The sequence below is a fragment of the Waterburya sp. genome (genome assembly GCF_058530065.1).
Map to the genome: position 1 here is coordinate 1 of NZ_JBZNBU010000356.1, position 57,671 is coordinate 57,671.

General features: G+C 37.9%; 40 protein-coding genes and 1 riboswitch (1 of these 41 running past the window's edge). Of the genes, 15 read left to right on the forward strand and 25 right to left on the reverse strand.

Going from position 1 to position 57,671, the window contains the following annotated elements; all coding sequences use genetic code 11:
* The coding region (locus AC33VI_RS21255; protein WP_491784266.1) for a molybdopterin-dependent oxidoreductase at positions 1 to 1,619 on the reverse strand (1,619 nt) is incomplete at its 3' end.
* Positions 1,620 to 1,833: 214 nt separating this feature from the next.
* Complete coding sequence (locus tag AC33VI_RS21260) at positions 1,834 to 3,384, reverse strand: MFS transporter (RefSeq protein WP_491784267.1); 1,551 nt, start codon at positions 3,382 to 3,384, stop codon at positions 1,834 to 1,836.
* 488 nt (positions 3,385 to 3,872) lie between these two features.
* On the opposite strand from AC33VI_RS21260, the gene AC33VI_RS21265 reads away from it, so the two are divergent.
* Both AC33VI_RS21265 and AC33VI_RS21270 read left to right on the forward strand, forming a co-directional pair.
* On the forward strand, positions 3,873 to 4,016 hold the full coding sequence (locus AC33VI_RS21265) for a hypothetical protein (protein WP_491784268.1): 144 nt from the start codon (positions 3,873 to 3,875) through the stop codon (positions 4,014 to 4,016).
* Positions 4,017 to 4,144: 128 nt separating this feature from the next.
* Positions 4,145 to 5,416 (forward strand): MFS transporter, encoded by a 1,272-nt coding sequence (locus AC33VI_RS21270; RefSeq protein ID WP_491784269.1) that lies wholly within the window; start codon positions 4,145 to 4,147, stop codon positions 5,414 to 5,416.
* A gap of 29 nt (positions 5,417 to 5,445) precedes the next feature.
* Here the strand turns inward: AC33VI_RS21270 and AC33VI_RS21275 are convergent, their stop codons facing one another.
* The 11 genes from AC33VI_RS21275 to AC33VI_RS21325 form a co-directional block, all read right to left on the reverse strand.
* Complete coding sequence (locus AC33VI_RS21275; protein WP_491784270.1) at positions 5,446 to 6,528, reverse strand: hypothetical protein; 1,083 nt, start codon at positions 6,526 to 6,528, stop codon at positions 5,446 to 5,448.
* A 97-nt stretch (positions 6,529 to 6,625) separates the two neighbouring features.
* Positions 6,626 to 8,209: an MBOAT family O-acyltransferase gene (locus tag AC33VI_RS21280; protein ID WP_491784271.1), complete on the reverse strand. Its 1,584-nt coding sequence runs from the start codon at positions 8,207 to 8,209 to the stop codon at positions 6,626 to 6,628.
* A 252-nt stretch (positions 8,210 to 8,461) separates the two neighbouring features.
* The gene (locus tag AC33VI_RS21285; RefSeq protein WP_491784272.1) at positions 8,462 to 9,754 is read right to left on the reverse strand and encodes an oligosaccharide flippase family protein; all 1,293 of its coding nucleotides are present in this window, start codon (positions 9,752 to 9,754) and stop codon (positions 8,462 to 8,464) included.
* A gap of 36 nt (positions 9,755 to 9,790) precedes the next feature.
* Complete coding sequence (locus tag AC33VI_RS21290) at positions 9,791 to 11,062, reverse strand: O-antigen ligase family protein (protein ID WP_491784273.1); 1,272 nt, start codon at positions 11,060 to 11,062, stop codon at positions 9,791 to 9,793.
* A 95-nt stretch (positions 11,063 to 11,157) separates the two neighbouring features.
* Positions 11,158 to 12,165, reverse strand: a complete 1,008-nt coding sequence (locus AC33VI_RS21295) for a glycosyltransferase family 2 protein (protein ID WP_491784274.1) — start codon at positions 12,163 to 12,165, stop codon at positions 11,158 to 11,160.
* Between the two features lie 31 nt (positions 12,166 to 12,196).
* On the reverse strand, positions 12,197 to 13,888 hold the full coding sequence (locus AC33VI_RS21300) for an alkaline phosphatase family protein (RefSeq protein ID WP_491784275.1): 1,692 nt from the start codon (positions 13,886 to 13,888) through the stop codon (positions 12,197 to 12,199).
* 73 nt (positions 13,889 to 13,961) lie between these two features.
* Complete coding sequence (locus tag AC33VI_RS21305) at positions 13,962 to 16,154, reverse strand: GumC family protein (protein ID WP_491784276.1); 2,193 nt, start codon at positions 16,152 to 16,154, stop codon at positions 13,962 to 13,964.
* Positions 16,155 to 16,810: 656 nt separating this feature from the next.
* A complete protein-coding gene (locus tag AC33VI_RS21310; RefSeq protein ID WP_491784277.1) occupies positions 16,811 to 17,881 on the reverse strand; it encodes an acyl-CoA dehydrogenase family protein in 1,071 nt (356 codons plus the stop codon).
* Complete coding sequence (gene kaiC, locus AC33VI_RS21315; RefSeq protein WP_491784278.1) at positions 17,871 to 19,460, reverse strand: circadian clock protein KaiC; 1,590 nt, start codon at positions 19,458 to 19,460, stop codon at positions 17,871 to 17,873. Before kaiC ends, AC33VI_RS21310 begins: the two co-directional genes overlap by 11 nt.
* A gap of 104 nt (positions 19,461 to 19,564) precedes the next feature.
* Positions 19,565 to 19,873 (reverse strand): circadian clock protein KaiB, encoded by a 309-nt coding sequence (gene kaiB / locus AC33VI_RS21320; protein WP_491784279.1) that lies wholly within the window; start codon positions 19,871 to 19,873, stop codon positions 19,565 to 19,567.
* Positions 19,874 to 19,995: 122 nt separating this feature from the next.
* Positions 19,996 to 20,949 (reverse strand): circadian clock protein KaiA, encoded by a 954-nt coding sequence (locus tag AC33VI_RS21325; protein WP_491784280.1) that lies wholly within the window; start codon positions 20,947 to 20,949, stop codon positions 19,996 to 19,998.
* A gap of 482 nt (positions 20,950 to 21,431) precedes the next feature.
* Between AC33VI_RS21325 and AC33VI_RS21330 the strand changes: the two genes are divergently transcribed.
* Positions 21,432 to 23,666 carry a sensor histidine kinase gene (locus AC33VI_RS21330; protein WP_491784281.1) on the forward strand — a complete coding sequence of 745 codons (2,235 nt, stop codon included), beginning with the start codon at positions 21,432 to 21,434 and terminating at the stop codon, positions 23,664 to 23,666.
* Positions 23,667 to 23,691: 25 nt separating this feature from the next.
* Here AC33VI_RS21330 and AC33VI_RS21335 read toward each other — a convergent pair whose 3' ends face one another.
* On the reverse strand, positions 23,692 to 24,546 hold the full coding sequence (locus tag AC33VI_RS21335) for a metallophosphoesterase (RefSeq protein WP_491784282.1): 855 nt from the start codon (positions 24,544 to 24,546) through the stop codon (positions 23,692 to 23,694).
* A 125-nt stretch (positions 24,547 to 24,671) separates the two neighbouring features.
* On the opposite strand from AC33VI_RS21335, the gene AC33VI_RS21340 reads away from it, so the two are divergent.
* Positions 24,672 to 25,463 carry an SDR family oxidoreductase gene (locus tag AC33VI_RS21340; protein WP_491784283.1) on the forward strand — a complete coding sequence of 264 codons (792 nt, stop codon included), beginning with the start codon at positions 24,672 to 24,674 and terminating at the stop codon, positions 25,461 to 25,463.
* 24 nt (positions 25,464 to 25,487) lie between these two features.
* On the opposite strand, the gene AC33VI_RS21345 is transcribed toward AC33VI_RS21340, so the two are convergent.
* Complete coding sequence (locus AC33VI_RS21345; protein ID WP_491784284.1) at positions 25,488 to 26,411, reverse strand: methyltransferase domain-containing protein; 924 nt, start codon at positions 26,409 to 26,411, stop codon at positions 25,488 to 25,490.
* 197 nt (positions 26,412 to 26,608) lie between these two features.
* Here AC33VI_RS21345 and AC33VI_RS21350 point away from each other — a divergent pair, with 197 nt between their 5' ends.
* On the forward strand, positions 26,609 to 27,838 hold the full coding sequence (locus AC33VI_RS21350; protein ID WP_491784285.1) for a molybdopterin molybdotransferase MoeA: 1,230 nt from the start codon (positions 26,609 to 26,611) through the stop codon (positions 27,836 to 27,838).
* Between the two features lie 178 nt (positions 27,839 to 28,016).
* Positions 28,017 to 29,972 (forward strand): glycoside hydrolase family 9 protein, encoded by a 1,956-nt coding sequence (locus AC33VI_RS21355; RefSeq protein ID WP_491784286.1) that lies wholly within the window; start codon positions 28,017 to 28,019, stop codon positions 29,970 to 29,972.
* A gap of 50 nt (positions 29,973 to 30,022) precedes the next feature.
* Here the strand turns inward: AC33VI_RS21355 and AC33VI_RS21360 are convergent, their stop codons facing one another.
* The 5 genes from AC33VI_RS21360 to csaB form a co-directional block, all read right to left on the reverse strand.
* Positions 30,023 to 31,045 (reverse strand): hypothetical protein, encoded by a 1,023-nt coding sequence (locus AC33VI_RS21360; protein WP_491784287.1) that lies wholly within the window; start codon positions 31,043 to 31,045, stop codon positions 30,023 to 30,025.
* A gap of 22 nt (positions 31,046 to 31,067) precedes the next feature.
* Entirely contained in the window at positions 31,068 to 31,973 is a 906-nt protein-coding gene (locus AC33VI_RS21365; protein WP_491784288.1) for a phosphodiester glycosidase family protein, read from the reverse strand.
* Positions 31,974 to 32,002: 29 nt separating this feature from the next.
* The gene (locus tag AC33VI_RS21370; protein WP_491784289.1) at positions 32,003 to 32,230 is read right to left on the reverse strand and encodes a winged helix-turn-helix domain-containing protein; all 228 of its coding nucleotides are present in this window, start codon (positions 32,228 to 32,230) and stop codon (positions 32,003 to 32,005) included.
* Between the two features lie 182 nt (positions 32,231 to 32,412).
* On the reverse strand, positions 32,413 to 33,540 hold the full coding sequence (locus tag AC33VI_RS21375; RefSeq protein WP_491784290.1) for a hypothetical protein: 1,128 nt from the start codon (positions 33,538 to 33,540) through the stop codon (positions 32,413 to 32,415).
* Between the two features lie 223 nt (positions 33,541 to 33,763).
* Positions 33,764 to 34,825, reverse strand: a complete 1,062-nt coding sequence (csaB, locus tag AC33VI_RS21380; RefSeq protein ID WP_491784291.1) for a polysaccharide pyruvyl transferase CsaB — start codon at positions 34,823 to 34,825, stop codon at positions 33,764 to 33,766.
* A gap of 55 nt (positions 34,826 to 34,880) precedes the next feature.
* On the opposite strand from csaB, the gene AC33VI_RS21385 reads away from it, so the two are divergent.
* From AC33VI_RS21385 to AC33VI_RS21395, 3 genes are all read left to right on the forward strand, one after another.
* Positions 34,881 to 35,147: a hypothetical protein gene (locus AC33VI_RS21385; protein WP_491784292.1), complete on the forward strand. Its 267-nt coding sequence runs from the start codon at positions 34,881 to 34,883 to the stop codon at positions 35,145 to 35,147.
* Between the two features lie 281 nt (positions 35,148 to 35,428).
* Positions 35,429 to 37,564 (forward strand): methyltransferase domain-containing protein, encoded by a 2,136-nt coding sequence (locus tag AC33VI_RS21390; protein WP_491784293.1) that lies wholly within the window; start codon positions 35,429 to 35,431, stop codon positions 37,562 to 37,564.
* Positions 37,565 to 37,706: 142 nt separating this feature from the next.
* Positions 37,707 to 38,024: a DUF1825 family protein gene (locus tag AC33VI_RS21395; protein WP_491784294.1), complete on the forward strand. Its 318-nt coding sequence runs from the start codon at positions 37,707 to 37,709 to the stop codon at positions 38,022 to 38,024.
* 122 nt (positions 38,025 to 38,146) lie between these two features.
* On the opposite strand, the gene AC33VI_RS21400 is transcribed toward AC33VI_RS21395, so the two are convergent.
* The 3 genes from AC33VI_RS21400 to AC33VI_RS21410 all read right to left on the reverse strand — a co-directional run bounded on the left by AC33VI_RS21400 (position 38,147) and on the right by AC33VI_RS21410 (position 43,364).
* Positions 38,147 to 40,045: a hypothetical protein gene (locus AC33VI_RS21400; RefSeq protein ID WP_491784295.1), complete on the reverse strand. Its 1,899-nt coding sequence runs from the start codon at positions 40,043 to 40,045 to the stop codon at positions 38,147 to 38,149.
* A 96-nt stretch (positions 40,046 to 40,141) separates the two neighbouring features.
* Positions 40,142 to 41,524, reverse strand: coding sequence for a phosphomethylpyrimidine synthase (thiC, locus tag AC33VI_RS21405; RefSeq protein ID WP_491784296.1), 1,383 nt, complete (start codon positions 41,522 to 41,524; stop codon positions 40,142 to 40,144).
* 7 nt (positions 41,525 to 41,531) lie between these two features.
* Positions 41,532 to 41,631, reverse strand: a riboswitch (TPP riboswitch).
* A gap of 113 nt (positions 41,632 to 41,744) precedes the next feature.
* Positions 41,745 to 43,364, reverse strand: coding sequence for a hypothetical protein (locus AC33VI_RS21410; protein WP_491784297.1), 1,620 nt, complete (start codon positions 43,362 to 43,364; stop codon positions 41,745 to 41,747).
* A gap of 17 nt (positions 43,365 to 43,381) precedes the next feature.
* Between AC33VI_RS21410 and AC33VI_RS21415 the strand changes: the two genes are divergently transcribed.
* From AC33VI_RS21415 to AC33VI_RS21430, 4 genes are all read left to right on the forward strand, one after another.
* Entirely contained in the window at positions 43,382 to 45,652 is a 2,271-nt protein-coding gene (locus AC33VI_RS21415) for a DVUA0089 family protein (RefSeq protein ID WP_491784298.1), read from the forward strand.
* Positions 45,653 to 45,655: 3 nt separating this feature from the next.
* Positions 45,656 to 46,756: a class I SAM-dependent methyltransferase gene (locus AC33VI_RS21420; RefSeq protein WP_491784299.1), complete on the forward strand. Its 1,101-nt coding sequence runs from the start codon at positions 45,656 to 45,658 to the stop codon at positions 46,754 to 46,756.
* A 189-nt stretch (positions 46,757 to 46,945) separates the two neighbouring features.
* Positions 46,946 to 48,880: a two-component system response regulator gene (locus AC33VI_RS21425; RefSeq protein ID WP_491784300.1), complete on the forward strand. Its 1,935-nt coding sequence runs from the start codon at positions 46,946 to 46,948 to the stop codon at positions 48,878 to 48,880.
* A gap of 352 nt (positions 48,881 to 49,232) precedes the next feature.
* Complete coding sequence (locus AC33VI_RS21430) at positions 49,233 to 51,119, forward strand: tetratricopeptide repeat protein (RefSeq protein WP_491784301.1); 1,887 nt, start codon at positions 49,233 to 49,235, stop codon at positions 51,117 to 51,119.
* Between the two features lie 39 nt (positions 51,120 to 51,158).
* Here the strand turns inward: AC33VI_RS21430 and AC33VI_RS21435 are convergent, their stop codons facing one another.
* Positions 51,159 to 51,740, reverse strand: a complete 582-nt coding sequence (locus AC33VI_RS21435) for a COP23 domain-containing protein (RefSeq protein ID WP_491784302.1) — start codon at positions 51,738 to 51,740, stop codon at positions 51,159 to 51,161.
* A gap of 217 nt (positions 51,741 to 51,957) precedes the next feature.
* Here AC33VI_RS21435 and AC33VI_RS21440 point away from each other — a divergent pair, with 217 nt between their 5' ends.
* Positions 51,958 to 55,749: a two-partner secretion domain-containing protein gene (locus AC33VI_RS21440; protein WP_491784303.1), complete on the forward strand. Its 3,792-nt coding sequence runs from the start codon at positions 51,958 to 51,960 to the stop codon at positions 55,747 to 55,749.
* On the forward strand, positions 55,739 to 57,520 hold the full coding sequence (locus tag AC33VI_RS21445) for a ShlB/FhaC/HecB family hemolysin secretion/activation protein (protein ID WP_491784304.1): 1,782 nt from the start codon (positions 55,739 to 55,741) through the stop codon (positions 57,518 to 57,520). Before AC33VI_RS21440 ends, AC33VI_RS21445 begins: the two co-directional genes overlap by 11 nt.
* An 88-nt stretch (positions 57,521 to 57,608) precedes the next feature.
* On the opposite strand, the gene AC33VI_RS21450 is transcribed toward AC33VI_RS21445, so the two are convergent.
* Positions 57,609 to 57,671: the 3' portion of a photosystem I reaction center subunit VIII gene (locus AC33VI_RS21450; protein ID WP_019504027.1), read on the reverse strand. The gene runs 60 nt beyond the window's last position; only the last 63 of its 123 coding nucleotides appear in the window; its start codon lies beyond the right edge, outside the window — the gene reads right to left on this strand; it ends in the stop codon at positions 57,609 to 57,611.

Here is a 57,671-nt window from a genome sequence, read left to right on the forward strand (position 1 = left end):
CGCAATCTTCCATGACTCAAACCACTCATGTCGCAAGGACGACCTGCAGTAGTGCGAACAAACTCTTGATAGACTTCGGCGGAGTTAGCAAAATCAAATTCTTTAACAAAACCAAGACGGCGACCCACCTCGGCAAAAATTTCCCAATCTGGTCTGGCTTCCCCTGGTGCATCCCTAAACTGAGGACAAAGAGTAACCACCCGTTCGGAATTAGTCATGATTCCTGTTTTCTCTCCCCATTGGGCTGCGGGTAGAACTACATGAGCAAAGCTGGCAGTTTCTATGGGATAGTAAGCGTCTTGGACGATGGTAAAAGGAGAATTTAATAGGGCTTTTTTAGTCCTGACTAAATCGGGCATACTGACCGCAGGGTTGGTAGCTGCCACCCAAAATACTCCCACTTCTCCCCTTTCTAAACCTGTAATCATATTCCAAGCATCTCTTCCAGGGTTGGGGTTAATACTTCCTGCTGGTATTTGCCAAATTGACTCCAATTCTGCCCGATGTTGGGGATTTTTGACTACTCGATAGCCAGGAATAATGTGAGCCAGCCCCCCTGCTTCTCTACCCCCCATGGCATTGGGTTGCCCTGTTAGAGAGAAAGGTCCCGCCCCAGGTCTGCCAATATTGCCCGTCATTAAATGCAAATTGATAATGGTGCGGACTTTTGCCGTACCTTCGGAAGATTGATTGACTCCCATCGACCAAAGAGAAAGAACATTTTCCGATTCCGCCCAATAACGGGCTGCTTCTTCTAAATGATCGATCCTAATCCCACAGCGACGGGCGACTAATTCTGGGGGATATTGTTGAATGACTTGGGTAAAATTACTAAATCCTTGAGTACATTCATCAATAAATAAGGTGTCTAGCGCACCCCAGCGCAACAAAAGATGGGCAATACCATTGAGCAGATCCATATCCGTCCCTGGCTGAATTGCTAGATGTAGGTCGGCATCTTTCGCCGTTTTAGTTTCCCTGGGATCGACCACAATCATTTTTACCTTACGATTTTTCTTGTGGTGCATCCGCAAGCGATTGTAGACAATGGGATGGCATTCGGCGGTATTAGTACCGATTAAAAAAGCACAATCCGTTACTTCGAGGTCGTCATAGCAAGTAGGAGGACCATCAGAACCAAAACTTTGGATATATCCTGCTACTGCTGAAGACATACAGAGGCGAGAGTTAGCATCAAAATTATTCGTTCCCAGACAACCTTTGAGCAATTTTTGGGCTATGTAGTAATCTTCGGTTTGGAATTGTCCCGATCCATACATACAGATCCCGTCAGCCCCTTGAGTTTCCCTAACTTCTTGGATGCGAGACGCAATACGGTCTAAAGCTTCCTCCCAACTAACCCGACGAAACTCTTCATCGAGAGAATAACGCATCATGGGGTATTTAAGACGGTCTTTATCTAAAGATTCGGCGATCGTACCGCCTTTGATACATACTTTACCTTTACTAGAAGGATGAGAGCGATCGCCACGAACTAACCAAGAAGGTTTTCCTTGACTATCGCGATTAGTACTTCTGCCAGATTGAGCGGGTGGTAATACTTCTAAGCCACAGCCTACTCCGCAATATGGACACAAAGTTTTAATTGATTCGCTCACTTTTTTTCTCCTCTTCTAGGTTTTCAAGTATTTATGGTTAGAAATTGTGCGATCTGTAACGGTTTTTTAGTCTATTATTACTCTTCTAAATCACTTAATTACTGTTAACAATAATACCTATTTTAGATTTTATTTATATTTGCTCTATAAGAAAAAGTGCCGAGAAGACCCTTAAGCTTTCTCAGCACTAATTAATTGTAGACGACAAATAAAGCTATATACTTTCCGTATTCAAAACGGGAGCCGAATCGGGGGCAACTTCTTCATCATGGTGAGCTTCGGCAAACGAACCTTTAGGCTCTTTAAGCACGACAAAGCATAAAGCAGCGACAATCAATGCTGCCACACCCATAATTTGGAAGAAGCGAGCATTAGTGGCAGCAATAATCGCAGGAGAAGGATCTGCTCCACCGCCTAACCAGCCAGGAAGCAAACTAAAGATGTTGAGATAAAGTACTGCACCAACGTTACCGTAAGCACCTACATTACCAGCAACTTGACCAGTGACGCGCTTTTTAACTAAAGGCACAATCGAGAAAGTAGAACCTTCGCCAGATTGAACGAAGAAAGAACAAAGCATAACTAAGATGACTGCTAAAGGTAAAGCCCAACTACTGGTAACTTGGCTGAAAATCAGATAGGTGATACCCATACAACCAGTCAAAACACCCATAGTCAGTTTGCGACTGCCCAGTTTGTCAGATAGCAGACCTCCACCAGGACGAGCAGCAAGGTTCATAAAGGCGTAACTTGAGGCAATCATACCTGCTGCTGCTGGATTTAAGCTAAATGTTCCTTCAAAGAAAGCAGGAAGCATGGACACTACTGCTAATTCCGAACCAAAGTTAACAATGTAAGTCAGTTCTAAGATAGCTACTTGAGAGAAGCTGTAACGATCTTCGGCAGGGTAACGTTTCTTGCCAGTCATTAGATCTTTGTTTACTACCCAACAATTATAAGCTTGGAACAAATATAAGCCTAACAACACCAGCCAAATAATATACATCGTTCCAGTTTCGTAGAGCCCTAACTTCTTCAAACGCCAAGCTACTAGACCGAGAATTGCACTTAAAGGCACGTTCATCAACATTAAGAACCAAAAGTCTCTTTTAGTAGTAACCTCTAAGCCTCTAGCACTCTTGGGACGACGATATTGCTTTCCTGGGGGAGTGTCTTTAGCATTGAAAAGGTAGAAAACACCATATAAAGCAGCAAAAATACCAGTTCCTGCGATCGCAGCACGCCAGTTTAAACCAGAACCAGCTGCGCCAAAAGATAACCAACCAGCAATCAAAGCCATTGTAAAGGCGGAGAATGCGGAACCAAAGTTACCCCAACCGCCATAGATACCTTCCGCCAGACCGATCTCTTTGGGAGGAAACCATTCTGCAACCATGCGAATCCCAATTACGAAACCCGCACCCACAATACCCATTAACAGACGAGAAATTACCAACTGGGTGAAGTTTTGTGCCGAAGCAAACATCAAACAGGGAATTGCCGCATACATTAACAGCAAAGAATAGGTCAATCGAGGACCAAACTTATCTAACAACATCCCGATAATGATACGGGCTGGAACTGTCAAAGCTACGTTACAAATCGCTATAGTTCGGATTTGCTCTGTGGTTAAGCCCAGATCGGCTTTTACAGTAGTCGCCAAAGGTGGAAAATTAAACCACACAACAAACGATAAAAAGAATGCAAACCAAGTTATATGCAGGATTTTATACCTACCCCTGAATTGCCACATTTCTCCGAGCATTTAATTACCTTCCTTCACTATTGAAATTACTATACTTAAAACTTAAATTTAGAGACTAAATACTAAAGCATTCAACAACTATAAATATATATTTTGTGCTTTTCCAATTGCTCATTAGTTATCGATGTTCGTTGTCCTTTAATTATTTTGTCTCCTGCGATATTCGCGTCTTTTAAACAATCTATGTGTAGTTGTTAAGTCGCGTTTATCTTGAGGTAATAATTACACTTCAAAAAAGCATTTATCGTATATTTGGCTACTAAAATTCTGAAACTATGCTTGTTTAATGTATTTTTTACATAAACTCCATACTTTTATTGCATTATTTTCGTCTCAAAGATTCGATTGTCTCAATCCTTGGTAAAAACGTAATATTTGATACCGTTCTATAACTAGGCGATCTTGATTTTGTTAGAACTGACAATTTTTGGGGATGACAATTAGACAAATCCATAACTAAAATCAATTATGTTGTGCTACAAAAATTCATGAATCCTACGGAACTAAAAACCTATCTCAATCGCCTTGTAAGTCAAACTTGGGTAAAGATGGGTGCATTGGCAATCTTAGTTAAAAAAGATGCCAAATTACAAAAATTCCTCAAAGACTTCCAAGAGTTAATTGACTTTTAAATTCTTTTCCTTTTACCCTTGGTCAACTTAAATAATGCGAATGATATTACACGTGCGTTAAGCTTAATAAACGTTAATATAACTTATAGCTAATTGACATTAAAAAATTTTATCTTGGTAGCAAGCTTGTGGAAGTCTGGAAAATCCTCAAAACAGAAACCCAACAAAAACTAATCAATTTATTCTCTACGGGGTTACTTTTTTGGATTGCAATTACTCTGCTTTTACCCACCTTACCTACTTACATCCAATCAATGGGGGGAACAGTCGAGCAGGTAGGTATGGTCATGAGTTGTTTCGCCATCGGATTAATTGTTTCTCGTACTTGGTTGGGCAAAATAGCCGATATTCGCAGTCGTAAGCTAGTCATTCTTATTGGTAGTTTTGTGGCAGCATCCGCTCCAGTAGGTTATTTACTGGTAAATTCCATTTTTGGTTTAGCCTGTATCAGAGCTTTTCATGGCATTAGTATTGCTGCTTTCACTATTGGTTATAGTGCTTTGGTTATAGATTTGTCTCCCCCAGAGTATCGGGGAACTTTAATCGGTTATATGAATTTGGCAGTGCCAATTGGAATGTCTATTGGACCAGCTTTGGGTGGATTTTTAGAAGATAGCGGTAAAAAACTCATGCCCGATGGTACTGGCTATGAAGTGCTATTTTTAATTTCTATTATTTGTGGTAGTTTGGCGTTTTTGCTTGCTAGTCAGATAAAAGACTCATCTTTACCGAAGGATAGTTCTTTCTCAAATGAAAATATCGTCATAATTCAAAGAGATTTTTGGCAATTAACTAAAGATCCTGGATTAATAGTTCCGACAATTATTTTGTTGCTCATTGGCTTAGTTTTTGGTACTTTGGTAGCTTTTTTACCCCTATTTATCAAAGAATTAGAGCTAGATTTTAATGTAGGCTTCTTTTATACTCTAACGGCGATCGCCTCTTTTTCAGTACGTTTGTTCGTGGGCAAAGCAAGCGATCGCTATGGTAGTGGTTTATTTATTAGTGGTAGCTTACTTTGCTACATTATTTCGATGGTATTACTTACCCAAGCCACAACTCGACAGACATTTATTTTAGCAGCGATCGCCGAAGGTGCGGGAGCAGGAATTTTAATTCCGTTAATTCTGGCATTAATTAGCAATCGCTCTTATGGCAACGAACGAGGTAAAGTATTCGCCCTCTGCATGGGAGGATTTGATGTGGGAATTGCTTTGGGAGGTTTAATTTTAGGATCTCTAGCTGAAGTTTTAGGCGGATACAGAGGTATATTTTCTTTAGCAGCAATTCTAGCAGCTATAGCTCTATTAGTTTTTATGACTCAAGCAGGGAAAACAGTTCGTTATTCTTTGTTTTTTGCTTTAGGTAGAGAAAAAGATAGTTATGCTTTAAAATCCTAGTAATCTCTAGATGAATTGCATTTTGCTTGCTATTCAACCATTTGAACCGATATCTCCTCTGAATCTTGCCACAATTCTAAGCGTTTATTTTCTGCCAAAAAGTCTCTTAATTTTTGCCGATATAAACTCCTATATTCCTCAAAATCATAGCGATCTACTCTAATGCCAAAATCTTCGCTATCCTCTCCTTGTAAAATACCAGCAATTTTATTGTTAACGGTAACAGAATAGTGACTGCCATCAAAGGTATTGCTGGGATCTTTGGTTACTTCAGAAGGGGGAGAAAAATCATACATAACATCATAACTTTGAGCCAACTGGTGAAATCCTAATAAATAGCAATCCATTAAGTTTCTACCATAGGTATCATTAATCATGCTCCATGCAGATCTGGGAGGTACATAACCAATAAATTTTGCTTCGGGAAATATATCTCGTAAGTTAGCAAAAGTTTGTACGGCAGAAAGATCGCATTTCTGGGGTGGGGCTGGTTGATAAAAACCAGGAGTGTATACAGGGGCGGTGGCAAAGTCCACAGGTTCAAACTCGCGATCGTAATAGTTCCCAGGATCGGGACTAATACCCAACAATGTCATAGCTGAAAATAGTAAAACATCTGCTGAGAGATAAGCTTCTAAGGGAGAGTTAGTACTTAAAGTCTCGAAGTTGACAGGTTCTTGTTGTTTACGTTCTTTTTCAACAAAATTGAGACCATCTACGCCAATATAAACAGTTTTAGGCTGTATTCCTGCTTCTCGTAAAGACTTGGCATAATTGACAAAATCAGGAATTTCTCCACCTTTGAGAGCGTAATTAAAACAGGTTTCCGATTGAAAATTCGATTCTCTTAAAGCTATAACCCGAGAACTGCCCAGAATGATACAATCGTAATCTATTTCATCCTTAGTTCTTAAAAACAAGTTTGTTTTGGTGATTCGTTCGTTAAAAGCAAAGTTTCTACCCGTCAAAATATTTCCATGACTGTACCATAAAGGATCGATTGCCCAGTTGATAGCTGCCACAGAGCCTAATAAAACAGAGGTAACCAAGCCATAAAGTTTAAAACTAAATTTATTTTTGGGCTCTTTTGAAGTAGTTGTAGAAGCGGACATTGAGGTCTTTTTATATTTACCTAGTTTAAAAAAATCGGCTGCTATACTTTTAAAATTCATTTTTAGATAATGTCAGTATTAGTATATATTTTAAAAATTAAAATTGGAAATATAAAAATTCACTGACTCTAGAAAAACAGAGTAGAGATAGTGAAGTTAATCCCGCAACAATTACAGTCCAAATTCTATTAGGTCTCCAAACCAAAGATTTCCAAAATTTCTTTACCCATGGGGATGTACTAGTCTCGATTGGCTCTGTCAAAGTAGGATTATATTTGCCCATCCATTGTTGAGTATTGGGAGTAAACCAGGCAACTAATAGAAGTATGATAATACCGAAAGTGGCATATTTTTGACTAATTCCTACATTAACCGTGAAGCCCAAAAACCCTATTCCTAAGTTTCTTAAAAAGCCCAAATAAGGTTCTAAAAAGACTGGGAGTTGAACGCCATTAAAGCCAAACATAGACTCAAGCATCGAAATTGCCGTATTAAAGTTATTGGCACGGAAGAATACCCAAGAGATTACTACGGCTACAAAAGTTGTCAGCCAGCCAATACCCCGTAGCAACCAACCATCATTTCTCAGATTGTGACCCAAACTTTTGCGAATTGAGCGATATCCATGATTGATAGCGAGATATATTCCGTGTAAACCACCCCAAAAAATAAAAGTCCAGCCAGCACCATGCCACAAACCTCCTAATAACATAGTCAAGATTAAATTAGCGTAGCGTCTTGGTTCTCCTTTACGGCTTCCACCTAAAGGAATGTATAAATAGTCTCGCAAGAAGTGGGAGAGGGTAATATGCCACCTACGCCAAAAATCGACAATACTCGTAGCTTTATAGGGAGAATTAAAATTTAACGGCAATTTGATGCCAAACATATAAGCAGCACCGATTGCCATATCAGAATAGCCTGAAAAATCAAAATATAGCTGCAAAGTATAACCCAAAGCACCCACCCAAGCCTCAGAAAAAGTAAGATCTATACCTTGAGAAGCTGCGGCAAAAGCCAAGTTAGAATATTCGGCAATGCGATCGGCAAAAATGACCTTTTTAAATAAACCAGCAATAAAAACAGTCAAACCAATAGCGAGTGTTTGCCGACTGAATTTATAAATGGAAGATTTTTCAAATTGTGGTAATACTTCTTTATGATGTACGATTGGACCTGCTATTAATTGTGGAAAAAAGCAGACAAACAACATATATCTTAAGATATTATATTCTTTAGTTTGCCCGTGATAGGCATCAACTAAATAAGCTATTTGTTGAAAAGTGAAAAACGAAATTGCTAGGGGAATTACTACTGATGGCAAATCAAAATCAGTATTAACAAGCTGATTGATGTTACTTACCAAGAAAATTGAATATTTAAAATAGCAAATTAATCCTAAATTAAATACTATACCCAAGCACAATACTGCTTTTTTCCAAGTTGCTTTTTCTAATACATTACCTAACAGGTAGCCCAAACTATAATTAATTAAAATAGAAATAATAATTAAAGGTAAATTCAACGGCTTCCACCAACCGTAAAAAAACAAGGAAGCCAATACCAACCATAATATAGGTATTTGTTGTTTGACATACTTAACTTTTCTACCTAGTAGAAAAAATCCCATTAAGGTGATGGGGAGAAAAAGAACAACAAACTCAAAGGAATTAAAAAGCATGATTTTCTTCGGCGATTATATATAAGCATTTATTTATGGTCTAAGATTACTCATCTGAGTAAGATAGGAATTAAGTAAGCTCAGTCTGTGAGATAGCTGAGACTAGGAAAAAATCAAAAGATTGCCATAAAACATCAATTTAGTGAAAATAGATAATTTTGCTATTATTTCAGATTAGCGATATGAATTGCCGAGATTGCCAAGTACTTATAATACTATTTAACTTATATTGAATTACATAAATCATCACCTTTACTCCAAATAATTCGATTCGGTTTCTACTTTTCGATACAAGACAAAAACTATTGACCACAAGCAAATTAATCTTAAAGAGTCTGAAATTAAAGTTGCCCAAGCTGCCCCTTTCCAAGAAAACAAAGGAATTAACCAAATATTCAAAATAATATTAAGAATAGCAGCCGACAATTGCACCATACTCCGAGCTTTTTGATGCCCCGAACCAGTCAGAGTATCTGCTGCTAGATATTGAAATGCTGCGATCGCAGGTAAAGGAGAAAGCCAGAGCAAAGCTCCTATTGCTTCTGTATATTCTTCCCCTAAAATTGCAGGAATAAAAGGAGCGATCAGCCAATAACCAACCACGCTTAAGATGGCATATAAGGTTAGAATCGGTAACAAACGTTTGGCAAAACTCAAACTACCTTTAATGCCCGATGCGCCGTGCTGAAAAAACCGTTTGTAGCTTGCCCCAAATAAAGCTAATAGTGGTACATTGCCCACATCAATAAAACGATATGCAGAACCATATATTCCTGCTGAAGCCACATTAGATAATTTACCCAACATGGATTTATCTAAACCTGCATTAATATTATTTGCCGAAGCACTAATTGAAAAATACAAACCCTGTCCGATATTAGATTTTAATTTAGAAAATACAGGACGAGGAAGACCAACCATTTTGTTAACTATCAAAATGGCAATTACTGATGTAATTGCCGAACTCGCAAAATAAAGATAGCCCCAAGTTGCTACGGTAGGTTGGGTAAAAAAAGCTGCTAGAGACAGGGCTGCAAACAGTTTGCCACAAGTACTTAAAATCCCCAACTGTGCAGTCTTCTTAACCATGCTGGCAGCTACTAGAGCCTTATAACTAATGTCTAGAAGTCCCAAACAGATCAGATCTGCTAGCAAAACAAGCAAGGTAGTCGTCCAGGTAATATTCTGCGGAAAAATCAGTGGAGACAATAGTAATAAAATAATTGTCAGCAACGCTCCTCCAGAAGTTAACAGAACTAAAGTATTACCCCAGTAAGTGCTAAAAGAGGATCGATCGGTAGCAACTTGTTTTACTAGTATGTGTTCGCTACCTAAAGCAATAAACGGAAAAATAATTGATGCGGAAGCTGTAATTACTATAAAAGAGCCATAATTTTCTTTTCCCAACAAACGCGCCACAACAATAAAATATCCCGCTTGCATGACCACGTTAAAAAGTTTGGAGATTAACATCCATGATGCATCTCTTGCCAAGCCAGTCTGAAATAGATTTGTTGCTTTAGTTCTAATCTTTGATAGATTCATGATTTCTATTTCAGGTTCGGGATATTAGTATTTAAACTATTCAGAAATAACATACTTGTTGTTTTTGGCTATTACTAGAGAGTAAGATATTGCCGTGTATAATGCCCAGAAAGAACTGTTCATATTGGATATAGTTCCTTCTGTTAGGTTAGACAATAAAATATAAGTCAGAAACAATAGAGGCCAAAAACCCTCTGGATTATTAGTCGTTCTTAACAGTTTCAGAGATTGAAATGTAGTGCTGAAAAAACTTAAGATAAATACGGCTAATCCCATAGCACCTACAGATAGCCAAAGATCCAAAAATCCGTTGTGTGCGTAAACTACGGCTATAGTCATCGCTAGTTGGATGTAACCAGAGGGTCCTTCATAACCATTCCAGAAAGCAGCTAATCCGTAACCCAGCCAAGGACGCAGTTCAATTTTGTCCCAGACATATTGCCAAATAAACGTCCTACCAGATAGGGTTACATCCCGACCTACCAAGTCTAGTAAGGAATCAGACCCTAAACCAAAAAGTAAGATAATACCAGCAAAACTGATAATAGTCAGTGCTAAAACCGCCGATATCATCACTTCATATCGCCATCTAAAGATACGGTAGATGAAGCACAACATTATCATCACCATAAAAGTTCCCAAAGCAGTTGCAGATTGCGACCAAACCATAGTGACGCAACTTAAAAACAACAGTCCCCAGTAAACCCAGACATACTTACCGCCACGAAAAGCATTCAACAGAAAAATTACTCCACCAGGAGCCATAAATGCTCCAAATTGGTTTTTGTGGGTGAATACTCCTCTAAATGCTCCTGCATGCACCCCTCCCATCAAGCCATATTTCGGGATGCCGATGGCAAATAAAATACTTAAAATCAACAATAAGCCATAAGTCCAAACAAGTAAATCTAGTTGTTCGGCTAGAGTGTAACGAGTTGCTAGGTAAAGTCCGAAGCCAGTTGTACCAATAGCGTAGATGGCAAATCTCATAGTCTGATCGGGATTAATCGACCAGAAATAGGAGAAACAAATAATCCCTAGAAATAACCAGAGAAATTTGTTGCGGGAGAGAGTTGCCAAAACCTTTTTCCAGCGTATTGCTAAGAGGCAAAAAGTTACAATATAAATCAGCAGAGATATTTTGGCATTGATAGATAAATCTAAAGCTCTGATATCTACACCATCTCCCTCGCTAGATCCGTTAGTTAAAATTAAAGGGACAATAGCCTGGGATATATGAATTAGAGAAAAGATAGAAAAAATATATTCAAAAATTCTCAAAAAATTAGTTTGACTTTTCGTCATCATATTGAGCTATTAGTAAAAATAAATACGATTTCACTATTATGGATAAGTTAGAGGTTAACTGGGATTATACATTTTTTTTAACTTTTTAATTTAGATTAATCAAAGGTAAAGTTAATATATTCCCTGTCTGGGGCAGAAGAAATTGCTAGAGTTTTATTTTCTAAAATAGTAATTAACTTATTCGTAAAATAGATCAAAATGTAGGGACAGCGAATAATCTGAACTAGAGTGTGGATAATTTTTTTCTGCTTGATATACTCTATAGCTTTATAGTAATATAGTCTTTTGAAGAAAACGGTTAGGTTTTGATTGAGAACGGCGATCGCTTTTTCGTCTTTGATAGTTTTAGCGGATTCTAAATCTATAAAACGCTGGGTAATTTGACAAGATTGACTGAGATATTGGGTTGGTTTTCTCGTGGAAAGAGAAACTTCGCGAGTTCGATAATAGTAATAAGGACGAGGTATTAGTACAAAACGTGCTTTGTTTAATAAGCATTCTAGGTAGAGAATAAAATCTTCTCCTACTTGAATTGACTCATCATAGCTAATGTTATGTTCGAGTAAAAATTCTCGTTTGATCAGAGGTTTTGTATAGCCAAAACTCCAATTTCGAGGAGCATTAATTGGGTTAGGGCGATCGGTGATGATGAATCTGGTAGCATCGATTAATTCAACACCATTTTGACGCGGTTGATGTTCCTGTAAAAGAGTACTCCAAGGATATTGTTCGCGATCGCGAATTAGAAATAAATCATCGGCAACTAAATCGGCATTTTGCTGGGCTGCTACTCGCAACAGCATTTCTAGACGTTCTGGAGCATACCAGTCATCAGAATCAAGCAATGCAATCCAGTTACCTTGAGCTTGTTCGATCCCACAGTTACGTACGCTGCTTACCCCTCGATTTTGCTGGTTAGCAATAATTCTCAAGCGAGGATCGCTAAAACTGCTTGCTACCTTTAGGGTAGAGTCGGTAGAGGCATCATCGATTAAAATGACTTCAAAATTGCCATAAGTTTGCGCAAAAACCGACTCTAAAGCCCTAGCAAGATATTCTTCACAATTATAGGCGGGTATGATTATGGATACTTCTGGGTTCATAAATCCAAATTATTAATAAAATTTTAAAAAGTTATATTGTCGTAGTTACAGAGCTACGAACCTCAGTTAGTAATGATTTACCATCTAAATGTTCGGGAATTTCTGCATTCATCAAAGACAAGATCGTCGGAGCTAAATCTACAGTTTCTCCTCCAGATAGTTCGACTCCTGTGGGAATATCTGGCCCTTGAGCAGCAATAAATCCCTGTCCTTTGTGACCGCCAGCGCGACAGTGAGTTAAAGGACCAACTCTTCCTAACTTAGAACTATCTACTACATCGGTCATGGGTTCTTGCCAAATCACTACGATGTCAGCATCGGGTAATTTAGGATTATCATCCAAAGGAGTTGTACGAGTTTTAACCGCTTGCTTGACTACTTTGTTGCCAGTTCTAGCATCGACGAGATCTTCAAGCATGGTAATAATCTCATCACAAAGAGCAAAATACTCTTCTGGTTCGACAACACCATCTCTTTCTCTTCCTTTGAGGTTGATGCGAATATGACCGTTAGTAAAAGCTGGTAAGGCAAATGCTTTCATTTCAGGCCAAAGAGGAGAATACCACATACCAGGCATCCAACCCATTGCTACTTCCTGTTCGATAGGCTCGTCCAACAAGCTATAGGGAGAAAGTAAACCGTGTTTTTGACCGCGCAAGAATTTTTTGTGAGTCCAAGTACGGAACAGCTTTTCGATGGGATTGGGAGTGTATATCTGACTCCATATTTCTCCCGCCCAAGAATTACGGATGGGTTTGGTAACTACAGGACCAGGTTTAGTGCCGACTTTGCCTGGGGCTAGAGCGGGTTTGCCATAGTGCATTCTATAAAGAAGTTCGGGCAAAATTGCCATACTCAACAAATCGGTGAAGTTTCCAGCCATGCCGTGAGCGGAAAAACAGATTACATTGGAATCTTCTGGAGCTTCTGCTATGATTTCGCCAATTGCTTTATCGACTCGTTTGTAGGTATTGAGTACGGGGTCTTCTTCTCTCGTACCATTTTTGGTTAAGTGATTATAAACTGCATGGTCGTCTTGACTATAGTTGTAGACATCGTGACCGATAGTATGGGTCTCCCCAAACACCATCAAGAATAAATCCCAGTTGTCTTGTTTGAGCAAGTCGCGAGCGATCGCAGAATGTCCTGCAATACTCTCTTCACAAGCATCTTCGACCCATTTAACGTATTCGGGATTCCACCACAATCCATTATCGTTATGTAATACGGGGTTTTTGCCATGTTTGTTAACAACTTTCTCAAATAGTTCGGGAGGATTGGAAGCGCTTACCGTATAAGGATAATGACCTCCCCAACCCAGGATCTGAGGCCCGTTAATCTCATCGGAAAGAGTTGTGACGGGAACGTCTAATACTGCTACTTTGTAATCTTCACCCAAAGCATAAAAAGGAGCGAATTCTTGATAATCGTAACCACTTTCTACTACATCGCAGACAATACCATAGTCCTTAGGATCGTAAGCTGCGGTATCCCAATAGCCCAGAGTATCGGGGCGACATCCAGTGTTAAAAGTAGCCCATAGGGGTTCGGTAGTAGAATATTCAGTGGATTTACCACAATATTTAACTGTATTGTCCAAACGACTGTATGTTCCTGCTGCTACAATCTTGCTGAGATTGGGTAAATGTCCTGCTGCCATCCATTCTTCGATTAATCGAGGTTCGGCTGCATCTAAACCAATTACAATAGTTGATTTTTTCATTTTTTTACTTGAGATAATTGTTTAAAACTTAGTTATTAATTACGAAATAGACTAAAAAATTATGTAGCTTTATTTACGCAGGAGCGGTTTTAGAAGGACTACTCTCGCCAGAACTAGAAAAATAGTTCTTACTATATTTAGCGTGATAGGAATAGCGATCGAATTCATTGGGTTTAACTCCATTAATAACCATCCCCAAAACTTTTTGAGAAAGATTAGCATTCATAATAGTTTCTTGAGCTAGTTCCGCACTCTCTTTTTCTACTACTCCAGGTCTGCTAACAAAGACAATGCCATCAACTAATTTGCTTAGAGTCAAAACGTCAGCGGTAACAGCCAAAGGGGGTGCGTCAATAATGGTTAATTCATAATCTCTTCTCGCATTGGCTACTAATTGACTCATTTCTGTAGAATCTAATAGAGCTAAAGGGTTGGGGGCAATAATTCCTGCTGTGAGTAACTCTAATTGTTTCATTGGTTGATTGACCACCCTATTGATAGGAGTTTTGTGAGCCACTACATCTTTAACTCCTACTTTATTGCTAACTTGCCATAGTTCGTGCTGAGAAGCTTTTCTCAAATCTCCATCAATGAGTAAAACCTTGCGACCCAATTGAGCCATTGCCGCGGCTAGATTAGCAGCTATAGTTGATTTTCCCTCTCCTGGAACGGAACTAGTGATTAAAATAACTTTGGGCTGTCGCTTGACTGCTAAGAATTTAAGGTTGGTTTGAATCATGCGGTAAACTTCGCTGGCAAAAGAATCGGGCTCTCGTTGAACAACTATTCCGCCTTGAGTTTCTTGCAGATTATCTAGAGGAACAATTCCCAAAACTTGATAGGAGAACTTTTGTTTGACTTCAGGAATAGTTTTAAGAGTGCGGTCTTGTATTTCTAACAAAATGGCTGTGAGATTAGATAAAAACAGCCCCATCAAAATTCCTAAAGTCATTAAGGCTACTCTACCCGTACTTCCTTCCTCTGGTACTCTGCCTAGTTCGATAACTTCGGCGTTACCAACAGGTTGATTGAGTAGAATTTCTAAGTCCCCTTTATTAGCTAGCAAGGTATTGTAGTTTTCACGAGTAGTTTCAACTTCACGAAGCAAGCTTTGCTCTTGCTTTTCTAGTCGAGGAATTTCTTGACTTCTATTGAGATAGACTTGTTGGTATTGAGCTAAAGCAGATACTTCTGTTTGCAAACTCAATTCTTCAATTTTGAGGCTAATAAATCTCTCTAGTTGATTTTCTTTAATATTATTGCCACTTTGTAATAAACCTGTAGAAACTTGCGCTCCAACATATTGAGTAATTAACTGTTGTAAGTTAGCGTTCAAAGTTCGTTTCTTTTCGTTTAAACTTTCAATTACAGGGTGGTTGTCGTTAAATCTTTGACGTTCTTGAGCCAGTTGAGTTTCTGTCTCTCCAAGTTGCTCGATAATACTTTGAACTTGAGGAGTGCTAGCTAGTTGATCTGCTCTAACGGCTTGGTTTAGATTTAGACCTAATTGACGTTGCAGATTAGCAGTCTGAGCTTGTTTGCCTTGTAATTCAGCACCTACTGTAGAGATTTGACGATTGAGATTGGCTAATTCTTGTACTAAAATTTTCTTTTCTTCTTGCAAATCTACAATCTGATTCTGCTCGTAGAAGTTCTGCAAGCGAGATTCTAAAGATTCAAGTTGACTCTCAATTTTGGGAATGGTTTGATCGATAAAAGCACTAGCACTGGCATTGGTGGATTGACTGCTTTCAACTTGTCGTGTAATATAAACATCCATTAAAGTATTAACAACTTTGGAAGCAATAACGGGGTCTGGATCTTTGTAAGATAAAGAAATAACATCAGTTCCGCCGACTATTTCCACAGACAATCGCTTCTCAAAATCTTTAGGTTTCAGGGGTTTTCCTTCATCATTAACCAGCTTTAAAAGATCGATAGTTTGTTGAATTACTGGTTCTGAAGTAATTCTGACTTTTTCAGTACTCAAAGGCGTTTGATTATCTAGAATAGAATCTAGATCTCTCCCTTCATTACCAATCCCCTCTAAAAGAGTGGCATTTTTCTTGAACAGAATTTTTCCTTCAGATTTATAGGTTTTTTCTAAAAAGCTGCTTAAAAAAGCGGTTGTTGCAACAGTAAAAGCAAAAACGGCCAATGCTGGTATCCAGCGTCGCTTCAGCTTCAGTAAATACTCTCCTATATTTAAATCTAGTTCTCCTCTGGAATTAGAATCAGAACCATTACCTTTTTGCAAGTTAGTCATAGTGTTTTCCTTAAACTTAAATCTAAGCTATGTTGCCCCTTTTCCTAAAATTAATTTTTAGTATTTACATTTACTGTTATAAAAAATTTATAGGCGATTAGACAGGTGGATACCTTAAAGTTTTAGTAAAGTTGAGCGTAAATAATATAAAAATATTAAAAAGTGAAATTATTGAAATTTACTTAAATCGGTCTATTTTTGGCAATTGTTATTTTGCTCTTAAAAAATAATCCGAGCTATTTTAAGGCTTTTTTCAAATAAGTCTTAGATTAGGAGCATTAACGCTCTAAAATCAACGTTATTCCAAAAAAAGCATTTGCTATGTATCTGAAAAGTATTTATTACCCCTGTCAATATTGAGCTCGATAATTATAGTTATTAGTATTTTTTAAGTGAATAGAAAGAGCGGTTCGATCGCAGTTAAAAAATATAGTACTTATCCCATAGTATTTACTTAAGTATTAACTAGTGAGATACAATTATTTTTTATAATAGTTTAACTCAGATATTTGTATTTTTGAGAAATCTACATTGTTATGAGTTAAAATTCAACTCAAAAATACCTTATTTATTAATCTAAAACTAGAAAACTGAAAATTAGCTTAGTTAAAATCAATTTAATAATCTATATCGCTACCAAAAAAGAATACTCACTACTAATAATTTAATAATTTTCTGATACTAGCTTCCATAACCTCTTTAGTTTGTCCTGAAACGCTGAATAATAAAGCTTCTCGATATACTCTTGCAGCACCAGTTTCTAAATAATTGGCAGCACCACTAGAAGCAATAATTGCCCCTTGAGCGCAACGTTGGGCTAAATTAATTAAATCTGCTCTTAGTTGTAGTTTTTCTGGGTAAAAGCCTGAATCTTTTGCCGTCAAATCGATAGCAAGCTGTTCGGCTCGCTTTGCTTCGCCGTGAAGATTTTGCCAAGACTCTTTTAAAAAACCAAGTTGTTTATTTATTGCTAAGGATGACAAAATATCCAACCCGCCATAGGCACAACCAAGAGCATACCAACCATGATTGAGAATATTACGGCGACTGTTGTGATGGATCGATCCTGCTGGTTTAATTGATACTACCCAGTCTTTTTCCAAATACCATCGGTCTATTTTGGCACTGACTGTATTGGTAGAAGAAATCGCCATCAGTTTCATTGGCGAACTAAGGTTTATACTACCTCTTTTTTTTCGCCAAACATTTTTAAAAGGCAAAATACCGTAGATTTCTCTACCATCTTCTAGGGTTGCTCCCAAAATAAAGCGATCAAAAAAATTATAACCAGTAATCCAAGGTACTTCTCCTGTTATTTCGTAACCATTAGTTAATTCCTTTGCCGATACCATTGGTATCCCTTGACGACGTAAATGAGAAAAACCTACCCCGATTAATATTTTTCCTGTTGCCATCTGAAGCAATAATTCTTGTTTTAAGTATTTATTATTACTCTTGCTCAACATCTCTCCCGCACTTTGATGCTGTGTCTGCAAAAAAGTTAAAGCACCAGAAGTTTTTGCTAGAAGAACTTGCAAACGGGAATATTCCAATTTGCTCCAACCACTTCCCCCCATTTCTAGAGGAACTTTTAATGCTAATAAAGAAAGCTCTCCCATTTCTTGTAAAGCTACTTGTAAAGCTTGAGGAGAAAGGTCTATCTCATTAGCTACAGGTTTAATTTTTTGTTGAAGCCAAATTTGGATCTGTTGTTGACTAAGCTTCATCTTTAGGGGATTCTAGGTTAATGTCTTTCACATTTCGGGCAATTCTAGACAGTTCGCTTTTCTCGTTCAAAGATACTCGAGATGGCGAACCACTAATAATACCTTCGTAGTTGCGGAAAGATTCTTTAATAAAGGGAATTTCTGGTGCTTCGGAGCTAATAACATATTCTCGAATCCCTTTATCGTGCCACGAACCGCGCATTTTAAAGACGTTCATAGCTCTAGACATTTCACCGCGAATTTCCACATATTGCAGCAAAATAATCGTATCGGTAATGGTAGAAATATGAGATTCGGTAATCGAGTTTGCACCCAAAAATTGATCGGTAGTGTTAGTAAAAAAACCAGTAATCTCTTCTTGCTTGGCATAACCCGTAACGCCAATCACAAACTGACGGAAAGCATTATTGGTTACACCTCTAGCCAAAGCAGATAAGGAATCGATCGCAATCCGAGAAGGTTTAAATTCGGCAATTTCTGACTTGATCATTTGTAGGTGATCTTCCAAACCAGCGGACTCTGGATAACAACAAAGTAATTTGAGCAAACCCTGTTTTTCCATCTCTTCAAAGTCTACCCCCCAAGAAGAGGCATTACGAGATAATTGAGCTCTGGATTCTTCATAGGCGAATAACACCGCTCTTTCTCCCTGACGACAGCCTTCCTCCAAAAACTTGCTAACCAGCAAAGTTTTACCCGTACCAGTAGCTCCCGTAGCTAAAATAATCGAATCTTTGAAGAAGCCACCCCCACAAAGTCGATCAAGAGTTTTGACTCCCGACGAGCGACGCACGTTGGACGAACGTTGGGTAAGACGCATTGCACCCAAGGGAAAGATGTTGATCCCATCGTTAGTAATAGTAAAGGGGTATTCTCCCTTCATGTGAGTCGTACCGCGCAACTTAAGGATTTCAATAGTACGACGACGACGCTCTCCTTCTAGAACGTTGCGAATAATAATTACGTTATCAGAAACAAATTCTTCTACTCCAAAACGAGCAATAGGGCCGTATTCTTCTACTCTTTCGGTCGTTAAAATAGAAGTAACTTCTAACTGCTTAAGACGAGCAACTAAACGAAAGATTTCCCGTCTGACAACTGATGCTGCATCGTACTGTTGAAAAACTGCAGTTACCGAATCAATTGAAACTAATTTGGCTTTATATTTGCGAATTGCATATTGAATGCGCTCGATTAAAGCGGAGAGATCGAAGTTACCGACTACTTCTTGCCCTTCAGGATCGGGAGAAGTATCAAGGATAAATAATTTGCCGCGATCGATTAAATCTTGCAGATCCCAACCAAAACTGTGGGCATTTTCAATAATGTCTTTGGGGGATTCTTCAAAAGTAACGAAAATACCAGGACAGTTAAAATATTCGATTCCCAAATAAAGAAACTGTACTGCAAGTAGGGTCTTACCCGTGCCCGAAGTTCCACTTACTAAAGTAGTTCTACCGATGGGCAACCCGCCATGAGTGATTTCATCAAATCCTTCAATCATCGTGCGGATCTTACGAACACCTCTGGTTGATAATTCAGGTTGTCGTGGCTGATTATTAGGATTTGGTTCGTTCATCTAATAAATGAAAAATCTAGTTGCCTAAATATAAAAGTTGGTAAAAGTGATTTTATGAGACAGTATAATATTCTACGATACCCTAACTCTCTTTACCCTCGGAATTAAGATTCTTTTTCGCGTATTTCTTCGTATAATAAGTCTAAACCAATTAAAACTTTTTCGCGATCGCTCAAGTCCCCAATGATCTTTCTGACTGGTGGAGGAAGAACTTTTGATAGAGTTGGAGTTGCCAAAATTTTGTCTTCTTCCGCTAGTTGAGGATTTCTTAAAACATCAATTACTTTGAGAGCGTATACTCCTTGAAAATCTTTCTCTAAAATATTTTTTAAAGTCTTCAAGGCTCTCACAGAATTAGGTGTATTTCCTGCTACATACAATTTTAGGACATAAGTTTTTCTAAATTTATCCATAATATTAAATTATTTAAAGTTTCGGACGGGAGCAAATATAAAAATTTAAGTGAAATAATACTAAGTTATCTAAACATAATTTAAGACTAACTATTATTTTTATTCTACTCCAAATAATAACTTCAAAGAAATATCTTCTCCAGGAATAGAGCGACGATACATTTCACATAATGGGCAATTGTATCAATCAAAGCAAGACGATAATCTAACAAAATATCATCATTTCTACCTTCTATTCGTAGTTGATGGGAAAAATCATCGATTAAATCCATATGTATCTCTAGGATTTGGGAAGTAGAGATATCGGCAAAAAAAGCGCGATCAACAAATTCATCGATTAGTTGATTAATTGGCGAATTATCTTCAAAATAATTGAGTAAAATAGTCCGATAGCTAGAACTCAATTGTTCTAATAAATCTTGTTGTTGTTCTGGAGATAAATTGCGATAAAAATCTTGATGATTTCTTTTGTAAAAAACTCCAAGATATCCCAACCTTTCTTTAATTTTGTTGGTTAATCTACGTTGTTGAATAGCTAAAGAACTACTGGCTTTAGTCATAGAATTGTTGGGAAATTCTGATGACAAGTTGTCATTTTTAATATTGGGAGACAAATTTAAGAATTTGGTAATAGCTAAATTAATATAGGAACTAATCTCTTTGATTTGAGTGGGATATAAATGTATTTCTGCTGGATGATAGATTACTCGTTCGATGTCAAAATCTGATAAAGCAACATTGTCATCTACTTCTGACATATTTTGGGAGTCGATTGCGCTTTCTGCTTCAATAATCACTACAGGTAATAATATTTGGGAATGCCATAGCTGCTGAGTAATTTCTTTAGTTGCAACCTCATTAACCAGTGCAATACAATCTATTTGCTCTTTGTACTGAATTATAAAATCTACTAGTTTCTCTGCCATATTAAAATGCTTGAGTGCGTAGCGATCGCTATTTAAGAGTTTGCTGACAGATTGAGTTAAGGATTGTTGGATGGAAAATAAACAAATCTGTAATTTACTCGGTACAGAGCGACTATTGGAAGGTGACCTTTTATCTGAATAATCTGACATTGCTAGATGAATTTTACTGGATAGCTGCTAGTGTTTTCTAACAATAGTCAAAATTAACTTTACACGATCGCCATTGACTAGCAGTTGGAGCAATTTTCTCTAAATTGCCAGAATCTAAGCGAAATTGAGATGCGATCGTCTAATAGCAGCAATGAAATTTGACGTTAGTCAATATTTCAACATAATATCAATTAAAAGTTAACATTTATTGCGTCTGTTTGGGAATTGTAATTTCATTAACCCAGCAATGATAGTTAAATTCAATCATGAAAGATAATATTATCAGTCATTAAATCACAATTGTTAATCATTTTTATCGACTGATTCTAGTACAATTAGGAGATAGGTATATATAGTAGTTAAATAATAAAATATTATTATCAATTTAAGTTAGAACCTCTTCACAAGCCAACCAACTAAGATATAGCTACATTTATAGCGACCGTTTGAGTTAACTTCTGGAGACAAAAACCAGATAATTTATGTTTAGCCCTGATTCTACATTAGATGAATTTACTTGTGCTATTGCAATCTGTGAGCCAGAAGCAGACTTAGGTACTGTCCTACGTATTTTCCAGCAAACCAGTTGTAATTCTATAGCAATACCCGAACCGAATAACAGTTGGGGAGTTATTAGTTCTGGCAACCTGCTTTCTCTTCTGGCAAAATCTTGGCAACAACTTCCTCAGATGGGGGCGAGTTATGCCAAAAATAGTCCAGATAGGGATAATTTTGCTTACCCTACCATTAATAATGTTCGGGAAGCTATCGAACCAGCAATTGTCTGTCAGGCTAAAACTACGTTGGCAGAATTTTTCGACTCTTTACAAAATAATTCTTTTCAGACCAGTCAAGTTGAATATTTTATTGTCAATTCTTTAGGTGAATTAAAAGGTAAATTAGATAAAGATAAATTGCTCAAATATTTGGTATCTCAACATAAAGATAGTATTCAAGATACTAATATTTCTTTACCTAATTCATTACTTTCTTTATTAGATTTATTTGATGATTTAGCATTACCCATTAAAATCGAAAATTCTACCCAACAAGATTGTTATGTCAATCGAGCTTGGCAACAATTAGTTGATTCTAGCCAAGAGCAACATTTAGATTATCTCCAAAAATCAAATGTTTCGATTGCTCATTGGTGGATGGAACGACAATTTAATGTTTTGCAACAGAATTCGGCAGCAGAAAAAATCGACGCAACAACTACTCGTGCTAGTTTATGTTGTTTGCTAGATAGAGCTAGTTTTGTACCTCCTCATACTATTCCAATTTTTCAGAAAAGAGATTTAAAATTGCAACAGTCAGCAATTCAATGTATAGATCTGGCTAGTTCTCCATTAAGAAATTTATCTTCTTTAGAAATCAAAAGAGGTAATCAGTGGGATTATCTGAAAATTCCTCTAACTTTCAAGGGAGAACGTTGGCAGACAGAAACAAAACTATATTGGTTGATTTTAGCAATCGAATCATCATTACTCCCCAGCAATGATTCTCCTGTGGTTAATTCTAATACTTCTCTTAAAGCTTCAACTGTAGATCGATTACTGGCTACTATCGCTCACGAATTGAAGTCTCCTCTAACAGGTATTTTAGGTCTATCTAAATTACTCAACAGTGAAAAAATAGGCATTCTCAATCAGCGTCAATCTTTCTATATTAGCTTGATTCATAATAGTGGCAGTAAATTGAGCGATATTGTTAGCAACCTAATCGAACTAACTAGCTTGAGTGGGAAAGAAACAGAACTAAAATCAGAAGCGATTAATCTCGAACTACTGTGTCATCAACTTTATCAAAAAGCAGTCACCAAGTTAAAATCGTTACAGTCAAATGAATTAGAGTCAGTTGTTGCTAATACCAAACTAGAATTAAACGTTAACCCTGAAGTTAAAACTGCGATCGCCGATAAATTACGACTTTCTAGTATTTTGATGCACTTAATGTTAGAAACAATCGAGTTCTTCGAGTTTTCTGCTTCAACAATTCAAATTACCATTCAAGCCGAGTTAAGAGGAATAGCGATCAAAATAAGCAATAAACTTGATGAGTCTTCTATTTCTCCTGTAGAAAATATTAATGCTTTTAGTCAAGAAATTAGTTTGAATTTGGTTATTGCCAACTATCTAGCAGAAATACTTCAGGGTGAAATCAAAAGTAAATATGAAATTAATAGTTGTTCTTTTACTTTACTCTTGCCCGAAGTTCTTCCCCAATCCGATCCTTCATCTCTCAAATTACATTCAGGGGTCACTAAACAAGATGCAGTTACGAGAAATCTAACCATTCTTTGTCTGTATCCCGAACCAGAAGCGATCGATATATCTCTTTGTAACAATAGCGACTTAGACTTTAATCTTAAAAAATGGGCAGAACAAGATTGGTCTAAGATTGAATGCGATCGACCCAACTATCGATATCGGATTATTGAAGCAGATGGTTTGGAACAAGCTCATACTCTCGCGCGTATTTGGCAGCTAGATGCAGTGTTATTAGATGGTTATCAGATTAGCGATCCCCTAAATTATTTGCAGTCGCTTCAAAAATCCGAATATTTATCAGCATTACCCATAGTTACTCTAGATTCCCAAACTACTGCGGCAGCCAATCAAGTCGAAGGTTTAAATGTTTACCCCTGTTTGCTTCCCGCAGAATGTCGCAGCATTCAAGATTTAATCCAAGTAATTCAGATTGCTACTGGAATCTAAATAGCTGTTCTCAATAGATTCTTGATTATAGAGGAGACTTGAGGGTAAAAACTGTAATTTCTGGGCGACTATTAAAGCGTAAAGATAAACCTGTCATTCCCAAACCTCGATTGGTATATTCGAGGGTATCTCCTACTTGATTTAAACCTGCATAATATTTTCTTCCCCCAAAAGGTAAGACTAGAGGATCGATAAAAGGAAAGCGGATTTGTCCTCCATGAGAATGTCCTGAGAGTTGAAGGGCAAATTGATTAGTTTTAGCACTTTGCTGAATATAATCAGGCTCGTGAACTAGTAAAATGCTAGGGGCATTATCTGGTAATTTTTCAATTACTCCTTGAAGATCGGGTTTACCCCAATAAGGGTCATCAATTCCTGCAAAAGCTAGTTTATTTTTACCCCGCTCGATCGCAACTACTTGATTATCTAAATTGGTTATTTTACTTTTTTGTAGAACTCTTTTAAGTTTTGTTAGTCTTGTTGTTTGATTTCCTTTAAGGTCGTGATTGCCTAAAACTGAAAAAATTCCCGCATGGGATTTGAGTTTACTGAGATTATTGATTAATTTTCTAGCATTGAAACTTTTATATTTAGTAATAAAATCTCCTGTAATAGTAATAGCATCGGGGTCTTGTTCATTTACCAGAGCGACAATTCTTTGAAACCTTGACTCTGGCATGAATTTATTAGCATGAATATCGCTAATTTGGACTATTTTAAAATTATTAAATGCTGGGCTTAAATTGGTAATTGTTAAGTTTATTGGTACAATTTGAATCCAATTAGGCTCAATTTTAGCAGCATAAATATAGGTAAAAAAAGATAAAACTAAAATGATAACAGTAAAATTACCGAGCCATTTACTTATAGCTTGGCTCATATTTTTATAATTAATAGCTACCATCAGTAATTTTTTAGTTTTGCTAAATTAATCAATACCATTCCATCTTAATCTTCTTATTAAGAACTAACCAATCAATCAAAAAAAACATCAGATCGACAATTATGAAACACGCAATTATTACGGGAGGTTCTAGCGGAATTGGCAAGGCTACAGCCAAATTACTAGCTCAACAAGGAGTAAATGTTTCTTTAATAGCTCGCGATCTGGCTAAATTAAAACTAGCTCAACAAGAAATAAAGCAAATAACTCTCAATCCAGAACAAAAAATCTCAATTTTTGTTGCTGATGTTTCTCAGAGAGGGGAAATCACCACTGCGATAGAAAATGCGATCGCCGAATTAGGAACGCCCGATCTCTTAATTACTTCTGCTGGAATTGCTCATCCTGGCTATTTTAACGATATACCAATTGAGGTTTTTGAAAGAACTATGGCAGTCAATTACTTTGGTTCTTTATACGCGATTAAATCGGTATTACCAGCAATGGAACAAGCGCAATCGGGAAATATAGTCTTGATTTCTTCTGGTGCTGGTTTGATTGGAATTTATGGCTATACAGCTTACTGTTCTTCTAAATTCGCTCTTCGGGGTTTAGCAGAATCATTACGAGGAGAACTAAAACCTAAAAGAATTGGGGTGGCGATCGTTTATCCTCCCGATACCGATACTCCTCAGCTAGAAGCAGAAAATAGAATTAAACCTCCTGAAACCAAAAGAATTACTGCTACTGCTAAAACCTGGACTGCGGAATCTGTCGCCCAAGAAATTATTCAAGGAATTAAACAAGGAAGTTTTACGATCGCCCCTGGAGTAGAATTAACTCTGTTAAATCGTTGGCATAGCGCAATATCTCCTTTATTGAACTGGTATTTTGACCGCCTTACGAAAGATTAGTTTATAGTTACTCTACTGAATTTATTAATTTAATTTTTGAGCAACAATGGTTCGATGTCTGGGACTATTAATTGTAATTTTAGGATTGGCAAACCCCGCCTGAATCAAGGATTTTTCCAGATCCAAATTAAAATATTTATCCAAATAGGGTTCGGTACTTTTAAGCAAAGTCAAGATATAAGGAGGCATTTTTAAAAATACTTCAGATTGAGGATTCATATCCATGATTGCCAAATAACCTCCAGGACTTAATAAGCGAAAGGCATGATTAATAATTGCTTCGGCAGCAGCGGTTGGCAATTCATGAAATACCAAACAGGCAGAAACAAAATCAAAACTATTCTCAGGCAAATTTGTACTCTCTGCAGCAGCATGAACCCATTTAATATTTTGATTATTCTGTTGAGATCTGTATTTTGCTACCGCCAAAAAGTAGGGCGAAAGATCTACTCCTGTCAATTTAGCTAAGGGATAAATTTCTTGTAGAGCAAAGGTACTCATACCAGCCCCACAACCCAAATCAAGAATATTTTGTGGGACAAGATCGAGATTATCTTTAATTGCTTGACTGTAGCTTTGACGCAGCATCGAATCTCCTTTTACATCGCCTTTAGACCAAATTTGAGCGTGAACTGCCCGAGAGGCAGATTCCACTTCCCAAGCTGCTTTCCAAGTTAAATTACCTTCATCATAAGCATGAAATGAAGTAGTGTAATATTCAGGATATTTGAGATCGGGATTTTGTATTGCTGCTAAATCCTCATCCCAATTACGATCGCTCAACTGTTTGACATTGTCTCTCCAAGGGACTCCGATAGATTCCGCCCGTTCGATCATCATGTTGCGCGCGCGAGCTTTGGCAAATTTGGCTAAGGGAGTAATTCCCAAAAGAATATTTACCATACGAGAAGCTATACCAATTTGAGTATTAGATGTAGTAGCAGTCATTGAAAAATATTTGGGATGAAATTATTAAATTAGCAACTATTCTAAAGTAAGTGAGTGGCTAATTCATAGCAGTCAATAAGCATTTGTTCTCAACCGTATCCAGTTTGAAACTGGTAGTTTATAGAATAACTGTTGATGAGTAGCCCTCAAGAACTAACTTCTCTCTTAACGATCGAATCAATTTTGTACAACCACCTATGCTACCTGTAAAAGAAGCCGAAGCTAATATTCTAAATTTAGTTAGAGTTTTAGATCCTCAAAAAGATAGAGAAATAGTCAAATTGGAAAACGCCCAAGGCAGAATTTTAGCTCAAGAAGTGAAGGGAAAACTAGATTTTCCCCACTGGGATAATTCCGCAATGGATGGCTACGCGGTGCGCTATGAAGATGTCAAAAACTGTAATGCCGACAACCCCCTTACCTTAGAAGTGATGGCAGAAATAGCAGCAGGAGATCGCCCTAATCTAGAGCTAAAATCAGGACAAGCAGCCCGTATCTTTACGGGAGCAATGTTGCCCACAGGGGCGGATACGATTGTCATTCAAGAGAATACTACTAGAGAAGGAAATCTAGTAAATATTCTCTCTGCGCCCCAAGATCGAGAATTTGTCAGACATAAAGGAGCTTTTTATCAAGCAGGAAATCCGCTTCTCGACCCAGGAATTCGGGTAAATGCCCCTGAAATAGCGGTATTAGCTACCGCCCAATGTACCGAACTATCGGTCTATCGTCATCCGCGAGTAGCAATTTTATCTACGGGAGACGAATTAGTTACCCCAGAACAAACTTTAAAACCAGGACAAATAGTAGACTCCAATCAATATGCTTTAGCTAGCTTTGTTGCGAGCAATGGGGCAATTCCCCTTAAGTTGGGCATCGTACCTGATGACCCAGGAAAATTAAAAGATGCGATCGCTGATGCCATTAAATCGGCAGATCTGGTTTTATCGACTGGCGGTGTATCCGTAGGAGACTATGATTATGTGGACAAAATTCTCGCAGAATTAGGAGGAACACTACACATTCGTAGCGTAGCGGTAAAGCCAGGAAAACCCCTAACTGTAGCTACTTTTGAAGACAACAATTGTTTGTATTTTGGTATCCCTGGAAATCCCGTTTCGGCTTTAGTTAGTTGTTGGCGTTTTGTTCGCCCCGCACTGTTAAAACTAGCAGGATTGAATCATTACCAACCCTCCTTTGTCAATGCCATTAACCGTCACGATCTTAAAGCTAGTGGCAAGCGAGAGACTTATCTTTGGGGAAGACTGGATTTAGTAGACGGTAACTATGAATTTGCTTTAGCTGGGGGCAGTCATAGTTCGGGTAATTTAATTAATTTAGCTCAAACTAACGGTCTGGCGATCGTTCCTCTCGATCGCCAGTTTATCCCTGCAGGAAGCAAGATTACAGTCATGTTGAATTCATAGTCATTCATTACTGAATATTAGATATGTAAATCTAGAATTTATTTTTCAGCAAGATTGATTAAACTCTAGTAGTTAGACCCCAAAATATTAATTAAAAAATTAGAATAGGCATCAATTACCCCAAGCGATCGTATTTAAAGATCCAGATAGTTTATCTTGCTCTAAAAATAATTAATATATGTCTTTAAAATCTAAATTTCATCACCCACGAATAAGAAAGCTACTATTAGGCTTAATGGTATCTGTGCTGGTTATTGCCACCACTTCGACCCCCGTTATCAGTCAAGGCAAATATAATTACGGAGAAGCATGGCAAAAATCAATTCTGTTTTATGAAGCGCAGCAAGGGGGGAAGTTACCCGAATGGAATCGAATTCCTTGGCGAGATGATGCGACTTTAGACGATGGCGCGGATGTGGGAGTAGATTTAAGCGGTGGTTGGTTTGATGCGGGGGATAATGTTAAATTCAATTTCCCGATGGCTTATAGCGTTACTACCTTAGCTTGGGGAGGAATTGAATATTACGATCTTTATCAAAAATCGGGTCAATTGGACGAGCTATCGAACAATATTAAATGGGTAACCGACTACTTACTAAATTCTTTTGCTAAGGATAAGCCTGGAGAATACGTACTTTACGGACAAGTGGGTAATGGCAAACTAGATCATCAATGGTGGGGTGCAGCGGAGGTAGTTCACTATCAAATGGATCGACCAACCTATAAAATCGATACTAGTTGTCCTGGTACAGATTTGGCGGGAGAAAACGCAGCAGCTTTAGCTTCTAGCTCGATTTTATTTAGGGCTAATGGAGATTTAGAATATGCCGATTTATTGGTGGAACAAGCCGAAAAACTGTTTGATTTTGCCAGTAATTATCGCGGTAAATATTCTGACTGTTTAAAAGCAGCAGTCCCTTTTTATACTTCTGTTAATGGCTATCAAGACGAGCTTGTTTGGAGTGCGATTTGGCTGCATAAGGCAAAAGAAGCTCAAAATGATGGTTATTCGGGAGAATATTTAGCTCTGGCTGAAGCTGAATATCAAAACATGGACAAACCTTTTAACTATACCTATCAGTTTGATGATAAATCTTATGGGGTTTATATTCTCTTAGCTCAAGAAACAGGAAAATCAGAATATCAAAAACGCGCTGAAGCTTGGTTGAATTTTTGGACTGTAGGATATCAAGGTCAAAAGATTAAATATACTCCTGGAGGTTTGGCTTTCTTAGTTAAATGGGGATCTTTACCTCTATCGGCAAATACTAGCTTTTTGGCTTTTATCTATAGTGATTGGTTGCAAAAAACTCAAGGAAAATCTGCTACAAGTCAGAGATATCGAGATTTTGCCATCAGTCAAATTAATTATATTCTGGGAGAAAATCCCGATCGTCGCAGCTATATCATTGGCTACGGCGATAATTATCCTCAAAATCCCCACCACCGCACCGCCCATGGAAGTTGGCTCGATGATGTTCGTCAACCCCAACAAACGCGCAATCTTTTGATGGGTGCATTGGTAGGAGGTCCAGATGCAGAAGAAAAATGGGAAGACGATCGCAATGATTGGGTGAGGAATGAAGTAGCAGTTAGTTACAATGCGGGTTTGGTAGGTGCTTTAGCCAAGATGTACGATCTATTTGGCGGAGATCCTTTGGCAGCCATAACTTTTCCTCAACCTAACCAGCCTGAAATTTATGTTGAGTCTCAAACTTCCAAAAATAGTCAAGGAACAAAGATCGATTTAACAATCGTTAATAAATCTGCTAGTCCTGCTAGGGGCTTGGAAAATCCAATAGTACAAGTCTTTTATGAAAAGCGATCGCAACCAATCGAGAATTTATCTGTTGTTACATTTTCTGATGATTGTGCTAATGCCAGTGCTAAAGCAGTAAAGCTCCAACAAGATAATTTTTATTCTGAAGTCACTTGTGGCAACACAACAATTTATCCTGGAGGTAAAAATAATTATCAAAAGCAAATTTCTCTTACGGTTAGTGGGAGTCAATCTACTAATAATTTATTGAGTAGTGTAGAAAAGTTTTTTGCTAAACCTTTTGCTAAACCTTTAGTAATATCGAAGATCTATTTATTTGATGGGGAAGAATTAATCTGGGAATCAAAATCTTAATTTGATGTTCATTAGGGTTAAGCTAAAATTCTAGATTTAGTTATTAGTTTTTAACAATCTATCGACTTCATGGTTAAAACTTCTCGTGCAATTCTCATTTTAGCTTTGAGAGAATTTGGTTCTGGACGACCATGACCATCTATTCCATAATAGCTATCAAAAACTGATTGATGATTAATTCCTGGTTGAGTAAATTTTTCGATATAGTTTTGGTAAAACTTAAAGTTTCTGGGATATAATTTATCGTTGATATTTGCCAAAATATAGATATTAGGAATGACTTTTAAGTCTTGTTGAAATCGTTTTAAACAAGATAATTGTAATCCAAATTTATCTAGTGCTTCTTGAGGTTCTTGCAAATTAAAACAAGCTCCAATAATATCTTTACGATATTGAATATTAATTTGACTGTTAACAGCTAAAACATTAGTTTTGGCTGTTAGATAGGTACTACTTAATAAAGCTCCAAAAGTTCCTGCTGAAGAACCAAAGAATAATGTATTTTGTAAGCTAATCTTAGCGAGATTAATAATTTTTTCGACAACTCGGGCAATTACTTCGGGAAAGTTAACTTCTGGAGAACCTACATAATAACTTGAAGTTAGTTCTGGTAAGAATTGCCCAGGATCGCTAACACTAATAGTAGACAAGTTATTATCGGAAAAAGCTGAAGTAGAACCTTCAAAAACAATTTTCTCTTGGGATAACTGATAATCTGCTAAATTATAATTTTTATACTTAGGATGTGCACTTTGAAAATGAACGTTCAATTGTGACGATCGCTCTTTTAAATAGCAGAAAATATAAAAATATTTAGAGCCATATAATTCTTGGTTATTAGAGTAATAAACTTGATAAATTAGAGGTTCGCCAATAAAAATATCTTGCGGTTGAATGCCATCTGGATCTGAAGTAATTTGAATAGTTCTAAATAATTTGGGTAGATAACCAAAAATTTTTAAATTCTGCCAGCGATTATTAACTTGAAAACTATAGGCAATTAGTTTAGCTATTTCCTTAAAATTATTTTCTTGTTGAAATTGTTCTAACTTGGTTTCTATCGTTTGATTCAAAATATTTAGCCCTCATCTTTACCTAAAACCTTATGGGTTTAACCAACAAAACCGATTTAATCGGTCTTTTGATCTCCTTGCCCTCTTGGTCTACTCTGCCATAAATAAAGCGATCGCCATAATAAAGACTGACAGAACTTCCTCCATCCAAATTTATGGCTTTTACTGCCCCCATGTCAGCCAAGCGATCGCTTAATTCCTGAAGAGAAGCACCCGAATCAAGGGGTTTATCGGGGATTTGAGCGACCATTGCTAAAATAATATCTCCTGCCGCCGTAATACCTACAGCACTTCTAGCATTGCGACTAGCAGAACCGATCGCATCGCGGATTTTTGTTCCATCCTGATAATCGATAAATGCTTCGGCTACAGAAGTATTTTCTGGCAATAAACTAGGCCCTGCCCCCAAAGAATCAATTAAGGTACAATTAGGAAGTATGGGTGAGGAATGTAACTGTATGTCGTATTGCAGTTTGCCTCCACAATTATAAGAGCGCAATTCGGCTCGATTTAAAATTTTACTTAAATACTGTTGCAAATCAGGATTGTCCATCAATCTAGGGTTAAAACGAGGATCGGCAACAATTCGATCGCCTTTGACGATAAAAGAAGTAGTCTTGTGATTGATAGGATCGAAATAACCGCCATTAATCGCAGCCATTACATCATCTTCCGACTGACTGACAAAATCTGCCATCGGCTGAAGCCCACCCGAAACCACGGGAACAACTGCATAATTGCTTTGATGGGGAATAAAAACAGTGTGAATTTGATAGTGCGATCGATCTATAACTTCGTAGCGAATTGAATTATTTAAGCTTTTTGCTTTTTGAAATAGGCTATCAATGCCCAAAGACAAACTAACCCCCAAAATAATCAATACCAAAAGCAAAACTTTATCGGCTTTTTGACCATTGCGATCGAACATTTTTATGGGCAACTAACAACTAACTCTAACTACTTCGGATAATAAATTAAACCAACACCTGCTTTATTCTTGCGAGTAAAAATCGCTTTATCAGCAATCAATTCCTTAAGATAGATCTGAATCATCGAAATAGGGCGATCGATCGACTTGCAAATCTCTTTAATTGTAATTCCTGTAGCCCTCGATTGAATTAACTTCAAAATTCGTTCGCGAGTATTAATACCAGGAGTAGCACTAATTATTTTAATTTCAATCACGGATATTAAATTCTTTTAGTCTTCTAAAAAGCAAGCGATCGCTAAAAGATTTATCCGCCACGAACATACTCTAACGGACATAACTTATAGCTATCCCCGCAGTTATAGCCTCAATTTTCGATAGTGACGACAGAAAATATACTGAATTAGCGGATGGGGCAAACAATCGCTTTCCCCTACTATTACTTTTGCCTGGGGAATGTAGGTAAGTCGATCGCAGCTAAAGATTTGGGCTGGGCTTTAGCAGAAGACTTAGATACTGCTTCTTTTTTGGCTTTTTTATTTTGAGGAGTAGATTTAACTTGAGATGCACCCCAAGTAGCGATTTCAGCTGCGGTTTTAATAGTTTCGGAAGGGGGGATTTTTTTGGCAGCTAGAGGCAAAGGCTTAGTTTGAGGTAAAGAAATTTTTGGCTCGGCATTGCTGGGATTAGACCAAGGTTCGATCGTTCTTCGATCGCTTTGATGGTGAAGTACTGAAGGTTTGGGTGGAATAGTCGTGGTTTTGGGGGGAATAGTTGTGGTAGTTTTACGGTCTCGTTGTAATTCTGCTTTATATTGAATAGCCAACCTCTGTTGTCTTTCCAGTTTTGTTTTTAATTCTTGAATTTGCTGTTCTTTAATAGTTAGTTCTTCGGTTTGGCGATCTCTATCTGTTTGAGATTGAATTGCTAACTGCTGATGTTTTTCTAGTTCGATTTGTAATTCTTGAAGTTGTTGATCTTTAATAGTTAGTTCGTAATTTTGGCGATCGCTATTTTCTTTTAGCAGAGTACATTGTCTCTCTAGTTTTGCAGTTTGCTGCTGGGAAAATTGATATTGTTCGCCTAGGGTATTGATGCGGATTTCTTTCTGGTTGACGGTTTGCTCCAAGCTGGTCAATTGTCGGTCAAATAATTCTACTTGCTCTTGATATTTTTGGATCTCCGATTCTTGTTGGGCGACTAAAATATCGCTACTACGAGCTTTTTCTAATTGTTTCTTAAATTTGTTGTCTAGATCTGATAATTCTTGTTCGATGCGAAATACTTTTTTGAGTAATTTACGATTGTACTCTCGCAGCTTATGGGCTACTTTTTGCCAATTCATGGAAGTATTTGACGAGCTTTCCGATTCGATTGTTGTAGCATTACTTATGGTTGAATTATCTGTTTGAAAGCCACCATTTAAGGGTGAATTACTATTATTAAAATTAGATATATTTTCCTGGGCTATTGTTTCCTCTCTTTGTCGATCGCGACTGCTATCATTAATAGCATCAAATATAGATTCGGGATTACAAGGATTGGTATTGTCGTAAGCTTCAGTCATAATTGTTTATATCTAAATATCTCTCAACAGTTGGAACAAAAAGAGCTAAAATTTAAGTAATTACTCTTAATAGCTATGTATGTTTTTTAGCTAAGTATTGATTAGTATCAGATGATTTTAGTTCAGTATAAAGATAAATCGAAATATTTGGAGATTTTTCCTAATTAGCTTTAGATTTTGCTAGCTACAGCTTATACTTTGTCCTTAAAAATGCCAAGTTTAGTTAACCTTTAACAATTATTTCTCTTAATAATTCTTGATGGATTTTAGCTCTGTCTGTTAAAGACTGAATTTTAAGACGATTGAGTTGACTTTCTTGGCTCAAAATTTCACCCCATTGATGGGCAATTTGGCTAGAATCGGTTGGCAAAGCTGCTAATTCATAGCCTGGGAGATCGATTTCAGTCATTAATTGAGTTACTTTAGGATCGTAGCTGAGACCAAAACAACTACAACCTTCTGCTGCTGCCATAATTAAGCCGTGCAAGCGCATTCCAATCGCCATTTTTACTTCTTTAAATAAACCTTTAAGTTTTACTGGATCGTCAAGGTTCATCAGAGAAGTATTATTTGCTATGGCTGCGGAAATTTGTCGAGCGATTGCCATATCTTGAGTTGGTTGGAAAGGAATAATGACAATATGACTGCTGGTTTGTTGTTGAAATTCTTGGATAGCTCGAATTAGAATCTGCAAGCGACGCTCAGTTAGAAGAGGATGGGAGCGCAAAATAACTGCAACTTTAGGGCGATCGATTTCGTTTAATTGCGATAATTCCGATCCTGGCTGACTTGTCATCGCCCAAACTGGATCGGGAGCAATAATCGATTCAATTTGCCAAGAGTTTAATAATTCTGCCGAAGCGTTATCTCTAACACTAATAGCATCGCAACCAAGTAATACCTGCTTAGTTAGCCAACGGGTCAAAGATTTGTTTAAAGGTCCAATTCCTTGCGCCCAAGCAATGGTTTTTAATCCTCTCTGTTGAGCCAAAGCCATCATACCAGCATAGTAAATCGGGCTGGCTAGACTGGTAGCATCTTGCATCAAACTACCACCACCCCAGATAAATACTTGACTTTGTTTGAGAGCGTTAAGAATGGCAAAAGTAGACTTGCGATCGCAACTAGCTACCCCATATTTTTTCTTGGTAGCTTGAGGATTTCCCGACAAAACTATGGGAGTCACCCCTTCTGGCAACATTTGTAATAAAGAGACAAGTAAGGCTTCGTCTCCTGCATTACCCATGCCATAATAACCACACAATACTGCTTTTACATTTACCATTTATCATTCGCCATCTAGATTATTTTAATCTCGATCTTATTCATGGATAATTTAATTGTCGATCGCGCCTTGGCTCAATATCAATACTATCAGTAGCTATATGAGTGAGTTTGCCCTAACGCTATGGGCTTGGGAACTGACAGGTTTGGCAACGGTTTTCGCTTTAGTAGGATTTTTCTCTCTGCTACCGCGTATTTTTATTGCGGGCATCATAGTCGATCGCGCCAACCGCAAACACTTAATGATGTTGGGTGATGCGATCGCTGCTGGTTCAACTCTGGCAATCTTAATTCTTCAAAGGCATGGGGATGAGAGGACTTGAACCTCCACTTTAGCATTTTTTTGACGCTATAGCGTAAGCTCAAGCACTTGCTCACTAACGTTTTGAAGCAAAGTGAGCAAAAAGTGAGTAACGATTATAACTACGAAATAGGTTACGAAAGTCTACAAAGTGAATGGAACATACAAAAAAATCGTTGCTCTTTGATAGCAAGTGAAAATTAGTGAATTAGAAACAAAACATGAAGAAGATGATTTTTTTATCATATATTTAGCGACGTTTTTAGAGATCGCGATCGCATTAGCTATTTTTCAGTCTCAATAATGCTTATTCCTCAAGAGTTTTTGATTAATTATGTCCGTCAATATAAGGTTACAGCAGGAGAAATAGAAGCTTTATCAGCAGCTTTGATGGGAAAAACGATTGCGGAAATCGCCGAAGAATTAAATATTCAACCCAATGCAGTGCGAAAGAGATTGGGGGAGATTTACCAAAAATTTGAGATCGAAGGAAAAGGACCAGGAAAACTAGTTAAACTGCAACAATTATTAGTCCGAGCCTATCAAGAACAAACTGCCACCAAAAAAGTAGTTTTAGTTTGGTCGGGAGAAGTAGGAAAGCAACTAGCGCAAGGTTTTCGCGAAACTATTTTTCAACATCCTCGAATTGAAATCATTGTCTGTCGGCAGGATCTAAGCGCGCCAAGATGGCGCAATGAAGTAGAATTTGTTTTAAACAATGTTGTTTTGGGTGTTTGTTGTTTGAGCAATACGACTACAGCCATTCATCTAAATTTTGGTTTTTTGTTGGGTAAGGTCAAGCAAGTCAGGCTATTACAATTTCGACAGTCTTTACCCGAAATATTGACCGATTTTCCAGCGATTAATGCCGAAGATAAAGCAGAATTGCAAGACTTATTACAGGAATTGATGGGAATTTCCGAAGCTAAAACTTGGGTTGATTATCAATTTTCTCAATGGCAAAATAGATTGCGAACCATAGCAGTTTTGCCCACATCTTCCATTGGCGATCGCAACTGGGTCAAAGTCACTAGTAACCTTGAAGGAGCAATTGCCGCTTTAGAACAAAATCAATATATTCGGGAAAATGAGTGTTTTCAACAAATCGTACTTCATTCTTTAGCAGAAATAGATTGTCAATTGGAGACAACTCGCACTTCCCATTTGATTCCTGCAAGTATGTATCCGAATTATTTGATGTCGCTGCAAAAGCGATCGCAAATTCAAATCAAAGCTTTGACTTTGGTAGATCGAGACGAAGATTTTTGGCAACAGGAAATGGGCAGAGAAATTCGTTCTTCCACTCAAGCAGAAAGCGTGCGAGTTTTTGTGTTTGCGACTCCTCGGGTGTTTGAGGGTAACTTTGAAATTTTATTAGAACACGCAGAGAAATATCGAGTCCGAGCCGTGAGCTATCAAAAGCTATCTCAAGATTTTCCCGAATATTGTCGGAGTTTTGGCATTATTATCGCTAATTCGGGCAGTAAGCTTTTAGCTGAATATATTGATCGCCATACTATTAAATACAATCGTTTCTCGGCGGATCTAGCTGAAATTAACCAGCACGAGCAGATTCTTGCTGCCATTATTAATAGCGCGATTGAAATCAGTCAACCCTCTCATTTACCCGAACCAGAAGAGATTTTGTCACAAATGCGGGAAATTCGTGATTTGGTTTTCGAGCGATCGCGTTTTGCCGTTAAATCCGTTGGTATTTCTCAATATCTCAATATTGAAAATTATGACCGTTGCCAGCATCGACGGGAATTTTTTCAGCCCTTAGTAGAGGAAATGTTGGCTATGTTGCATCAGCATCAAGGCAAACGGAATAAAATGCCTCGTATCTTAGAAGTTGGCGCGAAAACAGGTCATTTTACTCGCTATTTGGCTGCAATTGAAGCGGATATCTGGGCTTTAGAATTAGATTGGGTCTGTTATAAAAAACTCGAACACAATCTCCAACAGCAGCAATTAGATATTACTCTCGAACACAAAGATAGTTGTGCTTACGATCCTCCCTATCAGTTTAACTATATCTTTTCTTGTTTGGGCGATCGCCATATAGATTTAGCGGATAAGGAAAAGTATCTTAAAAACATCAAACGCAATCTCAAGAGAGGAGGGTTATTGATTGTTGGGGATGAATTTTTGCCGCCCTACGAAGATCGAGACAGTTATACCCGTCAAACAGCAGTAGAAATTTATCATAACTATCGTTGGGAATTGGCAAAACAACAAGGAAATTCAGAATTAATCGCTTTAGCTACAGAAACTGCTAACTGCGCCAAAATCAATCGGGGAGACTACAAACTAAGTTGCGACCATTACGAAGGTCTACTTCGCAAAACAGGATTTACTTTTACCAAGCAACAAGTTGATTCTAGTATTTACGAACAGCAAGGAGGAATATTTATTTACAAGGCATGGTTAAGTATTTAACATTGAGTGGCTTATGGGGAAAACCGTATTTTACTTTCAATTTTCCCTTGTTTTACAATACATATAATGAAATAAGTAATTAAAACTAATATTTTTTCGATAATCTAAAATTTTTTAAAAAGAAACAAGTTAGGTAAATGTTATGGGATTTTTTGATTCTCAAGTAGTTCAAGAGGAAGCCAAAAAACTATTTGAAGACTATCAGTCTTTGATGAAACTAGGCGGTGAGTATGGCAAATTCGACCGAGAAGGCAAAAAAATGTTCATCGAACAAATGGAACAATTAATGGAACGTTATCGTATTTTTATGAAGCGTTTTGAGCTTTCTGAAGATTTTATGGCACAAATGACTGTCGAACAACTTAAGACTCAACTCAGTCAGTTTGGGATGACTCCCCAAGATATGTTCGATCGCATGGAAGTTACTCTTAAGAGAATGAAATCTGAAATCCAACCCTAAGAAATCTTTTGTAAACAAAAGCTAAAAGCGAGAGATGAGAAAGAAATATTATCCTCCTTTACAAGATTGTTGTTTAACATTTCTTTTGCCAACAGTCTCTTAGAGATTGTGTGGAATTAAATTTATGGCGATCGCATATCTATTTTAAACCAGCAGACATTACCGTCTTCTCCCACCAAATTTTGTCCCCGTAGGATAAGATCTGCTTGGGAAGCATCAGCGATCGCGCCATCGCTACTTAAAACATTAATTTTAAGCTGGGGATATTGTTGGGCTAAATCTAAGCCGACTATCTTTTGATATTTTTGGCTGATGTCTGACTCTTGGCATTTAATAATATTTAAACTATTCGAGCGAGCGATATTTTCGGTAGAGATTATTTGATATTTACCCATTGGTTTGGCATTCAAATCCATCTTGCTAAGATGCAAGATAATATGCACTACGATTAATACTAAACAAACTATTTTAAAGGTACGAGACTTAAATTTATAATAGCGATCGCGATACCACAGGATTACAGGTAAAAATCCTGAGATTGCTAAGGGATAGATAATAGAAATAGCAAATTTTCCCAAGCGATAGGTATAGTCTAAAGGAATGTAAGCCAATAAATAAGTTACGTAAGCCACGATAACTAACCCAGCAGCTATGAGATCTTTGCCATAGAAAGTCTGGTGTTTATTTTCTTTTTTTAAGAGAGATAATTGAGCAATAATAAACTTTAAGATCGAACCAGAAAAGACTATCCCCACAATAATATTAAACCAGACTCCAAAATCCCTAACTACAGGCATCGGATTGAGTCTTTCTTGTAATAAACTCCAAGGATTTAAAGGAACAAAGTTTTTACCATGTCCTTGAGCGAGATTCAGATTGCTAGTCACTTCCTTTAAACTTATTTGATGGGGAAATATCATCAAGCAAATCAAAATTATAATTCCCGCAACTAAAATTAATTGGGCTAGATTTTTTAAACTATTTTTCGTTAATAAATATTTTTCTGATTGATAAAGAACTATAGTTGCTATCAAAAATAATAAAGCAATGGGTAATAAAACTAGGTAAAAAGAAAAAACACAAATTACCAGACTAAACAAAAAAATAAATTCAATTAAAGGCGGATATTTATTGCGGTTAAGACTAATATTACGTATCCCAGTCAAACCCAAAACAAAAATAGTAATAAATATGATATTAGAAGCATAAGAAGAAATAACTAACCAAAAAATGCTGGGAGAAGTCAGACCCCAAATGAGGGCTAAGATAGTTCCTGGTGTAGATAAACTTTTGCCGTTATAACTAAAATTATGCCAAGTTCCAAATAAACTTAAAAAAAGACTGCAACTCAATAATCCTTGAAATAGAGCGATCGCCCAGGTGGCACGAGGAGAAAAATCAACTAGAATTGAGCCGATAAAAGAACTTAGTTTCTTGGGACTAACTTGCAGATAATCGCAAGCATAATTATTATCAAAACTAATATTGTCCGCAGTGTAAGCTGCAAATCTCCTAGTGTAAAGCCACATATCAGCATTACCATTAAGGATTAACCGATCTGCATCGAAATTAGCAGCAGCATCTAAAGTAGAAAAACTCCAAACACTAAATATTAAACACCAAATAATTCCCAGCCCAAAAACTATTTTATTATCCCGAAAAAAATTATGTCTAAATAAAAAATATCGTCTATTACCAGCCAAATAATTAACCAGAAATAAACCAAAAACTATCGCTTCAGTAATAACAAATACGGGAAAACTATGATAGCAATTTCCCCCAGCAGTACTCACTAATGAGGCGATCGCCAGAGGTACTAAGCCAAGAATAACTACTTCTTTTTCTGTTGCAATAGATAACCATTTATTCCCTGTAAAATTATAGCTGGGCTTTTGACTAGCTAACAGAGATAAAACCAAGTCTACAGTACCGATAATAATTCTGCCATTGCAATGAACGATTGCCCAAGCAATAAAAGTAACTCCCAAACAACCCAGAAAGATAATTAGAATATGTTCCATCGAAAAATAACTTCCAAAACATAAAGGAGCAAGTTATTATTCATAACTCACTCCCTCAATAAAATCAATTATTAACTATTGATTATTCATTAACAATTAACTTTTTACTGTCTTTTTCTCTTCTTCTTGAGCTAAGAATTTCTCCAATTCAGTCAAAGCATCCGCGTCAACTTTAGTTTGCATGGGGCAGAATTTGGGACCACACATCGAACAGAATTCAGCTGTTTTATAAATATCTGCGGGCAGAGTTTCGTCGTGATATTCTCTAGCTCGATCTGGATCGAGGGATAACTCAAATTGTTTTTCCCAATCAAAGTTATAGCGTGCTTTAGATAGCTCATCATCTCGATCTCTTGCACCCTGACGGTGACGGGCAATATCCGCAGCGTGAGCGGCTATTTTATAAGCAATTAAACCGTTGCGGACATCTTCAGCGTTGGGCAAGCCCAAGTGTTCTTTAGGAGTCACATAGCAAAGCATAGCAGTACCATACCAGCCAGCCATTGCTGCACCGATCGCACTAGTAATATGATCGTAACCAGGAGCGATATCAGTTACCAAAGGCCCTAAAACATAGAAAGGTGCTTCGCTACATTCTTCCATTTGTTTTTTGACATTAAACTCAATTTGATCCATTGGTACGTGACCAGGACCTTCTACCATTACCTGTACGTCATGTTCCCAAGCGCGACGAGTTAGCTGTCCGAGAGTTTTAAGTTCGGCTAATTGAGCTTCGTCGCTCGCATCGTGGGCGCAGCCAGGACGCAGGGAGTCTCCCAAACTAAAAGAGACATCATATTTTTTGAAGATTTCAATAATGTCATCAAAATGAGTATAGAGGGGGTTTTGCTTGTGATGGTGCAGCATCCAACGAGCGATAATACCACCACCGCGAGAAACAATACCAGTCAAGCGACTTTTAACCAAAGGCAAGTGTTCGATTAAAATACCTGCGTGGATGGTCATATAATCTACACCCTGTTGGGCGTGTTTTTCGATGATGTGTAGAAAATCATCGGCACAAAGCTTATCCATGTCGCCGTGGACGCTTTCTAGTGCTTGATAAATTGGAACTGTACCAATAGGAATGGGGGAAGCATTAATCACTGCCGTACGTATCTCATCGAGATTTCCTCCTCCAGTGGACAAGTCCATCAGAGTGTCGGCACCATATTTAACGGCTAAATTCAGCTTGGCTACCTCTTCCTGAATATCAGAAGAATTAGGAGAAGCCCCAATATTAGCGTTTACTTTACACTTAGATGCAATACCAATACACATGGGTTCTAGATTGGTATGATTGATGTTGGCAGGAATAATCATTCTGCCTCTGGCTACTTCGTCGCGAATTAACTCGACGGACAAATTCTCTCTAGTAGCCACATAGTGCATCTCTTCAGTGATAACACCTTGACGCGCATAGTGCATCTGAGATACATTGCCCTGTCCTTTTCGCTTGGCAACCCATTCGGTTCTCATATTTTTTTTCCTCAATAAACAGCTTCCCTCCGCTGGTGCTAACCAGTCTCAGGTTCTTAGGGTATATCTCAGCCTCCAAACTTTCAAAAGCACCCCTAGCTATGATCGGAATTCTACCATTATTTAAACTACGAAAAAACTATGTTTGAGGAAATCATTATTTCTTTAATTAAAGTATTGTTTCTTAATTTCTCTAGTGGGCAAGATATCAAGATATGTTTTACAGCCCATCGCGCATCAGGTTGGAATATAAAATATCTGAGTCTTCATACCACCAAATTTCGCTATCGAGACAGGCTTCCACTTTTGTTGGCTGACCATAACGAGTTGCGATCGCATTAGGATCTAAAGATTGCATCAAGATAAACTTAAATGGTGGTTTACTTCCTGGCTGCTGCCAACTCTCAGTATACCAATAGCGATTGCTATTCCACGTTTCGGGTTCGCCATTGGGTTTGATAGTTACTGCTTGAATTCTGCGTTGAGAGAAAGCAATGAGAGGTTTAGACTGCCAATATCCCGACAAGCCTGCTTGAGATTGTTGTAAGTCGAAACAACTAGCATAGTTTGGGGGAGGAAAGATTTGAGATAGAGTGGGTAGTTTTTGATTAGCTAAAAATGTACCCGTAACAATGGTAATAATGGTAATAATTGCCAGGATAATTTTAGATATATATTTGATTTTTTCTATTTTTAAACTAATTAAACTTAGAGCAATTAGACTAGGAGAATAATAAACAAATATAAAATATCTAGCATGATTAACATCTGAATATTTTCCTAAAATAATTACTGCTAGTATATTGGCGATCGCTGCTAATAATATATATAAACCAAGAATAAATTGAATTAAATCCCCGTCTTTATTGTTTGAATTTTGACGATCGCCTAAAAGTCGATTGTGTAATTTCCAAGTATGGACGATGAGATAGATTGTCGGAAAAACAATAGCAAAAATTAGAAAAAATTGTTCCCTCGAACCTGCTTGCCCAAGATCTACTACGATAATTTTGATTGAATCTATAATTTTATCTAGTTTAATTTCTACAGTTGTACTGGCAGCCAAAGAATCAAAATATTTATTATAAATATAAGCTACTAAAGAAATCGAAAATATCGAATAGCAAAATTGTTTTATCTGGCGATCGATAGTTAATAATTTAGCTTTACCAGATATTATGAGGGTAGCAATGAGAGGAATAGTAAAATAAATAGCAAAAAGTAGATCGGATACAGTAGTCAAAAAAGTAATAATAACGATCGATAACCAGATACTTTTTTTATTTGTCCGAAAATAGTGAAGACTAGCTGCCAAACAAATTAAGGTGCAAATATAAGTACCAAAATGAATATAGCTAGACAAATAATATATGTATGGTTTAATAAATCCTTTAACCCGATCAAAAACAGTTATATAAGCCTGAGTAAAAAATAATGTCGTTATCAATAAAATAGTTAAGTAAACTTCAGCTTTTTTACCTGCTAATTCTCGATACAGCCAAGACAAAGCTATGACAACTAAGCAAGATTGAAGTAAACTATACAAAACTATAGCTTGCCAAATGTTTCCAACCATCCAATTAATTCCTAGAAATAATAATGTATCGGGAAAATAATAGGGTGCATCTGGTAACTTCCAACCCCAAAAATTATTAATAGATACTTGTAAATCTAAAAACATAGTTGGTAGTTGAATAATATCAGCATCGGTTAAAATATCACTCGTACCAGGAAATAAATAAAAACGATAAATACAGGCGATTGAAACTAACAGCATGAAGCATAGCAGTAGTCCATAGTGAAATATTTTAATCGAGCAGCGATCTTGTAATGTTCTCATTAAAAAAATTAAATACAATGGAATCAGAAGCTAATAATCCCAATAATATAATCTCTAAAGCTATTAATAGCGAAATAAGTTCTACAGACCAACAAAGCATTACAGTTACTGGAAATATTAATTCACTTTCAGATGTAGATCTATATGAGTTTCAGCTAGAGGGCGGGCAAGGAATTACTCTCAACATCGATACAGTTGGCGAAGAGAACAATCGGGCAAATTTTGATTCCTATTTACGAGTTTTTGATGCTGAAGGCAATCAGCTAGCTTTTAATGATGATTTTTCCACCGAAACAGAAGAATTTAGTACCGATTCTTTCTTAGGATTTATTGCTAATGATACGGGAGAATATTACGTCGGAGTTAGTAGTGTGGCGAATACTCTTTATAACCCGATAACTGGCGATCGCCCAGACTTGTTGCGGGATAATTTTGTTGGGGGAGAATATAATCTTAGTTTCAACTTGGTAGAAGTAATTCCTGATCGCGATCCTGACAGTACTATTATTGAAGCTAATGCGATCGATACAGAAACTAATAAAAGTCATTTAATTGATGGGGCGATCGAACTAGAATCTGATGCGGATATTTTTAACATTGATCTTGCAGAGGGAGAGGGTGTCAAGTTAAAAGTAAATGCTCGATCCATTGATTCTCAATTAGATTCTTATTTACGGATTTTTGACTCGGAGGGAAACGAATTAGCTTTTGACGACAATAGTTCAAACAATCCTCCTAAAGATGCTGACGATCTGACTACCGACTCCACCATCGATTTTGTCCCCGAAACTCCTGGTGCATATTATGTAGGAATTAGTAGTGCGGGGAATGTTGACTACGATCCTATTAATGGCAATACCAACCTCAATTTTTCTCCTCGTACTGGCATTAGTACGGGGAATTATCAGCTTCAAATAGATGTTTTAGAGGTTCTTCCCGATGCAGACGAAGACAATACTATTGCTGAAGCAATCGAGACTGGGGTTAGTTCTGGGGGAGAAAGAAAAACTACCATCAGTGGCACGATCAATCCCGAACTAGATGCAGACCTTTATCGAGTGCAATTAGATGGGGGAGATGGATTTTATCTGAATTTAGATGCAGCAGCTATCGACTCGGACTTAGATTCTTTTTTGCGAATTTTCGACTCTGAAGGAAATGAATTAATTTTCGACGATAACGACGATGCCAACTTTACGGGAGATCCTACCATTGATTCGGCGATCGCTTTTGCCCCCGATAGTTCTGGAGAGTATTTTATTGGGGTAAGTAGTGCTAGCAATTTTGATTACGATCCTGTTAGGGGACGAACTAATTTTTCTAGTAATGTGACTAGTCCTTTTAGCACTGTTGGCGATTACGATCTGACGATTGATATTCTAAATGTCGTCGTTGACGAAGATGAAGACAATACTATCGTTAAAGCAATAGATAGCGGCGTTAGTTCTTCGGGTAAAACCAGCAATGCGATCGCCGCAGAAATCGATGCCCCTGAGGATGTAGATATTTATGGATTTCAGTTAAACGAAGGAGAAGGAATTACCCTCAATATCAATGCTTCCAGTCAAGAATCGGCTCTAGATTCTTACTTACGTCTATTTGATTCCGAAGGCAATGAATTAGCCTTTGACGACAATGACGATAACAATCTCGATGGGGAAGATACTACCACCGACTCTTTACTCAATTTTGTGGCGGAGACTTCAGGAGAATATTTTATTGGGGTAAGCAGCGAGGGAAATATTGCCTATGATGCGGTGAATGGTAGTGATAACTTTTCCCCAGATCGAGGTTTTAGTACGGGGAGTTACGAACTGGCGATCGATATCTCTGCGGTATTAACTGACGAAGATACCGACAATACGATCTCCGAAGCAGTCGATACGAGAATTAGTCCTGATGGCGATGGCACAACTACTATTAGCGATCGCATTGCATCTGCTAGGGATGTCGATCTTTATCAATTCCAATTAAATGCAGGAGACACCGTTACTTTAGATATCGATGCAGCAATTCAAGATTCGGGATTAGATAGTGTTTTGCGCCTCTTCGATAGTTCGGGTAACGAAATTGTTAACAACGATGATGGCATTGCTACCGATGAAACTTCTAGTCTCGATTCTTTTATTGAATTTACCGCCGAAACCGATGGTGAATATTATTTAGGAGTTAGCAGCTTTGCTAATTTTGAATACGATCCTATCAATGGTAGTACTAACTTTAGTAATGATATCGGCACTAGTGTGGGAGAATACGATTTAACTATTAGCCTTCTGCCAAATAATTAAACATTGAACGAAAATATCTATTATCGAGAAGGAAAAGTTCGGTTTCAAGTAGGAAATGCTTTTTATAATCCTGAAAGTAAGTTAGTTCGGGATTTGGGGGTTTTAGCTGCAACAGTCCAAAAAAGGGATTTTGGCAGCCTCAGAGTTTTAGATGTCATGGGTGGTTGCGGAGTACGTAGTTTGCGCTATCTATCAGAAGCTAAAGCCGATTTTGTTTGGATTAATGAAGGGAATCCCGATAATAATCAAATTATACAGCAAAACTTAAAAGCATATCTTGAAAGCGATCGCCTTTATCTTACCCATCAAGATGCCCATCGAGTATTCTTTGGCTGTTACGATCGCCGTGATTATTACGATCTATTGGATGTTGATTGTTTTGGGAGTGGTATGCCCTATCTCAGTACTATGCTTTGGGCAACTAAAATCGGTGGTTTGATGTATCTTACCAGCACTGACGGACGAACCTTAACGGGACATCCCCCCGAAAAGAGCGTGCAAACCTACGGTGCAATTTCTCGTTCTCACCCCGCCAAACAGGAACAAGCATTAAGATTATTGATTGGTGCTACCCAACAACAAGCTGCGACGATGGGAATGGGAATCGAACCAATATTTTCGTTATTTACGGGTAAAACTTATCGTTTAATGATGCGCTTGACGGCAAAACCTCAGATTACGGCAGATAACTATGGCTTTCTAGCTTATTGTCATAATTGCGGTAATTATCAGACTATTACTTGGCGTAAATTAAATCAAATAAATTGTGCTTGTAAAAATCCCAGGGTTACGGTAAGTGGTGCGATGTGGCTGGGGAAACTGCATTCTGCTAGAGCGATCGCATCTTATTTAGATTTAGCTAGTGAATGGGGATGGCAAGATATTGCAGACTTACTGTATCTTATGGCAGGAGAAATAAATTTACCACCCTACTATTATACTTTGGGAGCAATAGGTAAATTCGGCAAAATCAACTTACCCAAGCGATCGCAATTAATTCACGCATTACAAAAACATGGTTATCAAAGCGCAGCTACTCATATTGACCTCCAAGGAATCAAAACTAATGCCAAAATGGAAACAATTATTGGGCTTTTTGCCTAGGGTGTGTCATTAATGATCCTCAAGGATAAACATATAGTTTTAATTGGGTAAACCACCAATCTAACTTTGTACAACTATAATTGCTATGGATCACACCTATTTAGAAGGACAGAATGTTATCAATAGATTGTGTATTCCAATAAACATGATATCTACTTTTGTAGACTTTATATTTTAGACTTAATTGAGATGAATGATACAACTTTAGTTACTCAAAAATCGACTATAGGAATTGATAATATTTTAATTGTCGATGATACTCCTGATAATTTAAGGTTGTTGTCAAAAACATTAATTGCTGAAGGATATAAAGTTCGTTGTGCTGTCAATGGAGCAATGGCATTGTTAACAATTCAAGCAAAACTTCCCGACCTTATTTTGTTAGATATAACTATGCCAGATATGGATGGTTTTGAAGTATGTAGACAGCTAAAATCATCAGAACACACCAAAGATATACCAATAATTTTTGTGAGTGCTTTAGATGAAATATTTGATAAAGTAAAAGCTTTTGAATTAGGAGCAGTAGACTATATTAGTAAACCTTTTCAAATTCCTGAAGTACTTTCTAGAGTTGAAAATCAATTACATCTACAAAATTTAAAAAAACAATTAATTCAAAAAAATCAACTTCTACAAATAGAAATTAAGAATCGAATTGCAGCAGAACAAGAAATACGCCAACTCAATAGCGAACTAGAACAAAGAGTTATCGAACGGACATCTCAACTGAGTAAAGAAATTGAACAAAGACAACAAGTTCAACAAGAATTAGAATATTTAGCTTGGAATAACTCTTTAACAGGACTGCCGAATAGATTGTGGTTAATTGAAAAAATCAAAAGTATTTTCAATTTAGAAAATCAAGACAAAAAAGAAAAAATAGCTCTCATTATTTTAGATTGCAATCGATTTAAAATAATTAATGATTCTCTCGGTCGTCAAGCAGGAAACAGCTTGTTGAAAATGGTTAGTCAGAGATTGAAAATTAATATTTCTCACAAAAATAATAGTATTTGCATTACCCATTTTGGAGAAGATAAATTTGCTTTCATTATCGAAAATATAGACAGAAAACTAGATATTATTGAAATTGCCCAGCAAATAAACCAAATTCTTACTCCTGCATTTTTGATCGAACGAAGAGAAATTTTTATTACTTTTAATATGGGAATTGTTTTAGGTAATTCTAGCTATCAAAAACCAGAAGAAATGTTTAGGGATGCAGATTTGGCAATGCAGAAAGCTAAGACCTCTAGCAGTCAATATTACAAAATTTTTAATCATACAATTAAAAGTAATGCTTTAGAAATTTTAGAACTGGAAACAGATTTAAGAATTGCTTTAAAGCGTCAAGAATTTTATCTCAATTATCAGCCTATAATTTCTTTGAATACAGGAACAATCGTTGGGTTTGAAACTTTAGTTCGTTGGATTCATCCCCAAAAAGGTTTTATTTCTCCAGGTAAGTTCATTCCTATTGCCGAGCAAACCAATTTAATTTTGCCTTTAGGAATGTGGATTCTCAAAGAAGCTTGCCAACAAATCCGTATTTGGCAAAATCGTTTAAATCGCCAGCATAATGATTTTACGGTTAGTGTCAATATTTCGGGCAAACAATTCGAGCAAGAAGACTTTATCGAACAACTCGATCGCATTATTAGCGAAACGGGAATTGATACCAGACATCTTAAGTTGGAAATTACTGAAACCCTATTGATCGAGAATACAGAAATTGCCGACCTCGTTTTCAGTCAACTAAGAGCGCGCCAGATCCCCATGGCGATCGATGATTTTGGCACTGGTTATTCTTCTTTGAGCTATTTAGATCGTTTTCCTGTAGATACCCTTAAAATAGACCGTTCTTTCGTCAGCAGACTCGATCAAAAACAACAAGCTTCTACGATTGTCCGAGCTACTTTAGACTTAGCCCATAATCTAGGTTTTAATGTAGTCGCCGAAGGAGTAGAAACTTTAGAACAGGCAGAACAACTCCAAGAATGGGGTTGTGAATTTGCTCAAGGGTATTATTATGCCAAGCCTTTAGATAAAGACTCTGCCTGGGAATTCTTAGACAAAAATTTAGCCCGAGTTAATTCCGCAAAAACTCAATTGGTACTCTAAGTTAGCCCAACTATGACAAGTTAGGAAAAAAGACTAAAGACTATTCTCTTCGAGCAATTCTTTTATCCCGAACTTAGGTTAAAGATATTATTCCCTTAGAAGGCGAGCGCCCGATCGGCAAAATAGTACTTAAAGTAACTAAATGCAATACATGGATGATCCATTTAAACAAGGCAGCCGTAACTAAAAGCAGAATTTTTGGGTAATATTTGGCTATCTTTACCAAAAATCAATATTATTTAGATCGGATTGTATTTTGCAATCAAAACATAACTACATTACGAATTATGTAGTTGAATAACATCATACAAAAGCCTAGTTTAAATTTATATTCCTAATTCCATTAGATACTGTGTCTCTATCTCCCAAAAAAGTACCTTTAGGTGCAGTTTTACAGCAAGCTGGTCTTGTGTCTGCTGATGATATTAAACAAGCCCTTCAAGAACAAGTAGAAGATCCTCAAAATAGACGAATTGGGGAAATTTTAGCTGCCAGAGGTCATATTAACCCTAAAACCGCCGATTTTTTTGCCGAAAACTGGTCTGGTTCCCTGACCAAACCACCATCTCAACCCATAGGGGAATACTTTAAACAAGCTGCATTATTAAACGATCGCCAGATAGAATTAATTTTAAAACAACAAAAACAAAGTAAATTAAAATTTGGGGAATTAGCGATCGCCAAAGGCTGGCTCAATCCTACTACTGTAGATTTTTTTATTAAGCACCTCACTTCTTCATCTCAGACACAACCAATTTCGACCAAACCAGAATTTAGCTGTCGGGAAAAAGAAAGCTTTTATAAAATCAAATTAAAATTACTCAAATTAGAAAATCGGCAAATTTACTCCGAACAAATTTTAGAACGAGTATTATCTTGGACGGGAGGACAATCGACTCTTACACAACAAGTCTACGAAGTAATTGAAGGCAATTTAGAGAGCGCGAGGTCTGAAGAAGAAGCAGAACGAGTAGATCGCCTAATTCAAAGTAAAGTTATCCAAAATTGGCGCACAGGAGCAGCAAAAGAGCATTTACAAACTATCGAACAACGTTTGCTCGAAAATCACCGCCAAAATGCTAGCAAGCTATTACAGATGTATAGACAAATATTAGCTGCCCCTGCTATGTTCCAAGATAGTCCCTTGCAGCAAGAGTTATTGAAAATAGGTCTGGTAGTCAAACAACAAGAGCAATTAATTGTAGCCAATCGTATATATCAACAAGTTTTCGATTCTAATTGGATACAAACTAAGTTAGCCGAACTTAAAAACTCGCCTAATTCTGTCGTTGCCCTCATACCTAGTACTCCCACCAAAATAATAGCTAGCCGAGTCAAAGAAGAGAAAAAAACTTCAACTCTCAAAAACTCTTTTCTGTTCTTGACTTTAGTAACTTTGATGTTAGTTATTTTTCACAATATCAACAGACGACTCAAAGTTAGAACTGCTTTTCAAAAAGGAAATGAATTGCTTCAGCAAAAATCTTTTCAAGAAGCGATCGCTCAATATAATCAGCTGTTAAATATTGACAGTAATTACTTTCAAGCTTGGACTAATCGCGGTTATGCCCTAGCTGGCTTGCAGCAATACGATGCTATGAGAGAATCTTGTTCTACAGCTACCATCATCGATCCGACTGCCGTATATGCCTGGAATTGTCAGGGAGAAGCGTTACACAATCTCCAACGGGAAGAGGAAGCTATTGCTGCATTTGATCGCGCGATCGCGCTAAATCAAAGAGATCCGATTTTTCTGATTAACAAAAGTGAATCTCTCAAAGCCATTGGCAAAGAAGCAGAATCTTTAGCTACTATTTCTGAAGCGATCGCAGTTTTAGAAAAAATTGAAGCTATTAAAGGTAGAGAAGAAGTTAAAGGAGAATTTGCTGTAGCTTTAACTTTTCTGGGTAATGGCTATCGTAAAAAATCAGAATATGAAATGGCACTTGCTAGCTATCAACGAGCTTTGTTGTATGTACCTCAATATTTTCCCGCTCAAATAGGCAAGGCAATTGTTTACAGCAGAAGTAAACGCTATGCAAAAGCACAACAAGAATTGGAAAATATTTTAGCCAACCCAGAGCTATCTAAAGGAAGACAAGCACAAGCTTGGTTTTATTTAGGTCAAGCTTTATGTCGATCTAGATCGATATCTGCGGGGATTGAAGCTTTTGAACGGGCTTTAAGTCTCAAACCCGATTATCAAGCTGCTCGACAAGCCAAACAAAATTGTAGTTAACTCTATTTAAAATAGATTAGCGGCTAATATAACTCCCGTTTAAAACGGCCACCAACGGGGACGAAGATCGGTATAAATACGGCTAACCGTTCTAGATGCTGGTAACTGGGAATCTTTAAAATTCCCTCCCAACATATCGTATAGTAATTGGCTGGGGTTGACTGCTCGATCTAAAGAAAAAAGAACTTCGCTAGTATATCCATCGCAACGAACTCCTCGTCTTTGTATGGCACAGATTACTGGTTTACCATCAATGGTATCGCTAGCTAAATAATTCATCACACCGAGATCGTAGTAATTTTGCAAAGAAGTAGCAGTTTTTTGACAGTTATTCGATGCTTCTTCGGGGGCGAAGTATTCTGGCAAAAAGGACAAAATATCAGTTTGGCGCGAACTGCTATGTCCGTAGCCGTCCAAATGTTGTGGGGGAGAGAGGGTAGCTGTGACAGTAGGGATAGAATTATGGTCTTCACAAGCCACCTGAATGGGACTGGCAGCATTAAGACCATCGCCATAAACTCCAACAACCCCCAGGACTATCGGGATAGAAATTGCAGTCGCCAATTTATTTAGTTTGCTCATCATATTTTCGTTGATTTCTTCACTGGAAAACTCGATCAAATAAAAGATTGCCTTAATAGTAAGGTTCGTTTAATCTTTTTGGTAGGTAATTGTAACAAAAAAAACGTCTTCAGAATCACATACTTATAAAAATTAAAAATTAAATTGAAAATAAATAAAATTTTCTGACAAAATATCTGTATCCTTGAAAACGAGAGCATAGAACAAAGGGTGGTGAAATTTAAGCAATCATTTCGTTTATTGCAAAAAATTGAAGATGCCAGATAAATTTTCTCAAAAACCAACAAAGCTGCCAACAGGGAAGCAATCATTACTTTTGCACGGCAGTTTGACCTTATTATTTCTTTTAAGTCACAACCGCACCGCAGAAGCACAAATTTCCGCCGACGATACTGTTTCTACTCAAGTTAACAATTCAAGTAACACCGCCGAAATTACTGGGGGAACTACACGGGGAGGAAATTTATTTCACAGTTTCAGTGAGTTTTCTGTCAATACAGGGGATACAGCCTATTTTAATAACTCTAATCAAATCGACAATATTATCGGTCGGGTTACGGGAAATTCTGCTTCCAGCATTGATGGATTTCTCAGGGCTAACGGGGATGCTAATTTAATTCTGATTAATCCCAATGGCATTAACTTTGGCGAAAATGCTCGCTTGCAGTTGGGCGGTTCTTTTTTAGGAAGTACCGCAGAAAGCCTAATCTTTGAAGACGGTACGACATTTAGTACTGACGATCTTAACCCATCCCCTAGCCTAACCGTTAGCGTTCCTGTAGGCTTACAGTTAGGACAAAACCCCGCAGGGATTAATGTTGATGGAGTCGGACATAATATAACTGTAGATATTCCCGTCTTTTCTCCCTTCAATCGCAGGGCAGTAACGGGATTAAAACTACAATCGGGAAGTACTTTGGCATTGTTAGGGGGTGAGCTTTCCTTTAATGGAGGAGTCCTATCTTCTGAAACAGGCAGAGTCGAGTTGGGGAGTGTTGCCGAAGGGGTAGTCGGAATTAATTTCGACGCTCGCGGTTTTTCTCTAGACTATAGCGAAATAACAGCTTTTCAAGATATCACTTTCAACGAGCAATCCCTTGTAGATACTAGTGGCAATAATAGCGGTGCAATTGAAATTTGGGGTAATAACATTACCCTCTCCGATGGTTCTAGCGTCCTAGTTCAAAATCAGGGTGTGGCTAATTCAGGAAATTTAACCGTAAATGCCACACAGTCCTTATCATTAAGCGGAATCAGCGAAAACGGACAAGTTCCAAGCGGGATCTATACTGAAGCTTTAGGCGATGGGCAGGGGGGAAATATTTTGGTGACCACTCCTACCTTAGAGATCTTGAGTGGAGCAAGCATTTTAACTGATAGTTTCAGTATAGCCAAATCGGGCGATATTCAGCTAAATGTTGCTGATTCTTTGCAAATAGATGGTTTTTCTGCCATTAGTCCCAACCAGTTCAGCGTTGTTTCTGCTCTAGCATATAATGCAGGAGATGCAGGGGCAGTCGAAGTAAATACCAATAGCCTGACTATTTTAAATGGTGGTAACATAGCTTCAGTAACGGGAAGTCCCAACGCAACTGGTTCTGGAGGAGATGTTACGGTTAATGGATCGGAATCAGTTTTGTTATCGGGATTTAATCCCATTGCTTTTGCTCCCAGTCAGATAACCGCTGGTAGTGGTAGTGCGGGCAACGCGGGAAATGTAGAGGTTAATACCAAAAATTTGACTTTGATTGATGGGGGACGAGTTGATGCTTCAGCTACTGCAACGGGAAATGCAGGAAATGTGAAGATTAATGCCTCAGAATCGATTGTGGTAACGGGTACAGTTCCAGACTCTCTCAATCCCAGTTTGATTATTGCTTCGGCAAATATTCTCGACCCCGAACTACGGGATTTATTTAGACTACCAGATACCCCTAGTGGCAATTCTGGCAACATTACCCTCGCCACTCCCCAACTAGAAATTACGAACGGGGGACAAGTAACCGTCAGGAATGATGGTACTGGTGATGCAGGGGATTTGCAGATTCAAGCTGACAATATTGCCTTAAGTAATGGCGGGGGAATTACCGCAGCAGTAGAAGAAGGTTTGGGAGGCAGAATCAATCTAGCGGTAACCGATGGAATCACCTTAACTAATGGCAGTCAGATTTCTAGCGATAATAATGGTATGGGAGATGGGGGGGAAATTGAGATTGCTGCTAATTCTTTAGCAATTAGCGATCGCTCTTTTATTACTACTACTACCTTTGGTTCGGGCAAAGGAGGCGATATTACTCTCAATATTTTGGATTCGGTTAGCATTCAAGGAGTCGGGTTTGCAGAATTCCAAGAAACGTTTCAAGCCAATTCTTTAAACGGCAATCTCACCCCAGGAACTAGAGGAACGGGTATCTTTATTGGTACGGCTGCTAACGGTACGGGAGGAAATTTAGAGATTAATAGTAATTCTTTCAATCTATCGGCAGGGGGTATTGTTTTTAGTCCGATTTTCGCTGCTGGTATTGGGGGAAATATTACGATTAACGCATCAGATATTAAGATCAATGCTTCCGCTTTACAAATTGCTGGAGGTATTGATAGTACAGATGTTGCTAGAGGGGGAGATATTTCTCTGGAGACAGATCGATTAACCATTAGTGACGGCGGTACGATTGTTAATGGTACTTTTGGCGAGGCTAGGGGAGGAAATATTGATATTAATGCCCTCGAATCTATCTCTTTGCAAAATACTCCTACGGGGGCAAGACTGTTTACGGGTATCTATGCCAACACGAGCATTGGTAACGGTCAAGGGGGAGATCTGACCCTAACCACCAAAAATCTGGGGCTCGACGATGCCTTTATCAGTAGCACTACGGGGGGATTTATTAACGATGATGCAGCCTTGGCTTTTAGTGGCGGTGGCGACGGAGGAAACATCGATGTACGAGTCAGCGATACCATCGAAATTAGAGGCATCCCCACCGATCCGCGATTTGCTAGTGGCATCAATTCTAGTTCTTTTACCAGTGGTGCAGCGGGAAACATTAAACTCTCAAGCGATCGATTATTAATTCTCGATGGTTCGGAAATTGCTGCTAGAGCCATTGATTCTGGGACTGGAGGCGATATCGAACTAGAGGTTACTAATTCTTTAGAGCTATTTGGTACGACTACCATTAACAATATGCAAAGAGGTGGTGTAGTGGCGACTTCAGGTAGCTCGGCTTTTCCTCAATTTACCGCTAGTGGCGTTTCAGGAGACATTACTATTAATGCTGGGGAATTGACAGTCCGAGATGGGGCAAGTATTGACGTACAGAGTTTAGGTACGGGAACGGCAGGGGGTTTAACCATTGATGTGGATGATGATATTGTCTTAGACCGAGAGGGCGCAATTTCTGCTGCTACCAATTTCAATACAGGAGGCAATATTGATATTCTGGCTGATAATATTTTCGCTCGCGGTAATAGTACAATTACTGCCAGGGCTAGTGGTGATGCCGATGGAGGAAACATAAATATTCAGGGGAGAAACTTAGTTTTATTAGAAGCCAGCCAACTGACTGCCGAAGCCAACATGGGCATGGGAGGCAACATTGATATTAGTGCCAGAGGTTTGTTTGTTTGCCAAGAATGTATCATTAGTGCTAGTTCTCGCTTGGGGGTAGATGGAGTAGTAGAAATCGATACCTTAGAACCAGAACCTACTTTTGGCATTGTAGAAGTACCGATTAAACTAACTCAACCAGAAGAGACAGTAGCCCAAGCTTGTTCTAATTCTCCCAGCAACAACGATAGCCAGTTAACTATTACAGGTAGAGGGGGTTTGCCCCATAGCCCGACAAAAACTTTAAGCGGAAAGTCTATAGTTAGTTTTGATATCCCTCAAGCCAATATTCCCAGCACAGTAGAAAGTAAGTCTGCCAGTAAATTACCAGCCCCCGCTCGCAACTGGTATCAAAACAGTAAAGGAGAAATTATTCTCACCGCTCAACCTGCCACCCCCAAACCTCAATTTAATTCTCCTGATTGTCATGTTCGTTAGATCGATTGTTCGAGCCACGAGCGGGCTATCTGGCGATCGCTATTTTGGTAATAAAAAAATTGGCAAACTGGTTCTTTATTGCTTATTTTTAATTTTAGGTATAGCCCGTCACAATAATGTCTCAGCCATGTCTCTAGAGCCATTAACCCCCGATCGCCAGTTACCCCCTCAACCCGAACCTTTACCCCCCAGTAACAATCCTTTAGAGGATTCTTGGGATGCTCCTCCCCTACCCGATTCGGTCTTAGATATTCCTGGGACGATTGTAGTAGAAAAGTTTGCCTTTGCAGGAAGCACGGTATTTACCGCTGCCGAATTAAATCGAGAACTGGCATCCTACACGGGAAAACCTATTTCTTTTGCCGAGTTGGTTCGTGCTGCCAATCGCATTACCCAGCTGTATGTTAGAGAAGGCTACATTACCTCTGGAGCTTATCTACCCGAACAGAATCTGAGTTCGGGAACGGTACAAATTCAAGTGCTGGAAGGAAGTCTGGCAGACATAGAGGTCAATGTGGTTCGAGGAAGATTGAAAGAAAGTTACATCCGCGATCGCATCCAAAATCAAATTTCCACCCCGCTAAATATTAATCGTCTCCAATCTGCCCTACAACTATTGCAACTCAATCCTTTAATCGATAGCTTAGATGCCGAACTATCTACAGGGGTTAACTTGGGAACAAATTCCCTCAAAGTTTCTGTCATGGGTGCGGATACTTTTAGCTTAGAAGTTAGAGCTAATAACAATCGTAACCCGAGTATTGGTAGCTTTGAGCGGGGAATCATCCTCACCGAAGCAAATTTATTTGGCATTGGGGACGAAATTAATTTTAGCTATTTTAATACCGATGGTAGCGATCGCTATGGAGGGGGATATATTTTACCCCTTAATTCTCGCGATGGTACTCTGGCTTTTGATTTTCGTCTGGCAAAAAATGAAATTATTGAATCGGACTTTCAAGAATTAGATATTGATATTGAATCTCGCAGTTATAACTTAGCTTGGCGACAACCAGTCATTCAACGGGCGACTCCTGAAGTCAGTCAAGAATTAGCCTTAAACATTACTGCATCGAGAAGAGAAAGCGATACTTCTTTAGATAATTTTCCTACCAGTATTACCCCTGGAGGCAATGCAGAGGGAGAAATTCGCACTTCAGTTTTGAGCTTGGGACAAGAGTGGCTGCAACGCAATCGCCGACAAGTGATTGCTGCTCGTTCTCAATTTAATCTCGGCTTAGATATATTCGATGCCACAATTAACGATCGAGAACCAGATAGCCAGTTTTTTGCTTGGCGGGGACAGTTTTCCTATCTACGATTGTTGAGTACTCCTTCAGGTACACCTAACCTTGGCTCGACAATTTTGTTACGCTCGGAATTACAACTAGCAGGAGAACCTCTCATTCCCACGGAACAATTTAGCTTGGGGGGTGTGACGACAGTGCGGGGTTATCGCCAAGATGCTTTGTTAACCGACAGTGGTTTTTCTGCTGCTGCGGAGTTACGTTTGCCCATCGCCCGTTTATCTAGTCTAAATGCTAGCCTTCAACTGACTCCTTTTGTTGATTTTGGTACTGGTTGGAATACAGACGATCGCCCGACTGATTTTAATACTCTATTAGGTACGGGCATGGGTTTGCTTTTACAAGCAGATGATAAATTTTCTGCCAGGATTGACTGGGGTTTGCCCTTAATTAATCATGAATCTGATGACAATACTCTCCAAGAAAGTGGAGTTTATCTGCAATTGCAATACGATTTATTTTGACCTGTAACCCTGCAAACGAAAGGTACTCTACCCTAGGGTAGAGTATTAACATTTTCTAAATAAATTTTACTGAAGACAGTTAAACTTTTTAAGCTTCTGCTTCGCCTTCAATGTAAATAAATAAAAGAGCCATAGAAACTGCTGCACCAAC

Coding starts and splice junctions, on each gene's coding strand:
- AC33VI_RS21260 (WP_491784267.1), bottom strand. CDS start 3,384: ATGCTCGGAGAAATGTGGCAATTCAGGGGTAGGTATAAAATCCTGCAT.
- AC33VI_RS21265 (WP_491784268.1), top strand. CDS start 3,873: ATGAATCCTACGGAACTAAAAACCTATCTCAATCGCCTTGTAAGTCAA.
- AC33VI_RS21275 (WP_491784270.1), bottom strand. CDS start 6,528: ATGTCCGCTTCTACAACTACTTCAAAAGAGCCCAAAAATAAATTTAGT.
- AC33VI_RS21280 (WP_491784271.1), bottom strand. CDS start 8,209: ATGCTTTTTAATTCCTTTGAGTTTGTTGTTCTTTTTCTCCCCATCACC.
- AC33VI_RS21285 (WP_491784272.1), bottom strand. CDS start 9,754: ATGAATCTATCAAAGATTAGAACTAAAGCAACAAATCTATTTCAGACT.
- AC33VI_RS21290 (WP_491784273.1), bottom strand. CDS start 11,062: ATGATGACGAAAAGTCAAACTAATTTTTTGAGAATTTTTGAATATATT.
- AC33VI_RS21295 (WP_491784274.1), bottom strand. CDS start 12,165: ATGAACCCAGAAGTATCCATAATCATACCCGCCTATAATTGTGAAGAA.
- AC33VI_RS21300 (WP_491784275.1), bottom strand. CDS start 13,888: ATGAAAAAATCAACTATTGTAATTGGTTTAGATGCAGCCGAACCTCGA.
- AC33VI_RS21305 (WP_491784276.1), bottom strand. CDS start 16,154: ATGACTAACTTGCAAAAAGGTAATGGTTCTGATTCTAATTCCAGAGGA.
- AC33VI_RS21310 (WP_491784277.1), bottom strand. CDS start 17,881: ATGAAGCTTAGTCAACAACAGATCCAAATTTGGCTTCAACAAAAAATT.
- kaiC (WP_491784278.1), bottom strand. CDS start 19,460: ATGAACGAACCAAATCCTAATAATCAGCCACGACAACCTGAATTATCA.
- kaiB (WP_491784279.1), bottom strand. CDS start 19,873: ATGGATAAATTTAGAAAAACTTATGTCCTAAAATTGTATGTAGCAGGA.
- AC33VI_RS21325 (WP_491784280.1), bottom strand. CDS start 20,949: ATGTCAGATTATTCAGATAAAAGGTCACCTTCCAATAGTCGCTCTGTA.
- AC33VI_RS21330 (WP_491784281.1), top strand. CDS start 21,432: ATGTTTAGCCCTGATTCTACATTAGATGAATTTACTTGTGCTATTGCA.
- AC33VI_RS21335 (WP_491784282.1), bottom strand. CDS start 24,546: ATGAGCCAAGCTATAAGTAAATGGCTCGGTAATTTTACTGTTATCATT.
- AC33VI_RS21340 (WP_491784283.1), top strand. CDS start 24,672: ATGAAACACGCAATTATTACGGGAGGTTCTAGCGGAATTGGCAAGGCT.
- AC33VI_RS21345 (WP_491784284.1), bottom strand. CDS start 26,411: ATGACTGCTACTACATCTAATACTCAAATTGGTATAGCTTCTCGTATG.
- AC33VI_RS21350 (WP_491784285.1), top strand. CDS start 26,609: ATGCTACCTGTAAAAGAAGCCGAAGCTAATATTCTAAATTTAGTTAGA.
- AC33VI_RS21355 (WP_491784286.1), top strand. CDS start 28,017: ATGTCTTTAAAATCTAAATTTCATCACCCACGAATAAGAAAGCTACTA.
- AC33VI_RS21365 (WP_491784288.1), bottom strand. CDS start 31,973: ATGTTCGATCGCAATGGTCAAAAAGCCGATAAAGTTTTGCTTTTGGTA.
- AC33VI_RS21375 (WP_491784290.1), bottom strand. CDS start 33,540: ATGACTGAAGCTTACGACAATACCAATCCTTGTAATCCCGAATCTATA.
- csaB (WP_491784291.1), bottom strand. CDS start 34,825: ATGGTAAATGTAAAAGCAGTATTGTGTGGTTATTATGGCATGGGTAAT.
- AC33VI_RS21390 (WP_491784293.1), top strand. CDS start 35,429: ATGCTTATTCCTCAAGAGTTTTTGATTAATTATGTCCGTCAATATAAG.
- AC33VI_RS21395 (WP_491784294.1), top strand. CDS start 37,707: ATGGGATTTTTTGATTCTCAAGTAGTTCAAGAGGAAGCCAAAAAACTA.
- AC33VI_RS21400 (WP_491784295.1), bottom strand. CDS start 40,045: ATGGAACATATTCTAATTATCTTTCTGGGTTGTTTGGGAGTTACTTTT.
- thiC (WP_491784296.1), bottom strand. CDS start 41,524: ATGAGAACCGAATGGGTTGCCAAGCGAAAAGGACAGGGCAATGTATCT.
- AC33VI_RS21410 (WP_491784297.1), bottom strand. CDS start 43,364: ATGAGAACATTACAAGATCGCTGCTCGATTAAAATATTTCACTATGGA.
- AC33VI_RS21415 (WP_491784298.1), top strand. CDS start 43,382: ATGGAATCAGAAGCTAATAATCCCAATAATATAATCTCTAAAGCTATT.
- AC33VI_RS21425 (WP_491784300.1), top strand. CDS start 46,946: ATGAATGATACAACTTTAGTTACTCAAAAATCGACTATAGGAATTGAT.
- AC33VI_RS21440 (WP_491784303.1), top strand. CDS start 51,958: ATGCCAGATAAATTTTCTCAAAAACCAACAAAGCTGCCAACAGGGAAG.
- AC33VI_RS21445 (WP_491784304.1), top strand. CDS start 55,739: ATGTTCGTTAGATCGATTGTTCGAGCCACGAGCGGGCTATCTGGCGAT.